The sequence below is a fragment of the Pseudomonas sp. PAMC 26793 genome, assembly GCF_000313235.1.
Taxonomy (GTDB): Bacteria; Pseudomonadota; Gammaproteobacteria; order Pseudomonadales; family Pseudomonadaceae; genus Aquipseudomonas; species Aquipseudomonas yamanorum.
Map to the genome: position 1 here is coordinate 57672 of NZ_AMXG01000023.1, position 57671 is coordinate 115342.

At 61.3% G+C, this 57671-nt stretch carries 52 protein-coding genes, 1 tRNA gene and 1 pseudogene (2 of these 54 cut by a window edge); 31 read left to right on the forward strand and 23 right to left on the reverse strand.

Annotation, left to right across the window (positions count from 1 at the left end):
- The 3 genes from D109_RS0107610 to D109_RS0107620 form a co-directional block, all read left to right on the forward strand.
- On the forward strand, positions 1–1324 hold the end of the coding sequence (locus D109_RS0107610) for a bifunctional diguanylate cyclase/phosphodiesterase (protein ID WP_017476367.1). It extends 2420 nt beyond the left edge of the window; the window shows 1324 of its 3744 coding nt (coding positions 2421–3744); its start codon lies off the left edge, out of view; its stop codon occupies positions 1322–1324.
- 15 nt (positions 1325–1339) lie between these two features.
- Positions 1340–1416, forward strand: a tRNA-Ile gene (locus D109_RS0107615).
- Positions 1417–1552: 136 nt separating this feature from the next.
- The gene (locus D109_RS0107620) at positions 1553–2065 is read left to right on the forward strand and encodes a cupin domain-containing protein (RefSeq protein ID WP_017476368.1); all 513 of its coding nucleotides are present in this window, start codon (positions 1553–1555) and stop codon (positions 2063–2065) included.
- A 9-nt stretch (positions 2066–2074) separates the two neighbouring features.
- Here the strand turns inward: D109_RS0107620 and D109_RS0107625 are convergent, their stop codons facing one another.
- On the reverse strand, positions 2075–3325 hold the full coding sequence (locus tag D109_RS0107625; protein ID WP_017476369.1) for an amidase: 1251 nt from the start codon (positions 3323–3325) through the stop codon (positions 2075–2077).
- 10 nt (positions 3326–3335) lie between these two features.
- A complete protein-coding gene (locus D109_RS0107630; protein WP_017476370.1) occupies positions 3336–3761 on the reverse strand; it encodes a VOC family protein in 426 nt (141 codons plus the stop codon).
- A 113-nt stretch (positions 3762–3874) separates the two neighbouring features.
- Between D109_RS0107630 and D109_RS0107635 the strand changes: the two genes are divergently transcribed.
- Positions 3875–4741 (forward strand): LysR substrate-binding domain-containing protein, encoded by an 867-nt coding sequence (locus D109_RS0107635; RefSeq protein ID WP_017476371.1) that lies wholly within the window; start codon positions 3875–3877, stop codon positions 4739–4741.
- 41 nt (positions 4742–4782) lie between these two features.
- On the opposite strand, the gene D109_RS0107640 is transcribed toward D109_RS0107635, so the two are convergent.
- Complete coding sequence (locus D109_RS0107640; RefSeq protein ID WP_017476372.1) at positions 4783–7143, reverse strand: glucose/quinate/shikimate family membrane-bound PQQ-dependent dehydrogenase; 2361 nt, start codon at positions 7141–7143, stop codon at positions 4783–4785.
- Between the two features lie 193 nt (positions 7144–7336).
- Between D109_RS0107640 and D109_RS0107645 the strand changes: the two genes are divergently transcribed.
- The 10 genes from D109_RS0107645 to pqqE all read left to right on the forward strand — a co-directional run bounded on the left by D109_RS0107645 (position 7337) and on the right by pqqE (position 17249).
- On the forward strand, positions 7337–8248 hold the full coding sequence (locus D109_RS0107645) for a sugar ABC transporter substrate-binding protein (RefSeq protein ID WP_017476373.1): 912 nt from the start codon (positions 7337–7339) through the stop codon (positions 8246–8248).
- Positions 8249–8304: 56 nt separating this feature from the next.
- Positions 8305–8787: an Lrp/AsnC family transcriptional regulator gene (locus D109_RS0107650; RefSeq protein ID WP_017476374.1), complete on the forward strand. Its 483-nt coding sequence runs from the start codon at positions 8305–8307 to the stop codon at positions 8785–8787.
- A 167-nt stretch (positions 8788–8954) separates the two neighbouring features.
- Positions 8955–10637 carry an NAD(P)/FAD-dependent oxidoreductase gene (locus tag D109_RS0107655; protein ID WP_026077834.1) on the forward strand — a complete coding sequence of 561 codons (1683 nt, stop codon included), beginning with the start codon at positions 8955–8957 and terminating at the stop codon, positions 10635–10637.
- Positions 10638–10647: 10 nt separating this feature from the next.
- On the forward strand, positions 10648–11442 hold the full coding sequence (locus tag D109_RS0107660) for a carbon-nitrogen hydrolase family protein (protein WP_017476376.1): 795 nt from the start codon (positions 10648–10650) through the stop codon (positions 11440–11442).
- Positions 11443–11492: 50 nt separating this feature from the next.
- Positions 11493–13862: a pyrroloquinoline quinone biosynthesis protein PqqF gene (gene pqqF / locus D109_RS0107665; RefSeq protein ID WP_017476377.1), complete on the forward strand. Its 2370-nt coding sequence runs from the start codon at positions 11493–11495 to the stop codon at positions 13860–13862.
- 155 nt (positions 13863–14017) lie between these two features.
- Complete coding sequence (gene pqqA / locus D109_RS1000000132640) at positions 14018–14092, forward strand: pyrroloquinoline quinone precursor peptide PqqA (protein WP_003194766.1); 75 nt, start codon at positions 14018–14020, stop codon at positions 14090–14092.
- 77 nt (positions 14093–14169) lie between these two features.
- On the forward strand, positions 14170–15081 hold the full coding sequence (pqqB, locus tag D109_RS0107675) for a pyrroloquinoline quinone biosynthesis protein PqqB (RefSeq protein WP_017476378.1): 912 nt from the start codon (positions 14170–14172) through the stop codon (positions 15079–15081).
- An 11-nt stretch (positions 15082–15092) separates the two neighbouring features.
- Positions 15093–15845, forward strand: a complete 753-nt coding sequence (gene pqqC, locus D109_RS0107680; RefSeq protein WP_017476379.1) for a pyrroloquinoline-quinone synthase PqqC — start codon at positions 15093–15095, stop codon at positions 15843–15845.
- Positions 15842–16117, forward strand: coding sequence for a pyrroloquinoline quinone biosynthesis peptide chaperone PqqD (gene pqqD / locus D109_RS0107685; RefSeq protein ID WP_003211043.1), 276 nt, complete (start codon positions 15842–15844; stop codon positions 16115–16117). The genes pqqC and pqqD overlap by 4 nt, the downstream gene beginning before the upstream one ends.
- The gene (pqqE, locus tag D109_RS0107690; RefSeq protein WP_017476380.1) at positions 16110–17249 is read left to right on the forward strand and encodes a pyrroloquinoline quinone biosynthesis protein PqqE; all 1140 of its coding nucleotides are present in this window, start codon (positions 16110–16112) and stop codon (positions 17247–17249) included. Before pqqD ends, pqqE begins: the two co-directional genes overlap by 8 nt.
- A gap of 7 nt (positions 17250–17256) precedes the next feature.
- On the opposite strand, the gene D109_RS1000000132645 is transcribed toward pqqE, so the two are convergent.
- Both D109_RS1000000132645 and D109_RS0107700 read right to left on the reverse strand, forming a co-directional pair.
- Positions 17257–17415 carry a YqaE/Pmp3 family membrane protein gene (locus D109_RS1000000132645; protein WP_003211049.1) on the reverse strand — a complete coding sequence of 53 codons (159 nt, stop codon included), beginning with the start codon at positions 17413–17415 and terminating at the stop codon, positions 17257–17259.
- Positions 17416–17600: 185 nt separating this feature from the next.
- On the reverse strand, positions 17601–18881 hold the full coding sequence (locus D109_RS0107700) for an aspartate aminotransferase family protein (protein ID WP_017476381.1): 1281 nt from the start codon (positions 18879–18881) through the stop codon (positions 17601–17603).
- A 209-nt stretch (positions 18882–19090) separates the two neighbouring features.
- Here D109_RS0107700 and D109_RS0107705 point away from each other — a divergent pair, with 209 nt between their 5' ends.
- The gene (locus D109_RS0107705) at positions 19091–19981 is read left to right on the forward strand and encodes a LysR family transcriptional regulator (protein ID WP_017476382.1); all 891 of its coding nucleotides are present in this window, start codon (positions 19091–19093) and stop codon (positions 19979–19981) included.
- Between the two features lie 226 nt (positions 19982–20207).
- Here D109_RS0107705 and D109_RS0107710 read toward each other — a convergent pair whose 3' ends face one another.
- From D109_RS0107710 to bioB, 10 genes are all read right to left on the reverse strand, one after another.
- The gene (locus D109_RS0107710; RefSeq protein WP_017476383.1) at positions 20208–21986 is read right to left on the reverse strand and encodes an acyl-CoA dehydrogenase C-terminal domain-containing protein; all 1779 of its coding nucleotides are present in this window, start codon (positions 21984–21986) and stop codon (positions 20208–20210) included.
- A gap of 122 nt (positions 21987–22108) precedes the next feature.
- On the reverse strand, positions 22109–23893 hold the full coding sequence (locus tag D109_RS0107715) for an acyl-CoA dehydrogenase C-terminal domain-containing protein (protein ID WP_017476384.1): 1785 nt from the start codon (positions 23891–23893) through the stop codon (positions 22109–22111).
- Positions 23894–23983: 90 nt separating this feature from the next.
- Positions 23984–25273: a diguanylate cyclase gene (locus D109_RS0107720; protein ID WP_026077836.1), complete on the reverse strand. Its 1290-nt coding sequence runs from the start codon at positions 25271–25273 to the stop codon at positions 23984–23986.
- Between the two features lie 264 nt (positions 25274–25537).
- Positions 25538–27343, reverse strand: coding sequence for a phenylacyl-CoA dehydrogenase (locus D109_RS0107725; protein WP_008434376.1), 1806 nt, complete (start codon positions 27341–27343; stop codon positions 25538–25540).
- Positions 27344–27681: 338 nt separating this feature from the next.
- A complete protein-coding gene (locus D109_RS0107730) occupies positions 27682–27963 on the reverse strand; it encodes a hypothetical protein (protein ID WP_017476386.1) in 282 nt (93 codons plus the stop codon).
- 107 nt (positions 27964–28070) lie between these two features.
- A complete protein-coding gene (gene bioD / locus D109_RS0107735) occupies positions 28071–28751 on the reverse strand; it encodes a dethiobiotin synthase (RefSeq protein WP_017476387.1) in 681 nt (226 codons plus the stop codon).
- Positions 28748–29557, reverse strand: a complete 810-nt coding sequence (gene bioC / locus D109_RS0107740) for a malonyl-ACP O-methyltransferase BioC (RefSeq protein ID WP_017476388.1) — start codon at positions 29555–29557, stop codon at positions 28748–28750. Before bioC ends, bioD begins: the two co-directional genes overlap by 4 nt.
- Complete coding sequence (locus tag D109_RS0107745) at positions 29550–30281, reverse strand: alpha/beta fold hydrolase (protein ID WP_017476389.1); 732 nt, start codon at positions 30279–30281, stop codon at positions 29550–29552. The genes bioC and D109_RS0107745 overlap by 8 nt, the downstream gene beginning before the upstream one ends.
- The gene (bioF, locus tag D109_RS0107750; RefSeq protein ID WP_017476390.1) at positions 30274–31452 is read right to left on the reverse strand and encodes an 8-amino-7-oxononanoate synthase; all 1179 of its coding nucleotides are present in this window, start codon (positions 31450–31452) and stop codon (positions 30274–30276) included. The genes D109_RS0107745 and bioF overlap by 8 nt, the downstream gene beginning before the upstream one ends.
- Positions 31453–31605: 153 nt before the next feature.
- Positions 31606–32661, reverse strand: coding sequence for a biotin synthase BioB (bioB, locus tag D109_RS0107755; RefSeq protein WP_017476391.1), 1056 nt, complete (start codon positions 32659–32661; stop codon positions 31606–31608).
- A gap of 90 nt (positions 32662–32751) precedes the next feature.
- Between bioB and D109_RS0107760 the strand changes: the two genes are divergently transcribed.
- The 5 genes from D109_RS0107760 to rarD all read left to right on the forward strand — a co-directional run bounded on the left by D109_RS0107760 (position 32752) and on the right by rarD (position 38426).
- Positions 32752–33489 carry a ComF family protein gene (locus D109_RS0107760; RefSeq protein WP_017476392.1) on the forward strand — a complete coding sequence of 246 codons (738 nt, stop codon included), beginning with the start codon at positions 32752–32754 and terminating at the stop codon, positions 33487–33489.
- 57 nt (positions 33490–33546) lie between these two features.
- Positions 33547–34311 (forward strand): TOBE domain-containing protein, encoded by a 765-nt coding sequence (locus D109_RS0107765; RefSeq protein WP_017476393.1) that lies wholly within the window; start codon positions 33547–33549, stop codon positions 34309–34311.
- 71 nt (positions 34312–34382) lie between these two features.
- A complete protein-coding gene (locus D109_RS0107770; protein ID WP_017476394.1) occupies positions 34383–36281 on the forward strand; it encodes a PhoX family phosphatase in 1899 nt (632 codons plus the stop codon).
- Between the two features lie 178 nt (positions 36282–36459).
- Complete coding sequence (locus D109_RS0107775; protein WP_017476395.1) at positions 36460–37434, forward strand: serine/threonine protein kinase; 975 nt, start codon at positions 36460–36462, stop codon at positions 37432–37434.
- Positions 37435–37541: 107 nt separating this feature from the next.
- Positions 37542–38426 carry an EamA family transporter RarD gene (gene rarD, locus D109_RS0107780; protein ID WP_017476396.1) on the forward strand — a complete coding sequence of 295 codons (885 nt, stop codon included), beginning with the start codon at positions 37542–37544 and terminating at the stop codon, positions 38424–38426.
- A gap of 222 nt (positions 38427–38648) precedes the next feature.
- On the opposite strand, the gene D109_RS0107785 is transcribed toward rarD, so the two are convergent.
- Positions 38649–39167: a glycine cleavage system protein R gene (locus tag D109_RS0107785; protein ID WP_010167442.1), complete on the reverse strand. Its 519-nt coding sequence runs from the start codon at positions 39165–39167 to the stop codon at positions 38649–38651.
- Between the two features lie 24 nt (positions 39168–39191).
- Positions 39192–39278: pseudogene (locus tag D109_RS1000000134850) on the reverse strand (outer membrane lipoprotein carrier protein LolA); the annotation flags it as partial.
- Positions 39279–39651: 373 nt separating this feature from the next.
- Between D109_RS1000000134850 and D109_RS0107790 the strand changes: the two are divergent.
- Positions 39652–41829, forward strand: a complete 2178-nt coding sequence (locus D109_RS0107790; protein ID WP_017476397.1) for a malate synthase G — start codon at positions 39652–39654, stop codon at positions 41827–41829.
- 63 nt (positions 41830–41892) lie between these two features.
- On the opposite strand, the gene D109_RS0107795 is transcribed toward D109_RS0107790, so the two are convergent.
- Entirely contained in the window at positions 41893–42339 is a 447-nt protein-coding gene (locus tag D109_RS0107795) for a response regulator (RefSeq protein ID WP_017476398.1), read from the reverse strand.
- Between the two features lie 246 nt (positions 42340–42585).
- Here D109_RS0107795 and D109_RS0107800 point away from each other — a divergent pair, with 246 nt between their 5' ends.
- The 8 genes from D109_RS0107800 (at position 42586) to D109_RS0107835 (ending at position 51602) form a co-directional block, all read left to right on the forward strand.
- Entirely contained in the window at positions 42586–44508 is a 1923-nt protein-coding gene (locus D109_RS0107800) for a putative nucleotidyltransferase substrate binding domain-containing protein (RefSeq protein ID WP_032868389.1), read from the forward strand.
- A complete protein-coding gene (locus D109_RS0107805) occupies positions 44505–45212 on the forward strand; it encodes a PolC-type DNA polymerase III (RefSeq protein WP_017476400.1) in 708 nt (235 codons plus the stop codon). The genes D109_RS0107800 and D109_RS0107805 overlap by 4 nt, the downstream gene beginning before the upstream one ends.
- A 270-nt stretch (positions 45213–45482) precedes the next feature.
- Positions 45483–45992, forward strand: coding sequence for an RNA polymerase sigma factor (locus D109_RS0107810; protein ID WP_017476401.1), 510 nt, complete (start codon positions 45483–45485; stop codon positions 45990–45992).
- Entirely contained in the window at positions 45989–46957 is a 969-nt protein-coding gene (locus D109_RS0107815) for a FecR domain-containing protein (RefSeq protein WP_017476402.1), read from the forward strand. Before D109_RS0107810 ends, D109_RS0107815 begins: the two co-directional genes overlap by 4 nt.
- Positions 46958–47168: 211 nt before the next feature.
- Complete coding sequence (locus D109_RS0107820) at positions 47169–49598, forward strand: TonB-dependent siderophore receptor (RefSeq protein ID WP_017476403.1); 2430 nt, start codon at positions 47169–47171, stop codon at positions 49596–49598.
- 62 nt (positions 49599–49660) lie between these two features.
- Positions 49661–50764 (forward strand): PepSY domain-containing protein, encoded by a 1104-nt coding sequence (locus D109_RS0107825; RefSeq protein ID WP_017476404.1) that lies wholly within the window; start codon positions 49661–49663, stop codon positions 50762–50764.
- A complete protein-coding gene (locus D109_RS1000000134535) occupies positions 50761–50937 on the forward strand; it encodes a hypothetical protein (RefSeq protein WP_017476405.1) in 177 nt (58 codons plus the stop codon). Before D109_RS0107825 ends, D109_RS1000000134535 begins: the two co-directional genes overlap by 4 nt.
- A gap of 35 nt (positions 50938–50972) precedes the next feature.
- Positions 50973–51602, forward strand: a complete 630-nt coding sequence (locus D109_RS0107835; protein WP_017476406.1) for a glutathione S-transferase — start codon at positions 50973–50975, stop codon at positions 51600–51602.
- 237 nt (positions 51603–51839) lie between these two features.
- On the opposite strand, the gene creD is transcribed toward D109_RS0107835, so the two are convergent.
- The 4 genes from creD to D109_RS0107860 are packed head-to-tail and all read right to left on the reverse strand — an operon-like array spanning position 51840 to position 55859.
- Complete coding sequence (gene creD / locus D109_RS0107845) at positions 51840–53189, reverse strand: cell envelope integrity protein CreD (protein ID WP_017476408.1); 1350 nt, start codon at positions 53187–53189, stop codon at positions 51840–51842.
- Between the two features lie 52 nt (positions 53190–53241).
- Positions 53242–54681 (reverse strand): two-component system sensor histidine kinase CreC, encoded by a 1440-nt coding sequence (gene creC, locus D109_RS0107850; RefSeq protein WP_017476409.1) that lies wholly within the window; start codon positions 54679–54681, stop codon positions 53242–53244.
- Entirely contained in the window at positions 54681–55349 is a 669-nt protein-coding gene (creB, locus tag D109_RS0107855; protein ID WP_017476410.1) for a two-component system response regulator CreB, read from the reverse strand. Before creB ends, creC begins: the two co-directional genes overlap by 1 nt.
- Before the next feature lie 9 nt (positions 55350–55358).
- Positions 55359–55859, reverse strand: a complete 501-nt coding sequence (locus D109_RS0107860) for an ATP-dependent zinc protease (RefSeq protein WP_017476411.1) — start codon at positions 55857–55859, stop codon at positions 55359–55361.
- A gap of 172 nt (positions 55860–56031) precedes the next feature.
- On the opposite strand from D109_RS0107860, the gene D109_RS0107865 reads away from it, so the two are divergent.
- The gene (locus D109_RS0107865) at positions 56032–56919 is read left to right on the forward strand and encodes an acyltransferase (RefSeq protein ID WP_017476412.1); all 888 of its coding nucleotides are present in this window, start codon (positions 56032–56034) and stop codon (positions 56917–56919) included.
- On the opposite strand, the gene D109_RS0107870 is transcribed toward D109_RS0107865, so the two are convergent.
- Positions 56916–57485, reverse strand: a complete 570-nt coding sequence (locus D109_RS0107870) for a DUF2780 domain-containing protein (protein WP_017476413.1) — start codon at positions 57483–57485, stop codon at positions 56916–56918. The two genes, D109_RS0107865 and D109_RS0107870, sit on opposite strands and share 4 nt — an antisense overlap.
- 153 nt (positions 57486–57638) lie before the next feature.
- Between D109_RS0107870 and D109_RS0107875 the strand changes: the two genes are divergently transcribed.
- Positions 57639–57671: the start of a sigma-70 family RNA polymerase sigma factor gene (locus tag D109_RS0107875; RefSeq protein ID WP_032868319.1), read on the forward strand. 603 nt of this gene lie beyond the right edge of the window; only the first 33 of its 636 coding nucleotides appear in the window; the start codon lies at positions 57639–57641; its stop codon lies off the right edge, out of view.

Sequence of the window (57671 nt, forward strand, 5' to 3'; positions counted from 1 at the left end):
CCACCACGACCCATTGACCGGCCTGCCCAACCGCACCCTGTTCGAAAGCCGCCTGCAAGCCGCGCTCAACAACCAACAGGAAACCGGCAACCAGGGCGCCGTGCTGTTCCTCGACCTCGACCGCTTCAAACACATCAACGACAGCCTCGGCCACCCGATTGGCGACCTGCTGCTCAAGGACATCGCCGTACGCCTCAAGGACCAACTGCGGGACGTCGACACCGTCGCCCGCCTGGGTGGCGACGAATTCATCATCCTGCTGCCCGGCCTGCAACAAGCCAGCGACGCCGAACACCTGGCCAATAAACTGCTGGCCTGCTTCACCCCACCGTTCCAGGCGGGCGAGCATGAGTTCTTTATCAGCGCCAGCATCGGCACCAGCCTGTATCCACGGGACGGCATCGACGTCGCCACCCTGGTGAAAAACGCCGACGCCGCCATGTACCGCTCCAAGGCCAAAGGCCGCAACCGCGTCGAAAGCTACACCCAGGACCTCACCGCCCAGGCCAACGAACGCGTGGCGCTGGAACACGAACTGCGCCGGGCGATCGAACGCGACGAATTTTCGCTCTATTACCAGCCGAAGCTGAGCCTCGACACCCAACAACTGATCGGCGCCGAAGCCCTGATTCGCTGGCGGCACCCCACCTTCGGCGAAGTGCCGCCCGAGCACTTCATTGCCCTGGCCGAAGAGAACGGCATGATCCTGCAGATTGGCGACTGGGTACTGGAACAGGCCTGCCGGCAGATGCACCACTGGAGAAAAGCCTTTGATGACTTCGGCCCACTGTCCGTCAACCTCGCCGGTGCACAACTGCGCCACCCCAACCTGCTGGCGCGCATCGAGCAACTGCTGCGGGACAACCGCCTGGAGCCCGGCTGCCTGCAACTGGAGATCACCGAAAACTTCATCATGAGCCAGGCCGAAGAAGCGCTGGAGGTGCTGCACCAGCTCAAGCGACTGGGCGTGCAACTGGCCATTGATGACTTCGGCACCGGCTACTCGTCCCTCAGCTACCTGAAACGCCTGCCGCTGGACTTCCTGAAGATCGACCAATCCTTCGTGCGCGGCCTGCCCGACGACCCACACGACGCCGCGATCGTGCGCGCCATCATCGCCCTTGGGCACAGCATGCAATTCACCATCATTGCCGAGGGCGTAGAAACACCGGCCCAGCAAGCGTTCCTGGCGGCGGAAGGTTGTGAACAGATGCAGGGCTACATCGTCAGCCTGCCGCTGCCGCCGGAGCTTTTCGCCGCTACGTTCCTTCGTATGAGTGTTTCGGACTTTTCGGATGGCACAGCGAAGAAACCATCGCTATAATCCGCGGCCTACTGAGGGCCTATAGCTCAGTTGGTTAGAGCAGAGGACTCATAATCCTTTGGTCGTAGGTTCGAGTCCTACTGGGCCCACCATCTTGAAAGCCGCGCATTGCGCGGCTTTGCCGTTTCTGGCGTGCCGCAATGAAACATTAGTTAGTTGTCCCGAACGGCAACGGCGAAGACCATGATTCCCAATCAACGCCACTCCAGCACGAGGGAAACTTGTTCCATGCCTCAGAAGAAACGTTCGCCGCAAAACGCTATCCACCGCCTGGGCATGCGTGCCGCAGCCGCCGTCGCAATCACCCTCGCCACCATGAGCGGCGCACAAGCCGCCCCCGCTGCCACTGACACCATCAAGGCTTTCAAGCTGTGCACCGGCGCCGACAACAACTCCCACGTACTGGAAGGCACCATCGACCAGAGCATGCGCAACGACGTGACTGCCATTCACTTCAAGCAAACCCCGGCGCACGCCTCGTATGGCTGGCATAACGACCCGGAGCCTCAGTACGTGATGACGCTGTCCGGCACCCTGGCATTCGTGACTCGCGGCGGTGAGAAGTTCACGTTGCATCCGGGTGAAGTACTGATCGCCGAAGACAATACCGGCACAGGGCATCGCTGGAATTTGGTGGACGATCAACCATGGCGGCGCGGGTACGTAGTGTTGAAGCCAGGAGCGCCGGATTCGTTTATCCCGAACGATCCTGCCGCTGCGAAGGTGTGCAAGGGGTCTTAATCTCGTCGATCACGCCAGCGCATTAACAATGACTTGCGCCGCACCTAGCAACGGCGCATCCCCTCTAAACGCCCCAATCACCTGCAACCCCGCCGGCAACTCGCCGTCACCACGCGCCACCTGCACATTCACCTGCGGCAACCCAAACGCGCCCCAGAACTTGATGAAGTCCGACGGCCCCGTGGTCTCCAACCCCACCGGCGCCAACATCCCGCAGGAAACACTCAACATCGCATCAAACGGCTGGCAGATTTGCGCCAACTGCGGGGCCAGTTGTGCCAGGCGCACCTGGGCAGCCGACTCCTGTTCCCAGCTAATAGCCTTGGCACGCTCGATCATGGCCAACGTCGAGTCGCTGAGTAGTTCGGGATGAGACTGAAACTCCTTGGCCAATGAGCGGGCACCTTCACAATCGTTGATCAACTGGTGATCATCGAACACTCCGTCGAACGCCTCGGGCAACACGACTTCACTGACAAGAGGCCCCAACTTGCCTACCGCTTGCTCAATCGCCTGGGCTACTAACGGCTGCACGTCAGACCAGCGAGAGGTACGGCAGAAACCAAGCCGCAAGGGCCGATGCCCCACCTCAACAGCCGGAAACCCCGGGATCAACACCTGCGCCACCCGCTCAAGATCACGCACCGAGCGCCCATACCAACCCACCGTATCGAAGCTCGGCGCCAGGGGTTTCACGCCTTCCAGCGAGACCAGTCCAAACGACGGTTTGAAGGCATACAGCCCACAGTAAGCCGCTGGCTTGAGCAGCGACCCCGCCGTCTGGGTCCCCAACGCCAACGGGAAAAACCCGGCCGCCATCCCCGCCGCAGAACCCGCACTGGAGCTACCCGGCGTTCGGGAAAGATCGAGCGGATTACGCGTCGGCCCCGTGTGCATGTAGGCAAATTCAGTGGTGTGGGTCTTGCCCATGATGATCGCGCCCGCCTGGCGCAACAGTGTCACCACATGAGCATCCCGCGATGGACGATTGCCTTGGTAAATCAGCGAATAGAACTCCGTTGGATGGTCGGCGGTATCGAAGATGTCCTTGATCCCCACAGGCACTCCCGCCAGCGGACCGGCACAGCCGTCAAGCTGCCTTGCCTGCTCGCGTACCTCTTCAGGATCGAAGGATACAAAAGCCTGGATCTGCGGCTCGTCGATACCGATCCGCTCAAGAAAGTGTTCAGCAACCAGAGCCGGCTTACTAGCACCAGAACCCACCGCGTCGGCAATGTCCGTCGCATCAAGGTGATTCATCGACGCGCCCTCACTTGGCAAACAACTGCCCAATATCCTTGAACGCCTTGAACTCCAACGCGTTGCCGCACGGATCAAACAGAAACAACGTCGCCTGCTCACCCATCTGGCCTTTGAAACGAATATGCGGCTCCAGCACAAACCGGGTATTGCGCGCCTGCAATCGCTCCGCCAGCGCATGCCAATCATCCCAACTCAACACCACGCCAAAATGCGGCACCGGTACATCGTGGCCGTCTACCGCATTGGTGTGCGCCGCTTCCTGAGAAGCGGTTTTCGGATGTTCATGGATGACCAGTTGATGCCCGAAGAAGTCGAAGTCGACCCAGTGATCACTGGCACGTCCCTCCTCCAACCCAAACACCTCACCGTAAAACTGCCGCGCAGCCGCCAAGTCGAATACCGGAATTGCCAGGTGAAAAGGAGCCAGTGCCATCAGGTCTAACCTCTATGGGTATTAAGTCCTTCCGAGTCTAGCCTTGCCGTCATCGATGGAAAGACGATAGTTTTCGCATCGAGCTCAAATTATTTCGATCAATCGAGACGTCCATGCTGCGGGAACTGAAAACCTTTATCGCCGTCACCCGACATGGCACGTTCGCCGCGGCGGGCATGCATGTCGGGCTGACGCAGTCGGCGGTCAGCGCGCAGATCCGCCAATTGGAGCAGGTGCTCGGCGTGCAGCTGTTCGACCGAACCGGGCGCCAGGCCACGCTGAATGCGGCAGGCATCCGCGCGCTGCCGCTGGCCAAGGAGATTCTCGAGACGTTCAACCGCATGGCCGTGCCGGTGGATGCCAACGAATACCGTGGCGAATTGAAAGTCGGCGCCATCACCACCGCCCAGACCGGCCTGCTGCCCCAAGCCCTGGTGCGCCTGCGACAGGCGGCGCCGACGGTGGAGTGCAAGTTGGTGCCGGGGGTTTCCCTGGAGTTGCTCAGCCAGGTGGACGCAGGTGAGCTGGACTCGGCGATCATCATTCGCCCGCCCTTTGATTTACCCAAGGAGTTGCACGTACAGGTGCTGCGCAAGGAGCCGTTTGTGTTGATCGTGCCCCAGGCGGTCGGGGGTGATGACCCGTTGCAACTGCTCGAAGCTCATCCCCACGTGCGCTACGACCGCGCTTCGTTTGGCGGGCGGCTGGTCAGCCGTTTTCTGCGGGAGCAGCGGCTGGATGTGCAAGTGGCGCTGGAACTGGACGAGATCGAGGCCCTGGTCAAAATGGTCGAATGCGGCCTGGGGGTGTCACTGGTTCCTCACGCAGGTCTGTGGCTGGACCGATCCCCACAGGTCCGTGTCATCCCGCTGGGCGAGCTGACCTTTCACCGTGAAATCATCCTGCTCAGCCGCTACAGCCAGCGCAACCTTCCCGTGCCGCAACTCTTTGCCCGATGCCTGCTGGCTGACGTGATCTAAGACGCAAAAAAAGCCGCACATCCGTGCGGCTTTTTCAGGCCCTATTTCTTGGGCAACGCGTAGGCAATCACATAGTCCCCACGGTCCGGCGACTGTCGCGCGCCACCGGCGGTGAGCACGATGTACTGCGTTCCCGTCTTGGGCGAGACGTAAGTCATCGGCCCAGACTGGCTACCGACGGGCAGCCGGGACTTCCAGATCTCGTTACCGTTGCCGGTATCGAAGGCGCGCAGGTAGAAGTCCTGGGTGCCAGCGAAAAACAGCAAGCCCGACTGGGTCGCCAGGGACGCGCCAAGAGTCGGCATGCCTATCGGAATCGGCATGTGCATGCGGATCCCCAGCGGGCCGGTGTCTTCAACCGTGCCCACCGGCACTTGCCACATCAGCTTGTGGGTTTTCAGATCGATGGCCGACATAGTGCCAAACGGCGGTTTCTGACACGGAATGCCCGCCGCCGAGAGGAAGCGCTCGCGCATGGCGCCGAACGGCGTGCCTTCTTGCGGCACCACGCCCATTTCGATGCCACTGGCACCGGCGGCGATCTTGTCGCGCGGGATCATGTAGTTGGCCAAACCCAGGCGCATGTCGTTAACGAACATGTAGTGGGTGTTCGGGTCCACCGACACACTGCCCCAGTTCATCCCCCCCAGCGAACCCGGGAATTGCAGCGCGCGGTCCAGGCCTGGCGGCGTATAGACGCCCTGGTGCCGCATGCCCTTGAACTGGATGCGGCACATCAGTTGGTCAAACGGCGTGGCGCCCCACATGTCGGATTCGGTCAGTTGCTGATTGCCGATGGAAGGCATGTCCACCGAGAACGGCTGGGTCGGCGAATAACGCTCGCCGGGCACATTGCCCTGGGGCACCGGACGCTCTTCGACCCGGGCGATGGGTACGCCGGTTTCGCGGTTGAGCAGGAAAATTTCGCCTTGCTTGGTGACTTGAGCCAGTGCCGGCTGTACGCCGCCGTTGCCGTCCGGAATGTCGTAGAGCAGCGGTTGCGCCGGCAGGTCAAAGTCCCACAGGTCGTGGTGAGTGGTCTGGAAGTGCCAGCGCACCTGGCCGGTCTTCACGTCGAGGGCGACGATGGAGGAACTCCACTTGTCGTCATAGGCGGTGCGTTCACCGGCGAAGAAATCCGGGGTGGCGTTGCCGGTAGGCAGGTAGACCAGGCCGAGCTTGGCGTCGTAGGACATGGCCGACCACACGTTCGGCGTGCCTCGGGTATAGGTCTCGCCCGCAGGCGGGCGCTTGGTGGTGTTCGGGTTGCCCGGGTCCCAGGCCCACACCAGTTCGCCGCTGTGCACGTCAAAGGCACGCACCACGCCTGGCGGTTCGCCGGTGGAGAAGTTGTCTGCCACACGCCCGCCGACGATCACCACATTGCCCGCCACCAGTGGCGTCGAGGTTTGCTGGTAATAGCCGGGTTTTACTTCGCCCATGTCGGTTTTCAGGTCGACGGTGCCGTGGTCGCCGAAGTCTTCGCAGGGCGCGCCGGTTTCAGCATTGAGCGCAATCATACGGGCATCGCCGGTCGGCAGAAACAGACGTTTCACACAGGCTTTAGCACTGGCGGGTTGCTCGCTGGCGCTGCTGTCGAAATAGCCCAGGCCACGGCAACGCTGCCAGTTCGGGCCACTGCCCTGGGGGTCGAATTTCCAGCGTTGGGCGCCGGTGTCGGCGTCCAGGGAGAAGACTTTGCCGTAGGCGGTGCACACGTAAACGCTGTCACCGATCTGCAGCGGGGTGTTCTGGTCTTCGGCACCGGCGCCATTGCTCTCGGGAATATCGCCGGTGTGGAAGGTCCAGGCCACCTGCAACTTGTCGATGTTGCCTTTGTTGATCTGGTCCAGCGCGGCAAATCGGTTGCCAGCAGTGGTATTGCCCCAGTGGGCCCAATCTTTTTGCTCGGTGCCCGGTGTCACCGGCGTCACCGCAGGCTCACTGCTGACCTTGACCACATGGGTCGGCACAAACATGTACGCCAGCGTGGCGACCACGCCAAGGCCCAGCAGCCCGGCGACACCATAGGCGCCGCGCCCGGGTGTCGATCCCGAGGCGCGGGCGAGCTGTGGATAAATCAGCGCGACCACCAGGCCGATGACGGCAAAGGTCAGGACTCGTGAAACAAGCGGCCAGTATTCCAGCCCGGTGTCCCACACCGCCCAGATCGCGGTCAGTACCAACGCCACGGCGTACAGCCAGGCGCCTTGAGGCCGACGTTTGGCGATCAGTACGCCGGAGACCAGCATCGCCAGGCCCATCAGCAGGAAATACCAACTGCCGCCCAGCGCTACGAGGTAACCGCCGCCACCTGCCAAACCCAGGCCGATCAAGGCGATCAGCAGGCCCAGCCCAACCAGCAACCATCTGCTGCCGGTGGCAGCCCCAAAGTTATTCATCTCGCACACGTCCTTCCTGTATACCCAACGGGAAATAATGTACCAAACAGTTACTTTTAACAATCTGGCACAAATTAATGTGTTCGATCATCGGCGAAAAGAAATTCCGAGGCTTACTTGAAGTGGAATTTTATTTCCAATAGTGTCTACTTCAGAATCTTTGTCGCACCAGAACAATAAAAAGGAACCTCCCATGAAGCGCCTGCTTGGCTGTGCCTGTGCCCTGTTGCTGTCCACCGCCGCCCACGCCGAATTGCGCATCGGGGTATCGGTTGGGCAGTTCGATAACTACGTGTCCTACCTGGTGCAGGCCATGCAGGATCGGGCCAAGGCCTCACCTGATGGAGTCAAGCTGCAGGTGGAAGATTCCGCCAGTGACGTGGTGCGCCAGTTGAACCAGGTGGAAAGCTTTATCAGCCAGAAAGTCGACGCGATCATCGTCAACCCGGCGGACACCGCGGCCACCCGCAAGATCACCGAGAAAGCCAACACCGCCGGTATCCCGCTGGTGTACATGAATAGCCGTCCCGAGGTCGAAACCTTCCCGCCTGGCGTCGTCTTCGTCGGCACCGACGAGCGCGCCATCGGCCGGATGCAGATGGAGTACCTGGCCGAGAAAATGGGCGGCAAAGGCAACCTGGCGATCATCCTCGGCCGCCTCGCCCACAGTGATACCGGCAAGCGCACCAATGGGGTCAAGGATGTGCTGGCCAAGTACCCCGGGATCAAAGTCGTCGAGGAACAGTCCGGCGACTGGCAGCGGGAAAAAGGCATGGACCTGATGAATGATTGGCTGACCAAGGGCCAGACCATCAACGCCGTGGCCTCCAACAATGACGAGATGGGCATCGGCGCCGCCATGGCCCTGCACCAGACCGGGCGCCAGGACATTCTGGTGGGCGGCATCGACGGTACGCCGGATGGTTTGCAGGCGCTGAAAAAGGGCCAACTGGCAGTGACCGTTTTCCGCGACCCGGTGGCCATCGGCGCCGGCTCAGTGGACGCCGCGCTGATGCTGATCAAGCATGCCGCCCTGCAAGGCGATGTATGGATTCCTACGCAACTGGTCACCCCGGAAAACTACCAGCAGTTCCTGCGCAACTGAGCCAAACGCCGCCGCGAGCATCAAGGGGACCGAGCCTGTAACATGATCGCCCATTGATGCCCGCGCCGGAGAACACCTTGCCCGCCTCTCACACTCCCGTCCTCGATGAAATCGATCGACAGTTGATTGCCGCCTTGCAGATCAACGCCCGCGAAAGTGTGGCCATGCTCGCCCGGCAGTTGGGCATCGCCCGCACCACCGTCACCTCGCGCCTCGCGCGCCTGGAAAAAACCCAAGTGATTACCGGCTACGGCGTGCGCCTGAGCCAGCGCGTGGTAAATGGCGGCTTGCAGGCCTACGTGGGGATTACCGTGCAACCGCGCTCCGGCAAGGAAGTGCTGCGCCGGATCAGCGCCATGGCGCAGGTTCAGCAACTGTGTGCAGTCAGTGGCGAGTTCGATTACGTGGCCTGGCTGCGTACCGATTCGCCGGAACAGCTTGATCAACTGCTGGACCAGATCGGCAGCGTCGACGGCGTGGAGAAGACCACCACCTCGATCATCCTCAGTAACAAACTGGATCGCGGCCAACCAATCTGATCAATGACCTCGTCACTCTGACTAAAAACAATTCATTCCGGCGACACATTGCGTCTTATTAACGAATGCTACGCTCCCTAGAATGGCTGCCATCTTTTCCTATACTCAGTGGGTCGCGCCCCGCCGAGCCGCCAGCAAGGTCAGCCATGAGCATTCCTTCCAGCACCATCAGCAAGCCCAACCGCCACCCCGCCAACGGTAAAAAGCCAATCACCATCTTTGGCCCGGACTTCCCGTTCGCCTTTGATGACTGGATCGAACACCCGGCGGGCCCGGGCAGTATTCCGGCGGCCAACCACGGCGCCGAAGTGGCGATCGTCGGCGCCGGGATTGCCGGATTGGTGGCCGCCTATGAGCTGATGAAGCTCGGCCTGAAACCCGTGGTGTATGAAGCCTCGAAAATGGGTGGCCGCCTGCGCTCCCAGGCGTTCGAAGGCGCCGAAGGCATCATCGCGGAACTGGGCGGCATGCGCTTCCCGGTGTCCTCCACTGCGTTCTACCACTATGTGGACAAGCTCGGGCTTGAGACGAAACCCTTTCCCAACCCGCTGACGCCCGCCTCCGGCAGCACGGTCATCGACCTCGAAGGCCAGACGCACTACGCACAGAAACTCGCCGACCTTCCTGCACTGTTCCAGGAAGTGGCTGACGCCTGGGCCGACGCCCTGGAGGCCGGCTCGCAGTTCAGCGATATCCAGCAAGCGATTCGCGACCGTGACGTACCGCGTCTGAAAGAGTTGTGGAATACGCTGGTTCCGTTGTGGGACGACCGCACCTTCTACGACTTCGTCGCCACCTCCAAAGCGTTTGCCAAGTTGTCGTTCCATCACCGCGAAGTGTTCGGCCAGGTCGGCTTCGGCACCGGCGGCTGGGACTCGGACTTCCCCAACTCGATGCTGGAAATCTTCCGCGTGGTGATGACCAACTGCGACGATCACCAGCACCTGGTGGTGGGCGGCGTCGCCCAAGTGCCCATGGGCATCTGGCGCCATGTGCCGGAGCGTTGCGCCCACTGGCCGGAAGGCACCAGCCTCAGCTCCCTGCACAACGGCGCGCCACGGGCGGGGGTCAAGCGCATTGCCCACGCGCCGGACGGCCGTTTCGCGGTCACCGACAACTACGGCGACACCCGTGAATACGCCGCCGTGCTGACCACCTGCCAGAGCTGGCTGCTGACCACCCAGATCGAGTGCGACGAAACCCTGTTTTCGCAAAAGATGTGGATGGCTCTGGACCGCACCCGCTATATGCAGTCGTCGAAAACCTTCGTGATGGTCGACCGGCCATTCTGGAAGGACAAGGATCCGGAAACCGGCCGCGACCTGATGAGCATGACGCTGACGGATCGCCTGACCCGCGGCACCTATCTGTTCGACAATGGCGACGATAAGCCGGGGGTGATTTGCCTGTCCTATTCCTGGATGAGCGACGCCCTGAAAATGCTCCCGCAGCCCATCGAGAAGCGGGTGAAACTGGCCCTCGACGCGTTGAAAAAGATCTACCCGAAAGTCGACATCGCCGCACGGATCATCGGCGATCCGATCACCGTATCGTGGGAAGCCGACCCGCATTTCCTCGGTGCCTTCAAAGGCGCACTGCCGGGCCACTATCGCTACAACCAACGAATGTATGCGCACTTCATGCAGAAGGACATGCCGGCTGAGCAACGCGGTATTTTCATCGCCGGTGACGACGTGTCCTGGACGCCTGCGTGGGTCGAAGGTGCCGTGCAAACCTCGCTGAACGCGGTGTGGGGCATCATGACTCACTTCGGTGGCAGCACTCACCCGCAGAACCCGGGGCCGGGGGATGTATTCGATGAGATCGGGCCAATCGCGCTGCCCGAGTAAGGAGTTGCCCATGCGTGTCGCCCTGTATCAATGCCCGCCTCTGCCGCTGGACGTGGCCGGCAATCTCAAGCGCCTGCATCAGTTGGCGCAGGAGGCCACCGACGCCGACCTGCTGGTACTGCCGGAGATGTTTCTCACCGGCTACAACATCGGCGTGGAAGCGGTCGGCGCCTTGGCTGAAACCCAGGACGGCCCCGCTGCCCAATCCATCGCCGCGCTGGCGAAAAACTCGGGCGTGGCGATTCTGTATGGCTATCCGGAACGCGGTGCAGACGGGCAAATCTACAACGCCGTGCAGTTGATCGACGCCAACGGCCAACGCCTGTGCAACTACCGCAAGACGCACCTGTTTGGCGATCTCGACAACTCGATGTTCAGCGCCGGCGACGATGATTTCCCGCTGGTGGAATTGAACGGCTGGACGCTGGGTTTCCTGATTTGCTATGACCTGGAGTTCCCGGAGAACACCCGTCGCCTGGCGCTGGCCGGGGCGGAGTTGATCCTGGTACCGACGGCCAATATGGTGCCTTTCGATTTCGTCGCCGATGTGACCGTGCGGGCGCGGGCGTTTGAAAACCAGTGTTATGTGGCCTACGCCAATTACTGCGGGCAGGAAGGCGAGATCCAGTATTGCGGGCAAAGCAGCATCGCCGCGCCGGATGGCCAGCGGATTGCCCAGGCGGGTCTCGATGAGGCGTTGATTGTCGGCACTCTGGATCGGCAGTTGATGATCGACTCACGCGCGGCCAATCGCTACCTGCTGGACCGGCGTCCCGAGCTTTATGGTGCGTTGCACAAGCACTGATCCGGCAGGTTTGCGCTAGCATAGGCACTTCCTACGTTTCGGAAGTGCTCATGCCTGCGCCGGCCCACCCTCATTACCTTCAACTGACCCTGGCCAACGGCCTGCGGGTTTCCTTGCGTCATGCGCCGCATTTGAAGCGTTGCGCGGCGGCCTTGCGCGTTGCGGCGGGCAGTCACGATGTGCCCTTGGCCTGGCCGGGACTGGCGCATTTTCTTGAGCATTTGCTGTTCCTGGGCACCGAGCGTTTTCCGGCGAGCGAAGGGCTGATGCCCTACGTGCAGCGCCAGGGTGGGCAGGTCAATGCCAGCACTCGCGAACGCACTACCGACTTTTTCTTTGAGGTGCCTGTTTCGGCATTTGAGGCGGCGTTGGAGCGTTTGGGAGACATGCTCGCCCATCCGCGTTTGGCCCTGGAAGACCAGTTGCGCGAGCGCGAAGTGTTGCAGGCGGAGTTTATCGCCTGGTCGCAAGATGCCACGGCGCAACAGCAACAGGCGTTGCTGGAAGGTGTTGCGGCGGATCATCCATTGCGGGCGTTTCATGCGGGCAATCGGGATAGCTTGGCGGTAGAGCGTGAGGATTTTCAGCAGGCGTTGCAGGATTTTTATGAAAGTTTCTATCAGACCGGGCAGATGACCTTGAGCCTTGCGGGCCCTCAGTCGCTGGCGGAGCTAGAGGCGTTGGCGCAACAGTTCGGTGCGGCGCTGAAGACTGCGTCGCTGCTGCCACAGAAGCCTTCGCCCGCGTTGCTGGCCGGCAACCAATGCACGTATCAATACGCCGATGAACACCGCTGGCATCAGGTGGTGGTGAGCGAAGCCTCCCCTGAGGCGCTGGATTTCCTCTGCTTGTGGCTGAACGCTTCGGCGCCGGGCGGATTGCTCGCCGAGTTGCAGTCGCGGCAGTGGGTCAGTGCCATCAACGCGACGGTTTTGTACCAGTTTGCCGGCCAAGCGCTATTGGATATCAAGTTCACTCTGGACACTCACGGCCACCCAAAGACGACCCTGATCGAAGAACTGTTGCGCGACTGGCTGAGCTTTTTCGCCCACAGTGACTGGACCCTGTTGCGGGAAGAGTACGCGTTGCTGCTCGCTCGCAAACTACAGGTCAGCGGTGCCCTGGCATTGGCCCGACAGCATCATGAGCCCGTTTTGTCCGAGCATAGCGCCACGTCCCTCAAAGTCCTGTTGGACGCGCTGCAATTGCCACCGTCCCGGCACGCCTGGCAACTACCGGCCAACCCGTTCCTGCGCCCGGCGGTCAAGGAAGAGCGCCCGGGTTTGATTCGAGGCCAGACCAGCGCCCATCGCGGCCTGCGCACGTTCGCCCAGGATCGCTCCCGTGGCCGAAAGGACCTCTCGGCGTTGACCTTCAGCCAGGCGCTGCCAGGCGACACGGATGAAGGCGCCCTCTACCTGCGCTGGCGTCTGGATTCGCCGTTGCATGACGAGCTTTTCCCCCAGCTGCGTGAGAACGCCAGCCAGGCTGGCGTCCAGCTGTCGTTCGAGACAATTGGCGGTTTCTGGCAGTTGAAGATGGTCGGGCTGCACGAACCCATGCCCGCGATATTGGAGGAAGTGGCACGCGGGCTAACCCAGCTGGATGAAACGACCGTGACGCACCCCGCCGCGGCACAGACCCTGGCGATCCGGCAGTTGCTCAAGGCATTGCCCGGCTATTGCGCCAGCATCCCACCTGCAGAACAGATGGCCGGGCCGGATCGATGGTCGACCGCTCGCTGGCAAGGGCTTGCCGTCGGACTGCCCACCGCCTGTGAGATGGCGATAAAAAGCGCAGCAGGGAAACTGCCGGGGCAACCGGAAGCGGCTATCGGCAAGCTTCCATCAATCAGCGGCCAGCATGTGTGGCATGAAGTGAGTACCGATTCCCGCGACGCCGCGTTGCTGCTGTTCTGCCCCACACCCAGCCAATCCCTGGCCGACGAGGCATGCTGGCGTTTACTCGCGCATCGGGTGCAAGCGCCGTTCTACCAACAACTGCGTGTTGAGCTTCAATTGGGCTACGCGGTGTTCAGCGGCATCCGACAGTTCAACGGGCAAACCGGCCTGCTGTTTGGAGTGCAATCCCCAAGCGCGTCTCTTGCGCAAATCCTCGATCACCTGCAGGCGTTCCTGAAGCAACTGCCCACGCTGATCAACGCCAGCGAACTGCCGAACGATCTGGCCCGGCAATTTTCCATCGACGCCCTGCCCACCGCCCAAGCCGCCGAACTGCTCTGGCACGCGCACTTGGCAGGCCACTCGTCGGATTACATCCAGCAGTTGCAAGATTTCATCCAGACCCGCTCCCGCGAGGATTTAATGGAAGCTGCACAGCAACTCAATGCTGCTGCAGGCGGATGGCGTTGTGTGGCCAATGGCGCTTGTGCCGCCGGCTCCTGGCAGCGATCTGGCTGATCATTGCCGCTTCGGTAAAAGGCTTTTTCCCACAGGACAGCGCTATCTTCACCAGAAGTACGTAACATTCACATGCACACCTCTGAACATCTCCGCTTGGAGGTGGACTATATGTATTGGTAGTAAATGTCCCATCCATCCGTAGGAGTAAGAACATGACCTGGTCCAAACCTGCTTACACTGATCTGCGTATCGGCTTTGAAGTCACCATGTACTTTGCCAGCCGCTGATTGGCTTTGTATCGCAATGCAACGCCTCGGCCCGCCCGGGGCGTTTTTATTTTTGAGTTATGTGTAGTGGAGCGGCCATGTTTGTCCAGATTCTAGGTTCCGCCGCGGGCGGTGGTTTCCCGCAATGGAACTGCAACTGCGTGAACTGCGCAGGTTTTCGCGACGGTAGCCTGCGGGCCGAGGCGCGTACCCAGTCGTCCATCGCGATTTCCGATGACGGCGTGAACTGGGTGCTGTGCAACGCGTCGCCAGATATCCGCGCCCAGCTTCAAGGGTTCGCCCCGATGCAACCCGGCCGCGCCCTGCGGGATACCGGCATCAGCGCGATCATCCTGATGGACAGCCAGATCGACCACACCACCGGCCTGCTCAGCCTGCGCGAAGGCTGCCCGCACCAGGTGTGGTGCACCGACATGGTCCATGAAGACCTGAGCACCGGCTTCCCGCTGTTCACCATGCTCACCCATTGGAACGGCGGCCTGGCCTGGAACCGCATCGAGCTGGATGCCAGCTTCACCATTCCCGCCTGCCCCAACCTGCGCTTTACACCATTGCCCCTGCGCAGCGCGGCACCGCCCTACTCGCCTCACCGATTCGACCCACACCCGGGCGACAACATCGGCCTGATCGTCGAAGACCTGCGCACCGGCGGCAAGCTGTTCTATGCGCCGGGCCTGGGCAAGGTCGACGGACCGTTGCGGGAGATCATGGCCGGCAGCGATTGCCTGCTGGTGGACGGCACGATGTGGGATGACGACGAAATGCAGCGCCGGGGCGTTGGCACCCGCACCGGTCGCGAGATGGGCCACCTGGCACAAAACGGCCCCGGCGGCATGCTGGAGGTGCTGGAGCAGTTGCCCAAACAGCGCAAAGTGCTTATCCACATCAACAACACCAACCCGATCCTGGACGAGGACTCGCCCGAGCGAGCCGAGCTGCTGCGACGCAATGTGGAAGTGGCGTACGACGGCATGAGCATTGAATTGTAGGAGCGAGCCAAATGACTGACACACCACTGACCACCGCCGAGTTTGAACAGGCCCTGCGGGCCAAGGGCACCTTCTACCATATCCATCACCCGTATCACGTGGCGATGTATGAAGGCCGCGCCACCCGCGAGCAGATCCAGGGCTGGGTCGCCAACCGCTTTTATTACCAGGTGAACATTCCCCTCAAGGACGCCGCGATCCTGGCCAACTGCCCGGACCGGGAGATTCGTCGTGAGTGGATTCAGCGCCTGTTGGATCACGACGGCGCCCCCGGCGAAGACGGCGGCATTGAAGCCTGGCTACGCCTGGGCCAGGCGGTCGGCATGGACCCGGATCAACTGCGCTCCCAGGAATTGGTACTGCCCGGCGTACGATTTGCGGTAGACGCCTACGTCAACTTCGCCCATCGCGCCAGCTGGCAGGAAGCCGCCAGCAGTTCCCTGACAGAGCTGTTCGCCCCGCAGATCCACCAGTCGCGCCTCGACAGCTGGCCCCAGCATTACCCGTGGATCGACCCGGCCGGCTATGAGTATTTCCGTACGCGGCTGGGCCAGGCTCGCCGGGATGTGGAACACGGTTTGGCGATCACCTTGCAGCACTACACCACCCGCAAAGGCCAGGAGCGCATGCTGGAAATTCTCCAGTTCAAACTGGACATTCTTTGGAGCATGCTCGATGCCATGAGCATGGCTTACGAACTGAAACGCCCGCCGTATCACAGCGTGACCGATCAGCGTGTATGGCATAAGGGGATCACCCTATGAGCTTCGATCGCAGCAAAAAACCAACCTGGCGCCAGGGCTATCGCTTCCAGTACGAACCGGCGCAGAAAGGCCACGTGCTGCTGTACCCGGAAGGCATGATCAAGCTCAACGACAGCGCCGCGCTGATCGGTGGCTTGATCGATGGCGAGCGCGATGTAAGCGCGATCATTGCCGAGCTGGACAAGCAATTCCCTGGCGTACCCGAGCTCGGTGAAGACATCGAGCAATTCATGGAGGTTGCCCGTGCTCAGCACTGGATCGAACTTGCCTGACCTGCCACCGAAACCGGAGATTGGCCTGCCACTCTGGTTGCTGGCCGAGCTGACCTATCGTTGCCCGCTGCAATGCCCGTACTGCTCCAACCCGCTGGATTTCGCCGAGCAGGGCAAGGAGCTGAGCACCGAACAGTGGATCAAGGTGTTTCGCGAAGCCCGGGAAATGGGTGCCGCACAACTGGGCTTTTCCGGCGGCGAACCGCTGGTGCGCCAGGACCTCGCCGAACTGATCGCCGAGGCGCGCAAGTTGGGCTTCTACACCAACCTGATCACTTCAGGCATCGGCCTCACCGAGCAGAAAATCAGTGACTTCAAGAAGGCGGGCCTGGACCATATCCAGATCAGCTTCCAGGCCAGCGACGAGCAAGTGAACAATCTGCTGGCCGGCTCGAAAAAAGCCTTCGCGCAAAAACTCGAAATGGCCCGGGCAGTAAAAGCTCACGGCTACCCGATGGTGCTGAACTTCGTCACCCATCGGCACAATATCGACAAGATCGACCGCATCATTGAGCTATGCATTGCCCTGGAAGCGGACTTTGTCGAGCTTGCCACCTGCCAGTTCTACGGCTGGGCCCAGCTCAATCGGGTCGGCCTGTTGCCAACCCAGGAACAGCTGGTGCGCGCCGAACGCATCACCAACGAATACCGCGCCAAGCTCGAAGCCGAAGGCCACCCGTGCAAGCTGATCTTCGTCACGCCGGATTATTACGAGGAACGCCCGAAAGCCTGCATGAATGGCTGGGGCAGCATCTTTCTGACAGTGACGCCGGACGGTACTGCCCTGCCGTGCCACGGCGCCCGACAGATGCCGGTGCAGTTTCCCAACGTGCGCGACCACAGCATGCAACACATCTGGTACGACTCGTTTGGCTTCAACCGCTTTCGCGGCTACGACTGGATGCCCGAGCCGTGCCGTTCATGCGATGAGAAGGAAAAGGACTTCGGCGGCTGCCGCTGCCAGGCGTTCATGCTGACCGGAGATGCCAGCAATGCTGACCCGGTATGCAGCAAGTCAGAGCATCACGGGCTGATCCTTCAGGCCCGTGAAGACGCGGAGCACGCCACTCAGACCATCGAGCAACTGGCCTTTCGCAACGAGCGAAACTCACGGCTGATCGCGAAAGGCTGAGGTCTTTTTAGCGTTTGGCGATGATGTACACCGCGTGCACGATACCCGGGATGTAACCGCACAAGGTCAGCAAAATATTCAGCCAGAACGCGCCAGCGAAACCCACTTGCAGGAACACACCCAGTGGCGGCAGCAGAATGGCGATGATGATGCGAATGATATCCATGGGTTCAGCTCCAGAAAATCGGCTCGTGTGAGCCGTACAAGCTAATCGACCTTGGCCGTTGGTAAGGGTTCAGTGGAATCTGGCACTCAGCCATCGTCGAATTCGCAGACAAAAAAACGCCCCCAGCCAAAAGAATCAGGCTGGAGGCGCCGCGTATACCGCGAGACGGTTCAGGAAATAAGGGGTTAAACGGCAATGCCCTTGCGGCATTGCAGCTGTGCGGTGCGCACTCGGGAGAAAGCGCGGGCCAGGCGCAGGAGCATTTCGTCGACGTTGCTTTTGCTTAACGTGAGCGCCGGGGTGAAACGCAGACAGTCAGGTTGCGGCGCGCTCAGGATCAGTCCTTCACTCAGCGCGGCCTTTACCACTGCATCTGCCGAGTCTTCCGACAGGGTCAGTCCCCACAGCAGACCTTGGCCACGCAGTTCGCCCTGGCCATAACGATGAGCCAGGCGGGCAAGCCCTTCGCCCAGATAAGCGCCAACTTCGCAAACGTGCTCCAGAAACCCGTGGCTCAGTACGGTATCGATCACCGCCAAACCAGCGGAGGCCATCAGCGCGCTGCCATGGTGGGTGCCTTCCAGTTCACCGATTTCAAAACAACACGCCTTGCCCCGGGCGAGCAACGCCGCCATCGGCACACCGCCCCCCAAGCCCTTGCCCAGGCAGATGATGTCGGCGCGTACGCCATAGTGCTGTTCGGCGAGCAACGTGCCGCAACGGCCAGTGCCGGTTTGCACTTCGTCAAGGATCAACAGGATGCCCAGCTCGCGGCACAGGCGTTCGACACCCTTGAGATAGTGCTCGGTCGCAGGGATGACGCCGGCATCGTTCTGGATCGGCTCAAGCATGATGGCCACCGTCTGTGCGTCGACGGCTGCATGTAATGCAGGCAGGTCGTTGAACGGCACATGACTGAATCCCGGCAATTGCGGCTCAAAACGGTTTTCACTGGCAGCGGCCGATGCCGACATCGCCGCAAAGCTGCGGCCATGGCAACCGTTGCTCGCGGTGATGATGCGATAGGCGCCGCCACGGTGCAGCTGGCCCCATTTGCGCGCCAGCTTGATGGCCGCTTCACAGGCTTCGGCGCCGCTGTTGAGCAGGTAGACCTGGTCGCTGCCGGTGCGATGGCACAGGCGGTCGGCGAGGTTCAGTTGAACGCGGTTGTGCAGGCTGTTACCGGGATTGATCAGCGATTGGGCCTGATCGGCCAGCGCCTTGATTACTACCTGCGGGCTGTGACCCAGGCTGTTGGCGCCGCCGCCCTGACTAAAATCGAGATAGGCGCGGTCATCGCCGTCCCACAGCCAGGAGCCCTGGCCACGCACAAACACCTGGGGCGGTCGGACCACGCTGGGCATCAAACAATCGCTGGAAAGGTCATCTCGCAGTGTCGGCGTTTTCGCATCGAGGATCAGATCATCAAGGCTGGGGACAGGGCGTCGCAGGTTAAACAGGTTCATGGATAAACCCCGCTGGCAATCGCACCTTGGTCGATATCACCGATCACCCCATGGCGGAGGTTTTTTGCCCTGCCTATGCAACCACCGTCAACATAAACACTACTCATCGCACTTTCCGGCCCTGTAAGCCCTGTGAATAGGCGCTAGACTAGGCGCCTCGGGGGCACTCGGCCATTTCGATTTTCCAGCATTTTCGATAAGCGTTACTTATGGATTTCAAGCAACTGCGTTATTTCGTCGCGGTGTATGAAGAAGGCCACGTGGGCCGGGCTGCAGAGCGCCTGTCGATCTCCCAGCCGGCCTTGTCGCAACAGATCCGCCAGCTCGAACAGAACCTCGACGTGAGCTTGTTCGAACGCAGCAGCAAACGCCTGCTGCCGACCCTCGCTGCCCACACGTTGTACAACCACGCCCTGCCCTTGCTTGATGGCATGCAGCAGGCCGTGGAAGCCTTGCGCAACTTCAAGGGCCTAGCATTGCGCACCTTGGCGATCGGCGTGCTGCAAACCGTGCACACCAGCCTGGTACCACAGATGCTGGAACGGGTGCGCAAGGCCCAACCGCACCTGGTCGTACAAATCTACGAGTTGACCGGCATGGAGATAGAGCGCCGGCTGCTCAACGGTTCGCTCGACATCGGCATCAGCTACCTGCCGCCGCGCCAGCCGGGGTTGCACGGTGTGCTGCTGTATGAAGATGAACTGAAGGTGGTCATCCCGTCTGACCACCCGCTGCGGGAATTCAAGAAAGTCTCCTTGAAGCAAGCCGCCGAGCTACCGATGTTGCTGCTGGGGGAAGAGTTTCAGGTACGGCAGATCTGGCAAGGGCAACTGGCCAACCTGGGCCGTCGTCCGCAAGTGCAGGCAGAGTTGAATACGATGGTGGGGATTCTCGACAGCCTGCCCTACACCAAGCTGGCGACAGTAATGCCCGGGCGCTCCCAGGACGAACACAACAGCAAAGCGTTGCTATGGAAACCGTTGAGCGAACCAAGGGTGCCGTTGAAAGTGGGATTGGTGTGCCGGGATGTGCAGCGTCAGCAGGCGACGCTGGAGTTGTTGCGCACGCTGCTGGAAGACGTGATGAACGCGCCTGTCTGACTTTTTCGCAGGCAAAAGAAAACCCCGCCGAAGCGGGGCTTTGCAGACTGTTTCCCTGACATCCATTTCACTCCGCCTTCCTGGCAGAATCCTACGTGTCCGTGTTGTTGCTTTGCGCTTCCTGCGCGACGTCCATGTGAAGTAGATTATCCGTGGATCCAATGTGGCGATAGAGGACGAATAGCAGCACGTCATGTAAGAGAATGCTTACACGCCCTCCAACCCCTTAGAACAGTGCTTCATCCAGCAAAAACAGTGATTCGCTACCGGCTTTCACCGAAGCGCTCAGGGACGCGATCCTCGGCAGCAAGCGGGCAAAGTAGAAGCGCGCAGTCCCCAGTTTGCTGGCGTAGAAATCTTCCTGAGCCTCTTTGCCCAAGGCTGCCTTGGCCATCAGGGCCCACATGTAGGCATAGGCCATGTAGCCAAACGCATGCAGGTATTCCACCGACGCCGCACCGATTTCATTCGGGTTGGACTTGGCGCGATCCAGCAGCCAGGCGGTCAGCTCATCCAAATCATCCACCGCCGCGTTCAGGGGCTTGGTGAACTCGGCCAGTTCGGCGCCCGCAGTAGCGGTGAAATGGCGGATCTCGTCGGCAAACAGCTTGTAGAACGCCCCGCCACTGCCGACGATCTTGCGTCCCACCAGGTCCAGGGCCTGAATGCCATTGGTGCCTTCGTAGATCTGGGTGATGCGCACATCACGCACCAGCTGCTCCTGGCCCCACTCGCGAATGTAGCCGTGGCCGCCGAAAATCTGCTGGCCGTGCACCGTGGTTTCCAGGCCCAGGTCAGTCAGGAATGCCTTGGCAACCGGGGTCAGCAAGGCAACCAGGTCGTCTGCACGTTTACGGGTGGTGGCTTCTTCGCTGAACTTGGCGGTGTCCAGCTGCATTGCCACGTAGGTGGAGAAAGCACGACCACCTTCGTTGGAGGCTTTCATGGTCAGCAGCATGCGCCGCACGTCCGGGTGGACGATGATCGGGTCGGCAACCTTGTCCTTGGCTTTCGGACCGGTTGGCGAACGGCTTTGCAGGCGGTCGCGGGCATATTCGATAGCGTTCTGATAAGAGCGCTCGCCCGAGGCCAGGCCTTGAATACCGACGCCCAGCCGCTCGTAGTTCATCATGGTGAACATCGCCGCCAGACCCCGGTTCGGCTCGCCCACCAGGTAACCCACGGCTTCGTCAAAGTTCATCACGCAGGTCGCGGAAGCCTGGATGCCCATCTTGTGTTCGATGGAGCCACAGGTCACCGGGTTGCGCGCCCCCAGGCTGCCGTCGGCATTGACCATGAACTTGGGCACCAGGAACAGCGAGATGCCCTTGGGCCCCGCCGGTGCGTCCGGCAGCTTGGCCAGCACCAGGTGGATGATGTTCTCGGTGAGGTCGTGCTCGCCCCCGGTGATGAAGATCTTGGTACCGCTGACCTTGTAGGAACCGTCTGCCTGAGGCTCGGCCTTGGTCCGAATAATCCCCAGGTCGGTGCCCGCATGAGGCTCGGTCAGGCACATGGAGCCGGCCCACACGCCCGAGTACATATTCGGCAGGTAGGTGGCTTTAAGTTCTTCGCTGGCGTGGGTGTTGATCGACACGCAGGCGCCGGACGTCAGCATCGGGTACAGGCCAAAGGCCAGGCCCGAGGAGTTGATCATCTCTTCAACCTGGGCCGACACCGCCTTGGGCATGCCCATGCCGCCGTAGGTCGGGTCGCCGCCCACACCCACCCAACCGCCTTCGGCGTAGGTTTTGTAGGCGTCCTTGAAGCCGGCCGGGGTGAAGACCGCGCCATTCTCCCAGCGGCAACCTTCTTCGTCGCCACCACGGCTAAGCGGGGCGACGGTCTTGGAGGTGACTTTGCCGGCTTCTTCGAGGATTGCCTCTACGGTCTCGGCGTCGACAGTCTCCGCCAACGCTGGCAGTTGGGCCCAGAGTTTGGCGACCTCGAAAACTTCGTTGAGGACGAAGCGCATATCGCGCAGCGGCGCTTTATAGTCAGCCATGGCAAACCTCGTGAGAACTTTAGCGTTATTCGGGTGGGGTCAGTTTTACAGACCCTGAGTGTAACCGAACAACTTTTGTGACACATAGGGTCTGCTTGTGACCAACAAGTATTTTACGGTCACTAAAGCGCAAACAGCTCCGCCGGCAGACTCATCAGGCACTCACTCCCCGCCTCCACCGCCGCCCGATGCGCGCGCGTACGTGGCAGCAGACGCTTGAAGTAGAACTCGCAGGTGGCCAGCTTGCCCCGGGCGTAATCGGCATCACCCTTGCCGCTTTCCAACTGCTCTTGTGCCACCAGCGCCATCCGCAGCCACAAGTAGGCGAGGATGATATAGCCGCTGTACATCAAGTAATCCAAGGCTGCAGCGCCGACTTCATCGGGGTTTTTCATGGCTGCCATGCCGACCTTGACCGTCAGCTCGCCCCATTGCTGGTTCAACTCGTTGAGTTGCGCCACGTGGGCCTTGAGTTGCGGATGCTCGGCATTGGCCGCGCAGAACTTGTGGACGATCTTGGTAAAACCACGCAGCAGCTTGCCCTGGCTACCGAGCACTTTGCGCCCGAGCAAATCCAGCGCCTGTATGCCATTGGTGCCTTCATAGATCGGCGCAATCCGGCAGTCCCGCACCAACTGCTCCATGCCCCACTCACGAATAAAGCCATGGCCACCGAACACCTGCATGCCGTGGTTAGTCACCTCCAGCCCGGTTTCGGTCATGAAGGCTTTACAGATCGGCGTAAGGAAGGCCAACAGGTCTTCAGCCTCCTGACGCTGACTTTCGTCGCCGCTCAAGTGCGCGGTATCGAGCAACTGCGCGGAGAAGTAGGTCAACGCCCGGTTACCCTCGTTGAAGGCTTTCATGGTCAGCAACATGCGCCGCACATCCGGGTGGACGATGATCGGGTCGGCGGCTTTTTCCGGGGCCTTGGCGCCGGTCAGCGAGCGCATCTGCAAGCGGTCGTTGGCGTACTTGATCGCGCCCTGGAAGCTCGCTTCACCCAGGCAAAGGCCCTGCATGCCGGTGCCCAGGCGCGCATGGTTCATCATGGTGAACATGCAGTTCAGGCCTTTGTTCGCCTCACCGATCAGGAAGCCCCGAGCACCATCGAAGTTCAGCACACAGGTGGCCGAAGCCTTGATGCCCATCTTGTGTTCGATCGAGCCGCAAGCCATCGCATTGCGTTCACCTGAGTCAGCGTGGAACTTAGGCACGATAAACAGCGAAATGCCCTTGGTCCCGGCCGGCGCGTCCGGCAGCTTGGCCAGCACCAGGTGGATGATGTTTTCACTCATGTCGTGCTCGCCGGCCGAGATGAAAATCTTGCTGCCGGTGATCGCGTAGCTACCATCTGCCTGAGGCACGGCGCGGGTCTTGATCAGCCCCAGGTCGGTGCCGCAATGGGCTTCGGTCAGGCACATGGTGCCGGTCCACTGGCCGGCGGTAAGTTTGCTCAGGTAGGTGTTTTTCTGTTCTTCAGTGCCATGGGCACGGATCGCCGACATCGCACCGTGGGTCAAGCCGGGGTACATGCCCCAGGACGTATTGCTGGAGGAGATCATCTCAGCGAGTACCAGGCCGAGGGACATTGGCAAGCCCTGCCCGCCGTAGGCCGGATCGGCCGCCAAACCGTGCCAGCCGCCTTCCACGTACTGCGCGAAGGCTTCCTTGAAGCCCTTCGGCGTGGTCACCACACCGTTGTCGAAATGGCAGCCCTCTTCATCGCCGGAGCGGTTCAACGGCGAGAGGACGTTTTCACAGAACTTGGCGCCTTCTTCGAGGATCGCGCCGACCATGTCCGGGCTGGCGTCAGTCGCACCCAGCGCCGCGTAGTGGCCGTGGAAATCAAAGACGTGATCGATCAGAAAGCGCATGTCGCGCAGGGGAGCTTTATAGTCAGGCATGGCAATGTCTCCGGCAGCAGATACCTTCAACCTACTGCCCCACGGCCCACCGGACAATCACTGTAGGGCCGCTGAATACACCGCCATCACTCAACCGGCAGCGCTGTCCATACGTACCGCGCCGCGGCGGGTCTGCCCTGAAGCAACCACGCAGTTACGCCCTGCGCCCTTGGCGTTGTACAGCGCCTGGTCGGCGGATTTGAGCACTTCTTCAGGGCTGCGCTGCTCGGCCTGGCGCTCGGCGACGCCGATGCTGACCGTCACCGACACGCTGGACGCGCCACTGCCTGCACGTCGTTGCCGGCCTTGCTGGTCGTCGTTGGGACGATCGGGGTTACGCAACTTGATGTCGTAGTTGGCGATGATTTCGCGGATCTCTTCCAGGTGCGGCAGGCATTCATCCAGGGTCTTGCCGGCGAACACCACGGCAAACTCTTCGCCGCCATACCGATAAGCCCGGCCTCCGCCGTTGACCTTGGACAGCTTGCTGGCCACCAGGCGCAGTACCTGATCGCCCACGTCGTGCCCATGGGTGTCGTTGAAGCGCTTGAAGTGATCGACGTCGCCCATGGCCAGCACGTAGTTGCGCCCCAGCCGCTGCATGCGTTCGTTGAGCGCGCGCCGGCCCGGCAGCCCGGTCAGCTCGTCACGGAAGGCCATTTGATAAGCCTCGTGGGCCACACCGGCGGCAATCATCAGCATCACCTGGCTGCACATGATGTTCAGGGTGAACGGCAGGATGAAGGTCTGCGGCAACATCCAGAACAACCCCAGCAAGCCCACCAGTTGCGCGGCGTGCAGTGGCCTTGGCTGGTACCAGTACTGCGCGGCCAACGTCACAAAGCCAATCAGGAACATCGGGTATGACAACTGGATCAGGCTCATCCAGCGGCCATGCAAGGCGGGCCAGCGAATCTCGGCCAACCAGCTCAACACGGCCTGGGGGAAACTTTGCTCAAGGGCCAACGCCACGCTGCCGACCGCAAACAACACCGCGCATCGTGCGATGAAGTCGCGAAACAGGTGGGTTTTTTCCTGCCAGAGCGCATAGATGCTGAACAGCAGCGGCAACAACAGGCAGCACAGATGGAAGACCACTGCCGCGTCTTCCCGAACATGGCCGTGGTCGCGGTAATAATCGGTCTGGGTGTCCAGCAGGAAATAGACCACGTACACCGTGATCATCAGGAACAGCTCGCGCTGGCGGCGGTAGACCGCGCAGTACGAACCGCCCAGCAGCAGCACGAGGGTCGGCAGCACATTGAAAAGTGACGTGAAGAACACATTGAGGTCCTTCACGTACGCAGCCGAGAGCCCCGCCATCAGCAACAGCAATGAAGGTAAAAAATGACTGAACCGTAAAGCAGACACGCGTGGCAAGGGTAAAGCTCCGACCCACTAAAAAGATGGCACAGTGCCTTCACTGATCACAGTTAAGCACATTCGATGTGATGCGTATCACATTGCCATCACTTTAACGGCCGGGCGGCGCAATCCCTGAGTGCTGCGCTGTGGTTTTTTATTGAGTGGCGTGGAGCGGGACGCAGAGCATCCCAGGCAGCATTCCCACGCGGAGCATGGGAACGATAAAAAAAGCCGCCGCTCCCGAAAGAGCGGCGGCTTTTGAAATGAACTCGCCGAGGCTTAGTAGCCCAGGTCGAAGTTCTCTTCTTTCATGTCCATCAGGTTGTTGGCGCCCGACAGCATGGTTGCAACGTGAGTGCGGGTACGCGGCAGGATGCGCTGGAAGTAGAAGCGCGCAGTCTGCAGCTTGGCGGTGTAGAAACCTTCTTCGGTAGTGCCGGCAGCCAGTTTCTCGGCGGCCAGGCGAGCCATGTCAGCCCAGAAGTAGGCCAGGCAGGCGTAGCCGGAGTACATCAGGTAATCCACCGAGGCGGCGCCGACTTCTTCACGGTCCTTCATGGCTGCCATGCCGACCTTCATGGTCAACTCGCCCCACTCTTTGTTCAGTGCCGCCAGCGGTGCAACGAATTCTTGTACCGCTTCGTTGCCTTCGTTGGCCTGGCAGAACTTGTGGACGATCTTGGTGAAGCCCTTCAGCGCTTCGCCTTGGGTCATTAGCACTTTACGGCCCAGCAGGTCGAGGGCCTGGATGCCGGTGGTGCCTTCGTACAGCATCGAAATACGGCTGTCGCGAACGTTCTGCTCCATGCCCCACTCGGCGATGAAACCGTGGCCGCCGTAGATTTGCACGCCGTGGTTGGCGGCTTCAAAACCGACTTCGGTCATGAACGCCTTGGCGATCGGGGTCATGAACGCCAGCAGTGCGTCAGCCTGTTTCTTGGCTTCGTCGTCGGTGCCGTACTTGACCACGTCAACCTGCTTGGCGGTGAAGTACACCATCGCGCGGTTGCCTTCGGCGAAGGCTTTCATGGTCAGCAGCATGCGGCGCACGTCAGGGTGCACGATGATCGGGTCGGCCGCCTTGTCCGGCGCTTTCGGGCCAGTCAGGGAGCGCATTTGCAGGCGGTCGCGAGCATATTTCAGGCCGCCCTGGAAGCCGATTTCAGCGTGGGACAAGCCTTGCAGCGCGGTACCCAAACGAGCGGTGTTCATAAAGGTGAACATGCAGTTCAGGCCTTTGTTCGCCGGGCCGATCAGGAAACCGGTGGCCGCGTCGAAGTTCATCACGCAGGTGGCGTTGCCGTGGATGCCCATCTTGTGTTCCAGGGAACCACAGGACACCGCGTTGCGCTCGCCAATCGAGCCGTCAGCGTTCGGTACGAACTTGGGAACGATGAACAGCGAAATGCCTTTGGTGCCAGCCGGTGCGTCCGGCAGGCGAGCCAGCACGATGTGGACGATGTTGTCGGCCATGTCGTGTTCGCCGGCCGAGATGAAGATCTTGGTGCCGGAAACCTTGTAGGAGCCATCAGCCTGAGGCTCGGCCTTGGTGCGCAGCATGCCCAGGTCGGTGCCGCAGTGCGGTTCGGTCAGGCACATGGTGCCGGTCCACTCGCCCGACACCAGTTTGGTCAGGTAAGCCTCTTGCTGCTCGGGGGTGCCGTGCTCGGAAATGGTGTTCATCGCGCCATGGGACAGACCGGGGTACATGCCCCACGACCAGTTGGCTTCGCCGACCATTTCGCTGACTGCTAGGCCCAGGGACTCCGGCAGGCCTTGGCCACCGTGCGCCACGTCGTGGGCCAGGCTTGGCCAGCCGCCTTCAACGAACTGTTTGTAGGCTTCTTTGAAACCGGTAGGGGTCTTAACGCCTGACTCGCTCCAGGTGCAACCTTCGATGTCACCCACGCGGTTCAGCGGTGCCAGTACCTGCTCACAGAACTTGGCGCCTTCTTCGAGAATGGCGTCAACCATGTCCGGGGTAGCGTCCTGGCAAGCCGGCAGGCTCTGATAGTGCGCTTCATAGCCGAGCAGTTCGTCACGAACGAAGCGAATATCACGCAAGGGGGCCTTGTAGTCAGGCATAGCGATAAACCTCTGCTGATGTATCTGGGATGAACAACCGCGTGGATTGTTGTAGCGGTCAAACAGTTGTTTGAAACATACGTTTACGACCAATCCTTGTCAAGCGTCGTGCAAATGCCGTTTGTCATGACGCAGGTCAACGTCAGGCACGGCGAGGCCTGCAGCGAAATGCCGCATGACGATTCGGGGTGAAAAAAGATTATTGAGCGGTGAAGATCAATGTGGGAGCTGGCTTGCCTGCGATGCGGGCGCCGCGGTGTATCAGGAGGATCGAGGTGACGCTATCGCAGGCAAGCCAGCTCCCACAGAGAAGCCAGCTCGCACGATAAGAGGGGGGCTTATGCGTAAGTGTCGATCAACGTACCGAGCATTTCGTCGGAAGCCTTGGCGACTTTGGCGCCCAGCTCGACCTGGAACTTGCCTTGGGCCATCTCGACCATATTGCTCGCCGAGTTGCTGGCCTGATTGGCCTCTACCGAACGCAAACGATCATTTTGCGCGTCCGAAGGCTGGGTAGTGGCGGCGCTGGCGATCTTGCCGGCGGCCTGGTCGACACGGTTCTGCCCGGTCTGAATGGCGCTCAGTCCCGAGTAAAACGCACTGCTACCAGAGATTTCCATGGCGTGAACCTGCCTGAAAGAGAATCGTGAAACCTTATTGAAGCAGACATACCGGCAAAAGGCCCGTTAAAAACACTAATGGCATAATGCCTTATTGATAGGCAAAACTAGTCAAGCAGGTCCAGTTGCAAGTACTCGGCGACCGCTTCGGCGCTGGGATGCTTGAGCTTGGGCACCCTTCCCAGGCATGGCGCGGGGAGTCGCTCCGCCAGGGTCGCGAGGTTTTCTTCCAGACGAGAGGTCTTCGGATCGATGATATTCGCCACCCAACCCGCCAGCGGTAAACCGTCCCGGGCGATGGCTTCGGCGGTCAGCAACGCGTGACTGATACAACCCAGTCGCACACCCACCACCAGAATCACCGGCAGCTTCAGCGCCTGGGCCAGGTCCGACAGATTGTCCTGATCCGCCAAGGGCACACGCCAACCGCCCGCGCCTTCAATCAAGGTGAAGTCTGCCTGCTTGGCCAGAATATGCTGCATGGGCTTCAACAACGACTGCACCGTCAGTGCCACACCGGCTTCGCGGGCTGCCAGATGCGGCGCGATGGCCGGCTCGAACGCCACCGGATTGACCTCGGCATAGGTCAAGGGCAGCGAACACTCGGCCAGCAACGCCAGGGCATCCGAATTGCGCAGGCCCTTGGGCGTCAGTTGGCAACCCGAGGCCACCGGTTTGCCCGCGGCGGTACTTTTGCCGGCTTGCCGCGCGGCATGCAGCAGGCCGACGGCGATGGTGGTCTTGCCGACATCAGTGTCGGTCCCTGTGATGAAGTAAGCGGCATTCATAGAGGTTTCTCCAGGACGGCGTACACCACTTGATAAGTCGCCGGCAGGCCCTGGGCCTGGCGGAACTGCTCGTAGGCTTGCACCAGTGCAACAATCCGCGCCCGGCCCGTCAAGCCTCCGGGGCGCCCCGGGTTCAGATTGTGCGCACCCAATGCTTTCAGTTCGTGGGTCAGGCTGCGCACGTCGGGGTAGTGCAACACGTGGGGACGCTGCTCCAGGCTACGCAACTGCAAGCCGCTGGCCGCGCACAACTGCTCATAAGCACTGAACGGCCGGAAGCGGTTCACATGAACCATGCCATCCGCCGCGCGCCAGCTTTCGCGCAACTCATCCAGCGTACCCACGCACAGGCTGGCAAACGCCAGCACACCGCCGGGCTGCAACACACGACGCGCTTCACTGAGCACTGCTGCAAAATCCGAGCACCACTGCACCGCCAAACTGGAGTAAATCAGCCCGCAACTGGCGTCCTGCAACGGCAAGCGCTCGGCATCGCCAGCGACAAAGTGCTGCGCGCCGCCCAAGGGCCGGGCGTGGTTGAGCATGCCCTCGGCGATATCCAGGGCCAAACCCTGGCTATCCGGAAATGACTGGCCCAGTACACGACTGAAATAGCCCGTGCCACTGCCCAGGTCCAGCCAGCGCTGTGGAGAAAGACCTTCGGGCAAACGCCGCAACAGCTCGCTGCCCACCGCACGCTGCAACTCGGCAACGCTGTCGTAACTGGCGGCGGCGCGGGAAAAGGAGGCCGCTACCTGACGCTTGTCTGGCAAGCCGCCGGGCAGCACATGGGACAAATCAGTCATCACCGCACTCATGCAAAAAAGCCTGGATGGCCCCCGCCACACCATGGGGGTCCTCCAGTAGAAAAGCGTGACCGGCCTGTTCAATCAGGCCGATTTCAACATCGGGCAACAACGTCAGCAGATCACTGGCTGCCTCGGCGGGCACCAGGCCGTCCATGCCGGCAAACAGATGCAATTGCGGGCCGCGAAAAGCCAGCAACGCCTCACGGGTATCCAGTTGAGCGAGTAACTCAAGGCCCGTCATCAAGACCGGCGAAGGCGTATTCGGAGCCCCGCTGACCAACAACCGCGCCAGCCCACGAGGATCTTCCGCGCCCTTGGCGCACAGCAGGCCGAAGCGTTTGAGCGTGACCTGGGAATCGGCATTGCACCCGGCGAGAAACGCATCGAAGGTTTCGCCGGGCATTGCGCTCGGCCAGCCATCATGGGCGACAAAACACGGGTTACTGGCCAAGGTCACCAGGCCACAGCAACGATCACCCCGGCGCGCTGCAAGCTCCGAAGCCAACATCCCGCCGAGGGACCAGCCGCCCAGCCAGGCGTTGTCCGGCAGGCTGGCGTCCAGTTCGTCGAGCCATTCGTCGAGGTCGCTGGTGGCCAACACCGGCAAGGGTTCGATGTGCACCCGCAAGTGTTCATCCAGCCCTTGCAACGCCGCCGCCAGCGGTTCCAGCGGTGACACGCCAAGGCCCCAACCCGGCAGCAATACCAGTCGATCACGCATGGTCGGGCTCCTGGCCTAACAAGCGGAAACACGCTTCCAATGCGTTTAACAATAGCTGCACCTGGGCTTCGCTGTGGGCCGCCGTCAGGGTTACCCGCAGGCGAGCGCTGCCGGCTGGCACGGTCGGTGGCCGGATCGCCGTCACCATCAGCCCACGCTCGCGCAACATCCGCGACAAACGCACGGCACGGGCACTGTCGCCAATCATGATCGGCTGGATCGGCGTGAAACTGTCCATCAGCTCCAGGCCGATCTGCTCGGCACCCTGGCGGAATTGGCGGATCAGCCCATTCAAATGCTCCCGCCGCCAATGCTCGGTGCGCAGCAATTCCAGGCTTTTCAGCGTGGCGCAGGCCAGTGCCGGCGGTTGGCTGGTGGTGTAGATATACGGGCGGGCGAACTGGATCAGGCTTTCGATCAGCTCTTCGCTGCCCGCCACAAATGCGCCGGCGGTACCGAAGGCCTTGCCCAAGGTGCCTACCAGCACCGGCACGTCTTCCTGGCTCAAACCGAAATGCTCGACGATGCCACCACCGTTGGCGCCCAAAGGCCCGAAGCCATGGGCGTCATCCACCATCAGCCATGCGCCCTTGGCCCGGGTTTCACGGGCCAGCGCCGGCAGGTCAGCCAGGTCGCCGTCCATGCTGAACACGCCGTCGGTGACCACCAGCGCATTACCCGTGGCTTTCTCCAAGCGCTTGGCCAGACTGGCCGCGTCGTTGTGCAGGTAACGATTGAAGCGTGCACCGGAGAGCAAACCGGCATCCAGCAGCGAGGCATGGTTGAGACGGTCTTCCAGCACCGTATCGCCCTGCCCCACCAGCGCCGTGACCGCGCCGAGGTTGGCCATATAACCGGTGGTGAACAACAGCGCCCGGGGGCGACCAGTCAGGTCGGCCAAGGCTTCTTCCAGTTCATGGTGCGGCGTGCTGTGGCCAATCACCAGATGCGAAGCGCCGCCACCGACACCCCAGCGAGCAGCGCCCGCGCGCCAGGCTTCAATCACTTGCGGGTGATTGGCCAGGCCCAGGTAGTCGTTATTGCAGAACGCCAGCAACGGCTGGCCATCGACCACCACGTCAGGGCCTTGAGGGCTCTGCAGCAGTGGACGCTGGCGATACAGGTGTTCGGCACGACGAGCCGCAAGACGCGCGGCGAGATCGAAAGACATGAGACCTCGGTAGATCAGGATGAACGCAGTCAAAAATGTGGGAGCGGGCTTGCTCGCGAAAGCAGTGGATCAGTCAGCTTATGTATTGGCTGACACACCGCCTTCGCGAGCAAGCCCGCTCCCACATTTGGATGGCATTCCAAAGTGGACTTATCAAACAGCCGCGTTATAGAACTGCTCGCTGCTCTTCTGCTCCACCAGCGCCTGCTCGATCGCCGCCTGGTGCACTTCGTCGGCGTGCTCTTCGCGAGCCTCCGGCAAGATGCCCAGGCGCGAGAACAGTTGCATGTCCTTGTCCGCCTGCGGGTTGGCGGTGGTCAGCAGTTTGTCGCCGTAGAAAATCGAGTTGGCACCGGCAAAAAACGCCAGGGCCTGCATCTGCTCGTTCATCGCCTCACGCCCGGCCGACAGCCGCACATGGGACTGCGGCATCAGGATGCGCGCCACTGCCAGCATGCGGATGAAGTCGAACGGGTCGATGTCGTCGGCGTTTTCCAACGGCGTGCCGGCAACCTTCACCAGCATGTTGATCGGCACCGATTCCGGATGCTCCGGCAGGTTGGCCAACTGGATCAGCAGGTTGGCGCGGTCGTCCAGGGACTCGCCCATGCCGAGGATGCCGCCGGAGCAGATCTTCATCCCCGAATCACGCACGTAGGCCAGGGTTTGCAAACGCTCGGCGTAGGTGCGGGTAGTGATGATCGAACCGTAGAACTCCGGCGACGTGTCGAGGTTGTGGTTGTAGTAATCGAGACCAGCCTGGGCCAGGGCTTCGGTCTGGTCCTGGTCGAGGCGGCCGAGGGTCATGCAGGTTTCCAGACCCATGGCTTTCACGCCTTTGACCATCTCCAGCACGTAGGGCATGTCTTTGGCCGACGGGTGTTTCCAGGCGGCGCCCATGCAGAAGCGGGTCGAACCGATGGCCTTGGCGCGAGCGGCCTCTTCGAGGACCTTCTGCACTTCCATCAGCTTCTCTTTTTCCAGGCCCGTGTTGTAGTGGCCCGACTGCGGACAATATTTGCAATCTTCCGGGCAGGCGCCGGTCTTGATCGACAGCAGCGTGGAAACCTGGACGCGGTTGGCGTCGAAATGCGCGCGGTGCACGGTCTGCGCCTGGAACAACAGGTCGTTGAAGGGCTGCACGAACAGCGCTTTGACTTCGGTTAAAGACCAATCGTGACGCAGGTTGGCAGTGATGCTGGCGCTCATGGGCGATTCCTTGATTATGCTTTGGCAAGCCCTGCGGAAAGTAATACCCACAGGCACGACACGGATGCTCGGCATATTTAAGGAAGATTCATGCACTGTCAACTTGATAAGAAACACGAGGTTTACATCTGGTTAAAAAGCAACCAAACCTGTTTAGTGTGTGATGAAAGCAGCGAAACAGCCCATTCCATCTGCAACACCTGCGAAACCGAACTGCCCTGGTTGATGGATCATTGCGAAGTGTGCGCGCTGCCGTTGCCCATGTCGGGCCTGGTGTGCGGCCAATGCCTGAAGCGACCACCGGCGTTTAAACAGGTGGTTGCCCCCTGGACCTACAGCTTTCCCATCGACAGCCTGATCAGCCGCTTCAAGCATCAGGCCCGATGGCCGCTGGGCCATTTGCTCGCGCACCTGCTGGGGCAGTTTCTGCAACACCGTTATGACGATGCGCAGCTGACGCGCCCCGACTGCCTGCTACCCGTGCCCCTGGCTCGCAAACGCCTGCGGGAACGGGGTTACAACCAGTCAGCCATGCTCGCGCGCTGGCTGAGCAAGGACCTGAATATCCCCTACGATGAGCACCTGCTGTTACGGCCTCATGAAACGGTGGCGCAACAGGACCTGGACGCCAAGACCCGCCAGCGCAACCTGCTCCAGGCCTTTGCCTTGGCGGACGGTGCGCAAATCAAAGGCCGACACCTGGCGCTGATCGATGACGTACTGACCACCGGCGCCACCGCCAACAGCCTGGCCAGCCTATTGACGGACGCCGGCGCCCGACAGGTGGATGTGTATTGCCTGGCCCGCACGCCCAAACCCGGCACATGACTTGACTCTCAGACGCCCTGCCCGCAACGTCTGCCCATTCCATCGAAGCGTGTCCCCATGTCCCTGCCAACCCTCTTGAGCCAACACATCGTCCGCCGCCCCCAACGCATTGCGTTGCTGCAACACATTGCCGAACAGGGCTCCATCACCCGCGCGGCAAAGAGCGCGGGCTTGAGCTACAAGGCCGCGTGGGACGCCATCGACGAGCTGAACAACCTGGCGCAAAAGCCCCTGGTGGAACGCAGTGTCGGCGGCAAGGGCGGTGGCGGCGCCAAGCTGACGGCAGAAGGCGAACGGGTGTTGCGCCTCTACCAGCGTCTGCAAGTGCTGCAAGCCCAGGTGCTGGATTCCGTCGAAGACGCCAGCGACTTCAACCTGCTGGGCCGCCTGATGCTGCGCACCAGCGCGCGCAACCAGTTGCACGGCAAGGTCATGGCCATCGACAGCCATGGCCGCAACGACCTGATTCGCCTGGAACTGGCCGGCGGGCTGAGCCTGGATGCACAGATCACCCACGACAGTACTTTGCATCTGGAGCTGGAGACCGGCACCGAGGTGGTGGCCCTGATCAAGGCTGGCTGGCTTGAAGTGCTGGCCGCCTCGCAGTCAGCAACACCTGGACACAATTGCCTGGAAGGAAAAATCGAGGCGATTCTCGACGCCGATGATGGCCCCAGCGAGGTCCGTATCACTTTGCCCAATGGTCAGGTTTTGTGTGCCCTGGCCCGGCCCGACGCACTTGCGCAGATCAATGCCACCGAAGGCATGCAGGTGAAGGTGCAGTTCTCCCCCAGCAACGTGCTGCTGGGCACCCCGGTGTAACGCTTCAAACTGCAACAATTTCGTCACGACCGCTCCCTAAGGTGTCTGCAAAAACCCGCAGGGAGCCTGAAATGAGCCTATTAGAAGAAAACCAAGCCACCGACCTGGAACAGATGGTCGGCCTCACCCGCCGGCGTTTTATCGGCGCCGGCGCCCTGTGCGGTGCGGCGATGTTCCTCGGCGGCAACCTGCTGACCCGCAGCGCCCTGGCCGTCAACGCCGCGTCGAACAGCCCATTGCTGGGTTTCACCAGCATCGCCGCAGCCACCAGCGACACCATCACCCTGCCCCCCGGCTACAGCGCCTCGGTACTAATCAGTTGGGGCCAGCCGCTGCACAAGAACGCGCCGGCCTTCGACCCCAGCGGCAACGGCACCGCCAAGGCCCAGGAACAACAGTTCGGCGACAACAACGACGGCATGAGCCTGTTTGCCTTCCCCGGTGACGACAACCGAGCGCTGATGGCGATCAACAACGAATACACCAACTATCGCTACCTCTACGCCCACGGCGGCTCCCCGCAATCAGCCGAAGACGTGCGCAAGGCACTGGCCAGCGAAGGGGTGTCGGTGATCGAAGTGCGGCGCAAAGGCGGCACCTGGCAGTTCGTCCAGGACTCGCGCTACAACCGGCGCATCCACGGCAACTCGCCGATCCGCTTTGGCGGCCCCGCAGCGGGCCATGCCTGGCTGAAAACCAGCGCCGACAAAACCGGCAAGAAAGTCCTCGGCACCTTCCAGAACTGCGCCAACGGCAAGACCCCGTGGGGCACCTACCTGACCTGCGAAGAGAACTTCACCGACTGCTTCGGCAGCAGCAACCCGCAACAGACCTTCGACGCCGGGCAGAAACGCTACGGCGTAGTGGCCGCCAGCAAAGACATCAACTGGCACCCCCACGACCCGCGCTTCGACCTGGCCAAGAACCCCAACGAACTCAACCGCCATGGCTGGGTGGTGGAAATCGACCCGTTCGACCCCCAACCCACGCCGGTCAAACGCACCGCCCTGGGCCGCTTCAAGCACGAAAACGCCGCCTTGGCGGAAACCCGCGACGGCCGCGCCGTGGTGTACATGGGCGACGACGAACGCGGCGAGTTCATCTACAAGTTCATCAGCCGCGACAAGATCAATCACAAGAACCCCAAGGCCAACAAGGACCTGCTGGACCACGGCACCTTGTACGTGGCGATCTTCGACGCGGGCGACGGCAATGCCGACCATCCCAAGGGCCAGGGCCAATGGGTCGAACTGACCTACGGCAAGAACGGCATCGACGCCAACAGCGGTTTCGCCAGCCAGGCCGAAGTGCTGATCCACGCACGCCTGGCCGCCAGCGTGGTGAAAGCCACCCGCATGGACCGCCCGGAATGGATCGTGGTCAGCCCCACCGACGGCCAGGTGTATTGCACCCTGACCAACAACGCCAAGCGCGGCGAAGACGGCCAGCCGGTCGGCGGCCCGAACCCGCGGGAGAAAAACGTCTACGGGCAGATCCTGCGCTGGAAGGCCAACGCCAATGACCATGGCGCGCCGGACTTCAGCTGGGACCTGTTTGTGGTGGCCGGCAACCCGGCGGTGCATGCCGGGACGCCAAAGGGCGGCTCGTCCAACATCAACCCGCAGAACATGTTCAACAGCCCGGATGGGCTGGGCTTCGACAAGGCCGGGCGGTTGTGGATCCTGACCGATGGCGACTACAGCAACGGTGGCGACTTTGCCGGGATGGGTAACAACCAGATGCTGTGTGCCGACCCGTCGACCGGTGAAATTCGCCGGTTCATGGTAGGGCCGGTGGCCTGTGAAGTGACCGGGATCAGCTTCTCGCCGGACCAGAAAACCCTGTTCGTGGGGATTCAGCATCCGGGGGAAACCGGTGGTTCGACCTGGCCGGAGCACCTGCCGAATGGCAAGCCACGGTCGTCGGTGATGGCGATTCGTCGGGATGATGGCGGGATCGTCGGCGCCTGATAAGGCCTCTTCGCGAGCAAGCCCGCTCCCACATTAAACCGAGTCCTGGCTTTGGAATGCGGTCAAATGTGGGAGCGGGCTTGCTCGCGAAGGCATCAGAACAGTCACCACCTATCCAACCCTGGGTGCGTTACCATACCCGGCCGGACGCGGCGCCCTGCTGCGCGCAGGAGTTCGCATGGCACACCCGTTTGAAACACTGACCCCTGACCTGGTGCTCGACGCTGTCGAAAGCATCGGTTTCCTCAGCGACGCCCGCATCCTCGCGCTCAACAGCTACGAAAACCGTGTGTACCAGGTCGGCATCGAAGACTCCGAGCCCTTGATCGCCAAGTTCTACCGGCCTCAGCGCTGGACCAACGAAGCGATCCTCGAAGAACACAGCTTCACCTTCGAACTGGCCGAGTGCGACGTGCCGGTGGTGGCGCCGATGATTCACAACGGTGAAAGCCTGTTCGAACACGCCGGTTTCCGCTTCACCCTGTTCCCGCGCCGGGGTGGCCGCGCGCCAGAGCCGGGCAACCTCGACCAGCTGTATCGCCTCGGCCAACTGCTCGGGCGCCTGCACGCGGTCGGTTCCACCCGCCCCTTCGAACACCGCGAAGCCCTGGGCGTGAAGAATTTCGGTCACGATTCCCTGAACACCCTGCTGGAAGGCAATTTCATTCCTCGCAGCCTGCTGCCCGCCTACGAGTCCGTTGCCCGCGACCTGCTCAAGCGTGTGGAAGAGGTCTACAAGGCCACGCCCCACAAGAACATCCGCATGCACGGTGATTGCCACCCCGGCAACATGATGTGCCGCGACGAGATGTTCCACATCGTCGACCTTGATGACTGCCGCATGGGCCCTGCCGTTCAGGACCTTTGGATGATGCTCGCCGGTGACCGTCAGGAATGCCTGGGGCAGCTGTCGGAATTGATGGACGGCTACCAGGAATTCCACGACTTCGACCCGCGCGAACTGGCCCTGATCGAACCGCTGCGCGCCCTGCGCCTGATGCACTACAGCGCCTGGCTCGCGCGGCGCTGGGACGACCCGGCGTTCCCCCACAGCTTCCCGTGGTTCGGCAGCGAACGTTACTGGGGCGACCAGGTGCTGGCGTTGCGTGAACAGTTGTCGGCGCTCAACGAAGAACCGTTGAAGCTGTTCTGATCCCTGCCGTCTGGGCCCTGACCTTGGGCCCTACACTTTCAACACACATCCCCTGACAAATATCCTTACAATCGCGGCTTTGTTAGCTGCCTAAGCAAGGATTCTGCATGCAAGCCGCCAACCCCCGTCGCGGATACATATTGGGCCTGAGTGCCTACGTCATCTGGGGCCTGTTCCCGATCTACTTCAAGGCCATCGCCAGCGTTCCCGCCGCAGAAATCATCGTCAACCGCGTGCTGTGGTCCGCGCTGTTTGGCAGTTTGCTGCTGATGGTCTGGAAACACCCGGGCTGGCTCCGAGAACTGCGGGACAACCCCAAGCGCCTGGCAATCCTCGCACTCAGCGGCACCTTGATCGCGGCCAACTGGCTGACCTACGTGTGGTCGGTGAACAGTGGCCGCATGCTCGAGGCCAGTCTCGGTTACTACATCAACCCGCTGGTGAACGTGCTGCTGGGCATGGTGATCCTGGGCGAGCGCCTGCGCCGCCTGCAATGGGTGGCCGTGGGCCTGGCGGCAGTGGGTGTGGCGCAACAGGTGTGGCAGGTCGGCAGCTTGCCGTGGGTGTCCCTGGTACTGGCGGCGACTTTCGGTTTCTATGGATTGATCCGCAAGCAGGCGCCGGTCAAGGCGCTGCCCGGGCTGGTGGTGGAAACCTGGATGCTGGTGCCGATTGCCATCGCGTGGCTGCTGTTCAACCCGTCCGCCCACAGTGCGCAGATGGCGTTCTGGAGCACGTCCGAAGCGTGGTGGCTGGTGGCCGCTGGCCCGGTGACACTGATCCCACTGGTGTGTTTCAACGCCGCCGCGCGGCATTTGCCCTACACCGCCCTGGGCTTCCTGCAATACGTGGCGCCGACACTGGTGCTGCTGGAAGCGGTGCTGCTGTTCAACGAACATCTGGCGCCGGCCACGTTGATCGCTTTCTGCTTTATCTGGGCCGGCCTGGTGGTTTACAGCCTCGACGCCTGGCTGACCGTACGGAAAAACTGATCAAATAACGAACAACCCCCTGCAAGCCACAGCCGGCGTGGCTTGCAGGCATTCACCCCAAGGTTATCCACAGCCTGATCCCCGGCGTTTGTGCACAAGCCCTTGAAACTGTTCGTTTTTTGCTCAGCCAGCGAAGAGCCGCGGCCCGCCTGGGCTGGGCGCGGGTCTCTACAGGTTATCCACAGGCCCATGCAAGATTTCCATGCATAACCTTGTGGGCAACTATTCCTCGCTGCGCAGCTCCAGTTCCACCATCAGGTCGTCTGCCAGGGTTTCCAATGCCGCCTGCAAAGTTTCCAACGGCAGTGTCAAAGGCACCGCCAGCAAGGCTTCGGCATGGAACAGCAGGTCGCTGCTCATGGGTGCCGGTCGCACGTCGGTGATCAAGCGCTCCAGGTTGACGCCCTGCTTGCTGAGCAGCGCGGTGATGTCGCGAACAATCCCCGGCCGGTCATTGCCCACCAGCGCCATCGCGATCGGTTGCGACTCGCTGGCGGCGACCGAGCTGCTTTCGCCCAGCAGTACGCGAATGCCGTGGGTGGACAAGTCTTCCAGCGCCCCAATCAAATCCAGACGATTTTCCGCCGGCACACTCACCCGCAAGATCCCGGCAAACTGCCCGGCCATGTGCGCCATACGGCTTTCCAGCCAGTTGCCGCCGTGGGACGCGATGCATTGGGCGATGCGTTCGACCACGCCAGGTTTGTCCGGGGCGATGACAGTCAGTACGAGATGGTCCATGGTGTCGTCCTCTTCTTATGATTCTGTAGGAGCGAGCTTGCTCGCGAAGAACGTGAGAGCACCGTTGGGTGTCAGGCATCCCGCGTTATCGTTAACGATCTTCGCGAGCAAGCTCGCTCTTACAAGGTGGACGCAGGCGCCCGCGAAAACAAATCGTGTACCATTTTTATATTTATCTGGAACAATCCAATAGTTTTTTGAGAACATCCTGTACCCCACTGTGACCGTACGACCAAAGTGGGTCGCTAAACGACGTATTTAGTCTAATTTTCACAACCGCAACTCATCATGTAGTATGCCCAATCGCGCACTACATAACGTTAGGTCGATGTCTGCCAAGGCAACCACGCACCGCGACGCAGCCCGCCCAGCCGCCTTCATCGGCATGTACTGGTGCGGCATGCTCGCGGTTTACATGGCCAGAGGCTTCATTGGTAAATTGAAAAGCTGAAAAGCGCATAAGCTCCGCAGAGTGAGGCAAGCAATGACTGAACACGTTCAAGTCGGTGGCCTGCAGGTCGCCAAAGTCCTGTTCGACTTCGTGAACAACGAAGCCATTCCTGGTACCGGCATTACCGCCGACCAGTTCTGGGCCGGTGCCGACAAGGTCATCCACGACCTGGCGCCGAAGAACAAAGCCCTACTCGCCAAACGCGACGATTTTCAAGCGCGGATCGACACCTGGCACCAGACACACGCCGGCCAGGCCCACGACGCGGTGGCCTACAAAGCCTTCCTTCAAGATATCGGATACCTGCTGCCAGAAGCCGCGGATTTCCAGGCCTCGACCCAAAACGTCGATGAAGAAATTGCCCACATGGCCGGCCCGCAGCTGGTGGTGCCGGTGATGAACGCCCGTTTCGCCCTCAACGCCTCGAATGCGCGCTGGGGTTCGCTGTATGACGCGCTCTATGGCACCGATGCCATCAGCGAAGCCGACGGCGCCGAGAAAGGCAAAGGCTACAACAAGGTACGTGGCGACAAGGTCATCGCCTTCGCCCGCGCCTTCCTCGACGAAGCCGCGCCACTGGCAGCCGGTAGCCATGTGGACTCCACTGGCTACAAGATCGTCGACGGCAAGCTGGTGGTCAGCCTCAAGGGCGGCAGCAACAGCGGCCTGCGCAGCGATGCGCAGTTGATCGGCTACCAGGGCGACGCTGCCAAGCCGACTGCCGTCCTGCTCAAGCACAACGGCCTGCACTTCGAAATCCAGATCGACGCCAGCACCCCGGTCGGCCAGACCGATGCCGCCGGCGTGAAGGACGTGCTGATGGAAGCCGCCCTGACCACCATCATGGACTGCGAAGACTCCGTCGCCGCCGTCGATGCCGATGACAAGGTGGTGATCTACCGCAACTGGCTCGGCCTGATGAAGGGCGACCTGTCGGAAGAAGTCGCCAAGGGTGGCAAGACCTTTACCCGCACCATGAACGCCGACCGCGTCTACACCGGTGCCGACGGTAAGGAAGTGACCCTGCACGGTCGTTCGCTGCTATTCGTGCGCAACGTTGGCCACTTGATGACCATCGACGCGATCCTCGACAAAGACGGCAACGAAGTGCCGGAAGGCATTCTCGACGGCCTGCTCACCAGCCTGTCGGCTATCCACAGCCTCAACGGCAACACCAGCCGCAAGAACAGCCGCACCGGTTCGGTGTACATCGTTAAGCCGAAGATGCATGGCCCGGAAGAAGCCGCGTTCACCAACGAGCTGTTCGGCCGCATCGAAGACGTGCTGAAGCTGCCACGCAACACCCTCAAAGTCGGGATCATGGACGAGGAGCGCCGCACCACGGTCAACCTCAAGGCCTGCATCAAGGCGGCCAGCGAGCGCGTGGTGTTTATCAACACCGGCTTCCTCGACCGTACCGGCGATGAAATCCACACCTCCATGGAAGCGGGCGCGATGGTGCGCAAGGCCGCCATGAAGGCTGAGAAATGGATCGGCGCCTACGAAAACTGGAACGTCGATATCGGCTTGAGCACCGGCCTGCAAGGCCGCGCACAAATCGGTAAAGGCATGTGGGCGATGCCCGACCTGATGGCCGCCATGCTCGAGCAGAAAATTGCCCACCCGCTGGCCGGCGCCAACACGGCATGGGTTCCTTCGCCAACGGCGGCTGCGCTGCACGCGCTGCACTATCACAAGGTTGACGTATTCGCCCGCCAGGCCGAGTTGGCCAAGCGCGAACGCGCGTCGGTGGACGATATCCTGACCATTCCTCTGGCCCAGAATACCGATTGGTCTGACGAAGAAATCCGCAACGAACTGGACAACAACGCCCAGGGCATCCTCGGTTACGTGGTGCGCTGGATCGACCAGGGCGTGGGTTGTTCGAAAGTGCCGGACATCAATGACGTTGGCCTGATGGAAGACCGCGCCACCCTGCGTATCTCCAGCCAGCACATCGCCAACTGGCTGCGCCATGGCATCGTCAATGAAGCCCAGGTGATGGAAAGCCTCAAGCGCATGGCGCCGGTGGTGGACCGTCAGAACGCCGGTGACGCGCTGTATCGCCCGCTGGCTCCGGATTTCGACAGCAACATCGCATTCCAGGCAGCGGTGGAGTTGGTGATTGAAGGGACCAAGCAACCGAACGGGTACACCGAGCCGGTGTTGCACCGTCGGCGTCGGGAGTTCAAGGCCAAGAATGGTCTGTGAGTAAGCGCTAGAAACGAAAAAGCCCTGATCTTTCGATCAGGGCTTTTTTTTGGGAACGGGGTTTTACTGCGCCATCCCCAACTCCCGCTTCACCATCTTCGCCAGCTTCGCGCTATCAATGGGCTTGAGCAAAAAATCCACCACGCTCAAATGCATCGCATCAATCACATCCGGCGCTTCAGCATCCCCCGACATGATGATGATCGGCAGCGCCGCCCGGGGGGATTCGCGTACCTGGCGAATCAGTTGCAGCCCGTTGCTCGGTGCCATGCGCAGGTCGGTGATCAGTAAGCCAATGGAGCTGCTGGAGCTCAACAAGTCCCATGCCGCCTCGCCGCTGTCGGCGGTCATGCAGCGAATACCGTCCAAGCCAAGAATTTCTGCCAACAGTTCGCGCGCGTCCTTGTCGTCATCCACGATCAAAACCCGTTGTGGCGGTAAATCAGGCTCCTGCATAACCGCGCTCAGGGCCTCGCGCTCGGCGTCACTCAAAATATCGTGGTCGGACATACGTTTCTCGGCAGTTCTAAACAATCTCCCAGCACAGAAGTCAGACATCGCCGGAAGGGCGAACAATGTGCACTTCGTCGGAAAGTTTGCCTAGTGGGCGTTCTACGGGGTTTGGACGATATTCATGTAAGGTTTTTCCCTAGTCAGTGAGGGCGAATCGCTACCTAGACTTACGTCCAATGGGCACCCGCAGCGCAGGAGTCGACCATGGGGAACGATAACGACAAAAAAACTGCGGTCATAGGTATGAGTAAAGCTGATGCTTTCACGCAAGCGGGGAAAACCGCTGTGTTGCAGAACATCCACGGCACCCTGCAATTCCTGCAACGCTTCCCGCCGTTCAACCAGATGGAAAACACCCACCTGGGGTTTCTGGTAGAGCAGTGCCAATTGCGCTTCTACGCCCCCGGCGAGAGCATCCTCAAGCCCTCGGGCGGGCCGGTGGAACACTTCTATATCGTCAAGCAGGGCCGTGTGGTCGGCGAGCGGCCGGATTCAGCCGAAACCACCTTTGAAATCACCACCGGTGAATGTTTCCCACTGGCGGCACTGCTGGGTGAACGGGCGACCCGCACCGAACATAAAGCCGCCGAAGACACCTTCTGCCTGCAACTGAACAAACCGGCCTTTATCAAGCTGTTCGCCCTTTCCAGTGTATTTCGCGATTTCGCCTTGCGCGGGGTGAGCAGCCTGCTGGACCAGGTCAACCAGCAAGTCCAGCAAAAGGCCGTGGAAACCCTCGGCACGCAATACTCGCTGAACACCCGCCTGGGGGAATTGGCCATGCGTCACCCGGTGACCTGCAGCCCGCTGACGCCGCTGCGTGAAGCAGTCACGCAAATGCACGAGCAGCAAGTGGGCAGCATTGTGATCGTGGATGAACACAAGGCGCCCCTGGGGATTTTCACCCTGCGGGACCTGCGCCAGGTGGTGGCCGACGGTACCAGCGATTTCAACCAGGGCATCGAGCGCCACATGACCCAGGCGCCGTTCTTCCTCACCCCGGACCACAGCGCCTTCGACGCCGCGATCGCGATGACCGAACGGCATATCGCCCACGTGTGCCTGGTCAAGGATCAGCGCCTGTGTGGCGTGGTGTCCGAACGCGATCTGTTTTCCCTGCAACGGGTAGACCTCGTGCACCTGGCGCGCACCATTCGCAATGCGCCCAGGGTCGAAAACCTGGTGGCGATCCGTGGCGAAATCGGCCAGTTGGTGGAGCGCATGCTGGCCCACGGTGCGTCGTCCACGCAGATCACCCACATCATCACCTTGCTCAATGACCACACGGTGTGCCGCGTCATCGAGTTGACCCTGGCTGACAAGGGCGACCCCGGCGTGCCGTTCAGTTGGCTGTGTTTCGGCAGCGAGGGCCGCCGCGAGCAGACGCTGTATACCGACCAGGACAACGGCATTCTGTTCGAAGCCAAGGACGCCGCCGAAGCCGCCGAGATTCGTGGCCGCCTGCTGCCCCTGGCACAGCAGATCAATCAGAGCCTGGCGCTGTGCGGCTTCACCCTGTGCAAGGGCAACATCATGGCCGGCAACCCTGAGTTGTGCCTGTCCCGGGCTGAATGGGCGCGGCGTTTTGCCGGGTTTATCCGTGAGGCGACGCCGGAGAACCTGTTGGGTTCGAGCATCTATTTTGATCTGCGGGTGGTCTGGGGCGATGAGCAAGGGTGCGAGCAACTGCGTCAGGGCATTCTCGATCAGGTGGCAGACAACCGTTTGTTCCAGCGCATGCTGGCCGAAAACGCGTTGCGCCAGCGCCCACCAGTGGGGCGTTTCCGGGATTTCGTGCTGACGCGCAAAGGCGCCGACAAGGCAACACTCGACCTCAAGGTGCAAGGCCTCACACCCTTTGTCGACGGTGCCCGGCTGCTGGCATTGGCCAACGGTATCAGCGCCATCAACACCCTGGAGCGCTTGCGCCAACTGGTGGCCAAGGAAGTCATCGAGCGCCTCGACGGTGCAGCCTACGAAGAGGCCTACCATTTCATCCAGCAAACCCGCATGCAGCAGCACCAACTGCAAACCCGCGAGAACCTGCCCTACTCCAACCGGGTCGACCCCGACAGCCTCAACCACCTGGACCGGCGCATCCTGCGCGAATCCCTGCGTCAGGCCCAACGCCTGCAAAGCAGCCTGACCTTGCGGTATCAGCTGTGAGCTTGTTTGGCTGGCTGCGCAAACCCAAACCTGGCCTGGACGCAGCGCAACAGCGGCGGGTTGAGCAATTGCCCAAACCTCGGGAGCTGGGTGACGGTTCGCTGCGGGACCAGCGCTGGGTAGTAGTGGACCTGGAAACCAGCGGCCTGAACCTCAATCGTGACCAAGTGCTTTCCATTGGCGCGGTGGTGATCGAAGACGGCGCGGTGGACTTTTCCCAGCTGTTCGAACGCACCCTGCAACGGGCCGAGACCAAGCTCAGTCCCAGCGTGCTGATCCACGGCCTGGGCCCCAGTGCCATCGCGGCGGGCAGTGATCCGGCTGAAGCGCTGATGGACTTCATGGCGTTTGTCGGTGACAGCCCGTTGCTGGCGTTTCATGCGCCCTTCGATCAACACATGCTGTGCCGGGCGCTCAAGGACAGCCTGGGCTACCGCTTGAACCACCCGTTCCTGGACGTGGCCGACATCGCCCCGCTGCTGTGCCCTGATGCCAACATCCGCGAAGCGGGGCTGGATGACTGGATCACGCATTTCAAACTGCAAGTGGGCGAGCGTCACCACGCCAGTGCAGATGCGTTGGCGACGGCGGAGTTGATGTTGATTTTGTTCAGCCGCGCACGGCAGCAGCAGATCGACAGCCCGCGCGCGTTACAACAGCGCCTGGGCCAATGGAAACGCCGCAAGCAAGCACCCTCATTCTAATGGTGGCGAGGGCGCTTGCTCCCGCTGGGGTGCGAAGCGCCCCCAAAATCAGCCAACCCATTTCCAACTGAATAAATGCACTGCCTGGATTACGACTGCTGCGCAGCCGAGCGGGAGCAAGCTCCCTCGCCACAGTAAGCGGCATCATCATGATAGATATCATTACGCCGCCGCCCGACCAACGCCAATTGCACCCGTACGACGCCTCTGCCACAATCGCGAATAATTCTCGTTAGTTTAAACTTCCCGATCGGTGTCGCCTTGTCGTCCATGCAAAGTCCCCACAGTGAGCTTGTTGGCGCGTTATACCGCGACCATCGCAGCTGGCTGTTGGCGTGGCTGCGACGCAATGTGGCCTGCCCCAGCCGTGCCGAAGACCTGAGCCAGGACACCTTCATGCGCCTGCTCGGCCGTGAAGAACTGCGTGAGCCCCGCGAGCCGCGGGCATTTCTCGTGGCCATTGCCAAGGGCCTGCTGTTCGACTACTTCCGCCGCGCCGCCCTGGAACAGGCTTACCTCACCGAGCTGATGCTGATCCCGGAAAGCGAACACCCGTCTCCTGAAGAGCAGCAACTGATCCTCGAAGACCTCAAGGCCATCGACCGCCTGCTGGGCAAACTCTCGAGCAAAGCCCGCGCGGCCTTCCTCCATAGCCGCCTCGATGGCATGGGCCACGCCGAAATCGCCCAGCGTCTTGGGGTTTCCGTGCCTCGGGTACGGCAATACCTGGCCCAAGGCATTCGCCAGTGCTACATCGCCCTGTATGGCGAGCCCCTGTGAGCCCGATCAGTTCCAAGCCGGTCTCGGCACGGGTGCTTGACGCCGCCATTGCCTGGCAACTGTCCCTCGATTCGGGCGACGGCAACGCCGTGGAACAGGAAGAGTTCGCCAAATGGCTGGCCAGCAATGAAGAACACGCCCGGGCCTGGCGCCAACTGGGCATGCTCGATCAGCGTTTCAGCGTGGCCTCGGGCCCGGCCCGTGCAGCGTTGCTGCAATCGCGCGAAGGCATTCGCAAGCGCGTGCGCAAGCTCGGCAGCGGCCTGGCCAGTGTGGTGCTGGTGTGCGGTCTGGTGCTCTTCGCCGGCCAGCGCTACGTGCCGCTCAACTATTGGCTGGCCGACCAGCGCACCGCCACCGGCGAACAGCGCACCCTGAAGCTGGCGGACGGTACGGTGATCAACCTCAATACCCACAGCGCCATCGACGTGCGCTTCGACGAGAAACGCCGGCTGATCGTGTTGCAGGAAGGCGAGATCCTCGTCGAGACCGGCCACAACGACGCCCGCCCGTTTTTTGTCGAAACCCGCGAAGGCAGCCTGCGCGCCTTGGGCACGCGGTTTATCGTCAAGCGCGAAGACGACGGCACGCGCCTCAGCGTGTTGCAGTCTGCCGTCGGCGCACAGCCTGAAGCGCTGCATCAGGAACAGATCTTCAAGGAAGGCCAGCAAGTCCTGATGCGCCGCGACGGCCTCGGCCCGATGCTGGCTGTCAGCCCCGGCACCGACGCCTGGACACGCGGCATGCTGGTGGTCGACAACGCGCGCCTCGGCGACGTGGTTGAGGAACTGAGCCGCTACCGCACCGGCTACCTGGGTGTGGATAAACAGGTGGCCGACCTGCGCATCACCGGCAGCTTCCCGCTGCACGACACCAACCTGGCGCTGAATGCACTGTTGCCGACCTTGCCGGTGCAGATTCAACAACACACGCCGTGGTGGGTGACGGTGGCGCCCAAGCCGTAGGCTCCTGTGGTGCATAGGCCGTTGTCATCGCAGGCAAGCCAGCGCCCACAGGTGGGATGCGTTCCCCTGTGGGAGCTGGCTTGCCTGCCATGAGGCCCTCAAAAACAGCACTCACCCACTAATAGAAATTATTTTCATCGAGCCCTATCACTTTTTGCATCTCGCTCGGCACATAGGCAATTGAGAAATATTTCCATTCAGGAGCCGCCGTATGTCCCGCACGCTAGACACCCTATTGCGCCCCAGCCTGTTAGCCGTGGCCATTGCCCTCAGCGCCCCGCTGGCCAGCACCCAGCTGATCGCCGCCGAACAGGCCTCCAGCGTGCGCGCCTACAACCTGCCGGCAGCGCCGCTGGCCACGACCCTGAACCAGATCGCCAGCCAGGCCGGTTTGGCGTTGACGCTGAACCCAGGGTTGGCGGCGGGCAAGACTTCCGCGCCGGTGAAAGGGCAATTCGATGCGCAGGGCGCGTTGCGTGAAGCGTTGCGTGGGACCGGGCTGCAACTGGAGCAAAGCAGTGCAGGCACCTTCAGCCTCGTCGCGATTCCCGAGGGGGTTGTGGCGTTGCCGGAGACCAGCATTACCGGGCAGGCGGATGCGGAAAGTGCGTGGGGGCCGGTGGAGGGTTATCTGGCGTCTCGTACCGCTGCCGGCACCAAGACCGATACCGCCCTGGTCGAAGCCCCGCGTTCGATTTCCGTCGCCACTCGCGAGCAAATGCAGGATCGCAACGTCCAGAACCTGGATGACGCCGTCAAGTACATGCCCGGCATCGTGTCCGCCAGCTACGGCAGTGACACCCGCTACGACTGGATGCGTGTGCGCGGCTTCGAACCCACCCAGTTCCTCGACGGCCTGCCGCTGCCACGCGGCGTGTACGCCAACCCGAAAGCAGAAACCTGGAACCTCGACCGCCTCGCGCTGCTGCGTGGCCCGGCGTCGTCGGTCTACGGCCAGACCCCGCCAGGCGGCCTGCTGGACATGGTCAGCCGACGTCCCAGCGCGGAATCGAGCAATGCCATCCAAGTGCAATACGGCAGCGACAACTACCGCCAGATCAACTTCGCCAGCACCGGCAAGATCGACGATGAAGGCCAGTTTCTCTATGGGCTGACGGGCGTTGTGCGCGACGCCGGCACGCAGATTGATCACATCGAAAACAAGCGCTACAACATCGCCCCCAGCCTGACGTGGAACATTGATCCGGATACCAAGCTGACCCTGCTGTCGCAGTTCACTCGCGACGATACCGGCGCCACCAGCCAGTTCCTGCCGATTCAGGGCACCAAGATCAAGTCGCCACTGGGGGATATATCGCATCACAAGAACCTGGGCGATCCTGACTACGAGTACTACGACCGTACCTACTACGCGCTGGGCTATGCGTTCGAACATCGTTTCAACGATACCTGGCAGTTCAAGCAGAACCTGCGCTACACCAAGTCGGAATTGTCTTTCCAGACCCTGACCGTCGGCGCCTATCCGTACACCCAGGTGGATGCGAACGGGAACGTCGGCCGCACGTCGACCAACGTTGACGAAAACATAGGCCAGTTCGCGGTTGATAATAACTTCCAGGCCGATTTTGCCACCGGCGACATCACCCACACGCTGCTTCTAGGCCTGGACCATCAGCGTACCGACACCTCGTACCTGTCGATCTACGGTGACGGCGGGACCACCAACGTCATCAACCCGATCTACGGACAGCCTATCGTTCGCCCACCGCGCTCGGCGGCGTACTACGACTACAACCAGAAAACCGTCCAGACCGGCCTCTATGCGCAAGACCAGATGGCCCTGGATAAATGGCGCCTGACCCTCGGAGGGCGTGAAGACTGGGTGCATCAGGGCACCACCTACTTCAACCAGAAAGATGCAACGAACACCGACCGCATCAAGCACTTCAGTGGCAATGCTGCACTGAGCTACGTGTTCGACTCGGGGTTTGTACCCTACATCTCCTACGCCGAATCCTTCCAGCCCGCGAGCAACGCCAGCGTCTCGGCAACCGAGTCGTATAAGCCTACGGAAGGCAAACAATGGGAAATGGGGATCAAATACCAACCACCCGGCTCGAACACCCTGCTGACTGCCGCGGTCTACGACCTGACGCAGAAAAACGTACTGGTGACCACCACCACGGCGGGCAGCATTCCGGTCACTAACCAGACCGGTGAAGTGAAAGTCAAAGGCCTGGAATTGGAAGCCGTGTCGGATGTGACCGAGAACCTCAAGGTTATCGCGGCCTATACCTTGGCTAAATCCGAGGTGCAAAAAGGGGATTACAAAGGTAATCGCCTGCAACTGATGCCCAACCAGCAAGCCTCGCTATGGACTGACTACACCTGGCACAGCGGCGCGCTCGATGGCTTCGGCATTGGCTTCGGTGCCCGCTACACCGGTAACACCTATGGCGACCAGGGCAACACCTGGCTAGGCAAGGCGGATGCCTACACCGTGTTCGACGCCTCGGTGCACTACGACCTCGGCCGTCTGGACAACAGCCTCAAAGGTGCCTCGGTGAAACTGAACGCCACCAACCTGTTCGACAAGGACTACATTTCCACCTGTGATGGTTTCTACTGCTACTTCGGCGACCAACGCAGCGTCGTCGCCAGTGCCACCTACCAGTGGTAATCGACTGAGCTAACAACCAGGCCGCCCTCGTGGGCGGCTTCGGTGTGTCTGAAGGCTAGAAAATGAAAAGCAAAACCATCCGCCGCTGGTCCTTCATCCACACCTGGACCAGCCTCGTCTGCACCCTGTTCCTGCTGCTGCTCGCCCTCACCGGCCTGCCGTTGATCTTCCACCACGAGATCGACCACCTGCTGGGCAACGAACCCGAGCTGGCACACATGCCCGCCGACACCCCACAGCTGAACCTCGAACAGCTGGTGGCCAAAGCCCAGGCCCATCGACCCGGCGAAGCCATGCAATACCTGGCCTGGGACGAGGACGACAAGAACGGCGTGATCGCGATCATGGCCGCCACCGCCGGCACCGAACCCAATTCCTCCCACACCTTCATGCTCGACGCCCGTACCGGCGAAGCCGTGGAAACGCCGTCGGCCAACGGCGGGCTGACGATGTTCCTGCTGCGCCTGCACGTCGATATGTTCGCCGGGCTGCCGGGCAAGTTGCTGCTGGCGTTCATGGGCATTCTGTTCGTGTTGGCGATCATCTCCGGCACGGTGTTGTACCTGCCGTTCATGCGTCGGCTGAAGTTCGCCACGGTGCGCCAGGACAAATCCACGCGCCTGCGCTGGCTCGACCTGCACAACCTGATCGGCGTGGTCACCCTGACCTGGGCGCTGGTGGTGGGCGTGACCGGCGTGATCAGCGCCTGCGCCGACCTGATCATCGCCGCCTGGCGTACCGACAGCCTCAGCGCGATGATCGAACCCTACAAAGACGCCCCGCCGCTGACCTTGCGCGCCCCCGCCACCGACCTGCTGACGATCGCCGCCAAGGCCGCGCCGGGCATGGAGCCGGACTTTATCGCGTTCCCCGGCACGCGCTTTTCCAGCGAGCATCATTACGCGGTGTTCATGAAAGGCAGCACGCACCTGACCTCGCACCTGCTGACACCGGTGTTGATCGACGCCAGCAACCTGCAGGTCACCGCCATTGCCGAACGGCCGTGGTACATGGACGCCATGGGCATGTCCCAACCGCTGCACTTTGGTGACTACGGCGGCATACCGATGAAGATCCTCTGGGCGGTGCTGGATGTGCTGACCATCATCGTCCTGGGCAGTGGCGTGTACCTGTGGCTGGTGCGGCGCAAGGCGGCCCAGTCATGAAGCCGCGGCAGTCGAATTTCTGGAAGGTGTTCGGCATCCCGCTGGCCATCGGGCTGCTGAGTGCGGCCGGGTTGTTTGCGGCGTTGCTGGGGGACGGGTTGTGGGATTCGTTGAGCTGGGTGGGGCTGGGCATTCCGGCTGTAATTGGTAGCTGGGCGTTGTTCAAGCGTTGAGATAGATTAGCGCTGCCCTTTTCCGAGGAATGCCCATGTCCACCCCCAGCATGACGTTGTTCCACAACCCTGCCTCGCCGTTTGTTCGCAAAGTACGGGTGCTGTTGCACGAGACCGGCCAACTGGATCGCGTGACCTTGCACGCCTGCGTGCCGACGCCGGTCAAGCCTGACGCGGAGGTGATCCAGGACAACCCGCTGGGCAAGATCCCCGCTCTGCGCCTGGCCGATGGCAACGTATTGCATGACAGCCGGGTGATCCTCGATTACTTCGACTATCAACATACCGGGACCCCGCTGATCCCCCGGAACGGCCCGGCCCGTTGGCGGCGCCTGACCCTGGCCTCCACCGCCGACGGCATCATGGATGCCGCCGTGCTGGTGCGCTATGAAACCGCCATGCGCCCCGAGGAGAAACACTGGGACCTGTGGCTGGAAGGCCAACGCGACAAGATCCGTCGCGCCCTCGACATGCTGGAACAGGACGCCATCGCCGAACTGGCCGGGCCGTTTGACGTGGCCGCGATCAGCGTGGCGTGTGCGTTGGCTTACCTGGACTTCCGCCACCCGGGCATGCAGTGGCGGTCGAGCCATCCGAAGCTGGCGGCGTGGTATGCCGAAGTGAGTCAGCGGCCGTCGATGCTCCAGACCCAGCCACCGGCCTAACCTGCTGCAAGGGTTCTCTTGTGGTGAGGGAGCTTGCTCCCGCTGGGCTGCGCAGCGGCCCCAAAAATCCTGGGAGCGCTTCGCACTCCAGCGGGAGCAAGCTCCCTCGCCACAGCAAGCTCCCTCATTGGAGCAAGCTCCCTCGCCACGAAAAGCTCCCGGGCTTCGGGAAACAGTGCGTTGATCTGCATCACCAACTTTGTCCGCGCCTGCTGATCTTCCCGCAACCCCAACGACCTACTCATCACCCACCTCCTTGCGCTTGCCCACCCCATACCAATCCAGTTTGCGGGTCAGCACCATCACCGTACCCAGCAACCCGAACAGCAGCAACGAGCCCATCAGCAACGCGTAATCCTCGGCACTCAACAACCCGTACAGCAAGCCATACAACGCCGCCAACGCCGCCGAAAACCCCAGGCCATGGGCGACGCTGCGCAGCACATGGCAGACGTAAAACCCGATCAACAACACACAGGCCGCCGCCGATATCAGGTACGCCGGACCAAACCCGATGTGCTCGGACAACGACAACAACAGCAGGTAGAAAAACGCCAGGGCAAACCCCACCAGCGCGTACTGGATCGGGTGCACCGCCAGGTTCTTGAGCACCTCGAACAGAAAGAAACCGGCAAACGTCAGGGCGATAAACAACAGCGCATATTTGATCGCACGATCGCTCTTGAGGTACTGGTCCACCGGGTCGATAAAGCTCACGCCAAAGCTGCGGCTGTTGAAGTCGTCACAGCCGCGTTCGGCCAGGCAACTGCTGAGTGCTTCTTCCAAATTGGTGGAGAAAAATGTGGTCTGCCAATGGGCGCTGAAGCCTTGCGCGGTGACCTCGCGCTGGGTCGGCAGGAAGTTGCCGATAAAGCTCGGGTGCGGCCAGTTGGACGCCAGCTTGACCTGGCTGGTCTTGCCCACCGGCACCACTTGTAGTTGCTCGGTGCCTTGCAGGCGCAGGTCAAAGGCGAAGTCAAAGGGTGCCGGCTTCTGGCTGTCCTGCTCGGGCAGCATCACATGCACACCCTCCCCCAGCCACGCCACTTGGGTGCCCGGCGAAAACGCCAGTTGCTGGCTGCCCAGCTCCAGCTTCAGCGCGTTTTCGATGCCGCGAATGTCGCTGATACCCACCGCCAGATACGCCGGGTCAAAGCGGTAATCGGCAAAGTGTTCCTTGATGCCCAGCTGCTCCGGCAACACAAACCGCCCGCTGATCCGGCTGTCGGCGTGGAACAACCGGGCTTGGTAAATGCCCCGGGCACGCACTTCGGTTTGCACCTGCCCGTCGAGGGCAAATTGCTCCGGCAGGAAATACAGATGACCGCGCACCTCACGGGTTTCTTCGTAGCGTTCGTTGAGCTTTTCATTGAGTTTCCACTCCCGGACGGTCTTGCGATAAGGCACCACCAACACCGGGCCATTGAGGCGCTGGCTGTAGCTGGAGCTGCGGGCGATATCCTGCAAGACGTCGTCGCGCAATTGCTGACGGTCGGTAATCACCCCGTGGATCATCAGCAACGGAATCAACAACAACACGATCAGCAGCGCGATGGCGCCCAGTTTGAAAAGCAGATTGCGGTTCATGAAGCTCTCCCTGTTTTGATGGGGGAGAGTCTGGCGGGCGCTTAAGGGGGATTTATGAAGGGAATGTGGAGACTGTGTGGAGATGCAGTTTTACCTGCACGCCGCCGGGCACGTTGCCGATCTGCAGCGAGCCGCCGTGCAGCTTCATCACCTCTTCGACAAAATTCAGCCCAAGGCCGGTGCTCTTGCGCCCGCTGGCCGGGCGCGGCAGGGAATAGAAGCGCTCACTGAGGCGCGGCAACGCGTATTCGGGGATCGGCTCGGCCTGGTTGAACAGGGTGAATTCGATGCCGTCACTCAAGGCCTTGGCGCTGAACCGCAAGGTGCCACCGGGCGGGGTGAAATCCAGGGCGTTTTCCAGCAGGTTCCCCAGGGCCTGGCGCAGCAGGAACGGCTCGCCGTACACCTGCACCTCCGCGGCAATCCCCTGCTGGACCTGCAACCCGGCGCCTTCGATGCGCGCGCATTGAGCCTTGATTACTTCGTCTACCAACGCTGCCAGCGACAGGCTGCTCTGGTCTTCAAGGCCCTGGCGCTGCTCCACCTGCGCCAGGTTCAGCAGGCGTTCGATCAATTGCTGCAAGCGCGCACTTTCGCTGTCGATATTGCCCACGAAACGCTGCTGCTGATCCCGGGACATGTCGCCCTGCAACAGCTCCGCCGCCCCGCGAATCGCCGCCAATGGGCTTTTCAGCTCGTGGGTCAGGGTATGCACATAACGCTCGACGTACGCCTTGCCTTCCAGCTGGGTGCGCATGTGCTCCACGGCGGTGGACAACTGCTCCAGTTCACCGCCGCGATAGTGCGGCAACTCGGCACGCCGGCCTTCGCTCACCGCCTGGGCATACGCCGTGAGCCGGCGCAGCGCGACACTCAACCACCACGACAACAAGGCGCCAAACAACAGGCCCAGGCCCACCAGCCCGGCGCCGTACCACAGCAACCGGTTTTCGGTGCGGTCCACGTAGGGCTGCAATGAGCTGTTGGGCTTGGCGACGGTGACCACGCCAATGATCTGCCCGTTATCGCGGATCGGCGCGCCGACGTGCATCACCGACGAAGCGGGGTCGTCCAGTTCGCTGCGGGTCGAGCGCGCACCATATTCGCCGCGCAGTGTCAGGTACACGTCATTCCACTTCGAGTAATCCTCGCCCACCGCCTCGCCGGTGGAATCCAGCAATACGATGCCCTTGGCGTCGGTGACGTAGATGCGGTGGTTGACCTGGTTTTTCGGCAGGCCCCAGATATTCGCGCCAGGCTGACGCTCGCCGTAGGCCTTGAGCAGTTCGGGCCAGTGGCTCTGGCCGAGGGTACCGTTCTTCACATCGCTGCGCAGGATTTCTGCCAGCAGGTTGGCGGTGTCCACCAGGGTTTCCTCGGTGGACTGGCGCACACCGGGGCGGATTTCCTTCATCACGGTGCTGAGTACGAAGTAGCCGGTCAGGCCGATAAACAGCGCATACACCAGGAAGAACCGGATCCCCAGGCGCATCAGCTGTTGCCCGGGCTGTAGCTGTAGCCAAGGCCGCGATGGGTCTGGATCGGCTCAGACTCGGGGGCCACCGTCCGCAATTTGCTGCGAACGCTTTTGATATGGCTGTCGATATTGCGCTCGTACCCTGCATCGGCCGCCACGCCCACCGCATCCAGCAGTTGCTCGCGGCTGAACACCCGCTCGGGTTGCTCCAACAGGCTTTGCAACAGGCGAAATTCATGGCGTGTAAGGTTAAGAGGCTGCCCGCGATAACTGATCTGCATGCGCTCCAGGTCCACCTGAAACACCGCCGGAGCAACACCAGGGCCAACCCGTTTGAGGATCGCCCGCACCCGGGCTGCCACTTCGCGCGGGCTGAACGGCTTGACCACATAGTCGTCAGCACCGATCTCCAGGCCCACTACGCGGTCGATCTCGCCGTCCCGGGCGCTGAGGAACATCACTGGCACTTCGCTGAAGCGCCGCAGTTGCTTGCAGGTTTCAAAGCCGGTGATATCCGGCAGGCCGATGTCGAGGATGATCAGGTCCGCCGGTGTCTGCCGCTGATGGGTCAGCGCCGCCTGGCCGAGGCTCAGCCAGGTGGTGGTGAAGCCCTCGCCTTGCAGGGCAAAAATCAGCGTGTCGGCGATGGCCGCTTCGTCTTCGACAATCAGGATATGCGCCATGGTGGTCCGTCAGCAGTCCGGTTTGTCCGCAGTGTAACGGCGAGCCGGGTTTACCGCAGCGCCGAATTCACGCAGGGCCTTGGCGCCGATCAGCAGCGGGTAGTTGAAGCTGCTGCGGTCGGTGAGGTTGACCTCGACGGTGCGCTTGACGTTGCCCAGGCACATTTCCAGGTCGATCACCGGGCGCTTGGCCACGGTGGCTTCGTCCTTGTCGTCATCTTCGTCGGCGCGGCTTTTGATTTTGCTGATGCGCGAGACCTTGTGCTCGTACACCTTGTTGCTGGCGTCCTTGCCGCCGAGGCGGAAGCGCACCCAGTCGTCACCCTCACGGGTGAAGGTCTCGATGTCCCGGGCCGACAGCGAGGCGGTCAGCGCGCCGGTGTCCATCTTGGCCTTGAAGGTCTCGCCGATTTCCGACAGTTGAATGTATTCGTAGCGACCGTAAAGGGTCGGCTCGGCGGCCATGACAGGCAAGGCCACGAGCGCTAGCAGGGCAAGGATGGATTTCACGTAGGAGGTTTCCTTGAAATAGATGGGCCAATTCTAGACTGCAAAATCGCCGCTTAGTTAGATCACAGAGCATACCCAGCCCGCTGTGAAACATTCGTAAGCTTATTTGCGATTTGGCCTCTAGACCCAAGCTGCTTATCATGGCGGGCCAAAATGATTCCAAGAGTTACTTATGCGCCGCCTGCTCACCGGCTGTTTCGTCACATTGCTGCTATTGCTCAACACCTTGGTGCTGTTCGGACCGCTGATGGTGTTTGCCCTGCTCAAGCTGGTGGCGCCCGGTCGCTTTCGCGACTACGCCTCCTGGGCCGTCATGTGGATCGCCGAAACCTGGGCCGAGATCGACAAGCTGATCTTCGCCCTGTGCATCCCCACCCAATGGGATATTCGCGGTGGCGAGGACCTGCGGGGTGACACGTCTTATCTGGTGATCAGCAACCATCAATCCTGGGTCGACATCCCCGCGTTGATCCAGGCCCTCAACCGGCGTACGCCGTTCTTCAAGTTCTTCCTGAAAAAGGAACTGATCTGGGTACCCTTCCTGGGCCTGGCGTGGTGGGCACTGGATTACCCGTTCATGAAGCGCTACACCAAGGCATTCCTGGCCAAGCACCCTGAACTGGCAGGCCAGGACCTGAAGATCACCAAGGAAGCCTGCGAGCTGTTCAAGCGCCAGCCGGTCACCGTGGTGAATTACCTGGAAGGCACGCGGTTCACCCCGGCCAAGCGCAAGCAGCAGGACTCACCCTTCGAGCGCCTGCTCAAGCCCAAGGCGGGTGGCGTGGCTTTCGTGCTCGCGGCGTTGGGTGAACAGCTGGATGCGGTGCTCGACGTCACCGTGGTTTATCCACAGGAAAACATTCCGGGCTTCTGGGACTTGATCAGTGGCGCGGTGCCGAAGGTGATCGTGGATATCCGCACCCGTGAGCTGGATCCGGCGTTGTGGCAGGGGGATTACGAGAACGATCCAGCATTTCGCCAGACCGTCCAGAACTGGGTCAACCAGCTCTGGAGGGAGAAGGATGCGCGCATCGCCCAACTGCGCGCGGAGCGGTCTTAGCCGCCAGTGCCCCAGGCCGAAGCCAGTTTGCCCAGCACCGACTCGCTGGCGCCTTGGCCGCCCAGGTATTTCAGGATAACCGGCGCAAACTGGCCCACCATCCCACTGTCCATGCCCAGTGCGCTGAACGCGGTGTTCAGGTCGTTGGTGTTCTTCACGTTACCCAACACGCCGTCCAGGCCCGAGGTCTTGCTGCCGCCGCTCTGGCCGAGCATACCGCTCAGGGCGCCGAGGCTGCCCAGGGAGTTGCTGCCGGAGAGCTTGTCCAGGCCCGGTACGCTTTTGGTCAGTTGCGAGTAATCACCGCCGCCCAATTTATTCTTGGCCAGGCCCAGCATTGCGCCGGTACCGCCGACAGCCTGCTCCGGCGTCACGTTCAATTGCGAGGTCAGGGCGCCCAGCAAACCGGCGGTCTGTGAGGTCGGCGCAGCCGCTGCTGCCTTGTCGCCACCCTGTGCGCCCGAAACGGCATTGGCTACGTCGCCGAGGCTGAAACCTGCCGCAAACACCGGGCTGGCCGCCACGGTCAACAGGCAGGACAGGGCAAAACCGCGTGAAATCTTCATCAAGACAACCTCTGAAAGTAAGCGCTAAAAGCAGGAGTTTGACTGGGTGTTACGAAAGATTGTTCCCACCTCACAGATTAGTTCAGAAAACCACTGCATCCGAATCGCCCTGCGCTGCGTATATCCACCACGAGCCGCACGGAGGTAGATGGAATGAATGCCCAAGCTGGACTAACCTCAGCCTGC

Bases quoted from the DNA above. Each gene is read 5' to 3' on its own strand.
- D109_RS0107620 (WP_017476368.1), top strand. From the start codon at position 1,553: ATGCCTCAGAAGAAACGTTCGCCGCAAAACGCTATCCACCGCCTGGGC.
- D109_RS0107625 (WP_017476369.1), bottom strand. From the start codon at position 3,325: ATGAATCACCTTGATGCGACGGACATTGCCGACGCGGTGGGTTCTGGT.
- D109_RS0107630 (WP_017476370.1), bottom strand. From the start codon at position 3,761: ATGGCACTGGCTCCTTTTCACCTGGCAATTCCGGTATTCGACTTGGCG.
- D109_RS0107635 (WP_017476371.1), top strand. From the start codon at position 3,875: ATGCTGCGGGAACTGAAAACCTTTATCGCCGTCACCCGACATGGCACG.
- D109_RS0107640 (WP_017476372.1), bottom strand. From the start codon at position 7,143: ATGAATAACTTTGGGGCTGCCACCGGCAGCAGATGGTTGCTGGTTGGG.
- D109_RS0107645 (WP_017476373.1), top strand. From the start codon at position 7,337: ATGAAGCGCCTGCTTGGCTGTGCCTGTGCCCTGTTGCTGTCCACCGCC.
- D109_RS0107650 (WP_017476374.1), top strand. From the start codon at position 8,305: ATGCCCGCGCCGGAGAACACCTTGCCCGCCTCTCACACTCCCGTCCTC.
- D109_RS0107660 (WP_017476376.1), top strand. From the start codon at position 10,648: ATGCGTGTCGCCCTGTATCAATGCCCGCCTCTGCCGCTGGACGTGGCC.
- pqqF (WP_017476377.1), top strand. From the start codon at position 11,493: ATGCCTGCGCCGGCCCACCCTCATTACCTTCAACTGACCCTGGCCAAC.
- pqqB (WP_017476378.1), top strand. From the start codon at position 14,170: ATGTTTGTCCAGATTCTAGGTTCCGCCGCGGGCGGTGGTTTCCCGCAA.
- pqqC (WP_017476379.1), top strand. From the start codon at position 15,093: ATGACTGACACACCACTGACCACCGCCGAGTTTGAACAGGCCCTGCGG.
- pqqD (WP_003211043.1), top strand. From the start codon at position 15,842: ATGAGCTTCGATCGCAGCAAAAAACCAACCTGGCGCCAGGGCTATCGC.
- D109_RS1000000132645 (WP_003211049.1), bottom strand. From the start codon at position 17,415: ATGGATATCATTCGCATCATCATCGCCATTCTGCTGCCGCCACTGGGT.
- D109_RS0107700 (WP_017476381.1), bottom strand. From the start codon at position 18,881: ATGAACCTGTTTAACCTGCGACGCCCTGTCCCCAGCCTTGATGATCTG.
- D109_RS0107705 (WP_017476382.1), top strand. From the start codon at position 19,091: ATGGATTTCAAGCAACTGCGTTATTTCGTCGCGGTGTATGAAGAAGGC.
- D109_RS0107710 (WP_017476383.1), bottom strand. From the start codon at position 21,986: ATGGCTGACTATAAAGCGCCGCTGCGCGATATGCGCTTCGTCCTCAAC.
- D109_RS0107715 (WP_017476384.1), bottom strand. From the start codon at position 23,893: ATGCCTGACTATAAAGCTCCCCTGCGCGACATGCGCTTTCTGATCGAT.
- D109_RS0107725 (WP_008434376.1), bottom strand. From the start codon at position 27,343: ATGCCTGACTACAAGGCCCCCTTGCGTGATATTCGCTTCGTTCGTGAC.
- D109_RS0107730 (WP_017476386.1), bottom strand. From the start codon at position 27,963: ATGGAAATCTCTGGTAGCAGTGCGTTTTACTCGGGACTGAGCGCCATT.
- bioD (WP_017476387.1), bottom strand. From the start codon at position 28,751: ATGAATGCCGCTTACTTCATCACAGGGACCGACACTGATGTCGGCAAG.
- bioC (WP_017476388.1), bottom strand. From the start codon at position 29,557: ATGACTGATTTGTCCCATGTGCTGCCCGGCGGCTTGCCAGACAAGCGT.
- D109_RS0107745 (WP_017476389.1), bottom strand. From the start codon at position 30,281: ATGCGTGATCGACTGGTATTGCTGCCGGGTTGGGGCCTTGGCGTGTCA.
- bioF (WP_017476390.1), bottom strand. From the start codon at position 31,452: ATGTCTTTCGATCTCGCCGCGCGTCTTGCGGCTCGTCGTGCCGAACAC.
- bioB (WP_017476391.1), bottom strand. From the start codon at position 32,661: ATGAGCGCCAGCATCACTGCCAACCTGCGTCACGATTGGTCTTTAACC.
- D109_RS0107760 (WP_017476392.1), top strand. From the start codon at position 32,752: ATGCACTGTCAACTTGATAAGAAACACGAGGTTTACATCTGGTTAAAA.
- D109_RS0107765 (WP_017476393.1), top strand. From the start codon at position 33,547: ATGTCCCTGCCAACCCTCTTGAGCCAACACATCGTCCGCCGCCCCCAA.
- D109_RS0107770 (WP_017476394.1), top strand. From the start codon at position 34,383: ATGAGCCTATTAGAAGAAAACCAAGCCACCGACCTGGAACAGATGGTC.
- D109_RS0107775 (WP_017476395.1), top strand. From the start codon at position 36,460: ATGGCACACCCGTTTGAAACACTGACCCCTGACCTGGTGCTCGACGCT.
- rarD (WP_017476396.1), top strand. From the start codon at position 37,542: ATGCAAGCCGCCAACCCCCGTCGCGGATACATATTGGGCCTGAGTGCC.
- D109_RS0107785 (WP_010167442.1), bottom strand. From the start codon at position 39,167: ATGGACCATCTCGTACTGACTGTCATCGCCCCGGACAAACCTGGCGTG.
- D109_RS0107790 (WP_017476397.1), top strand. From the start codon at position 39,652: ATGACTGAACACGTTCAAGTCGGTGGCCTGCAGGTCGCCAAAGTCCTG.
- D109_RS0107795 (WP_017476398.1), bottom strand. From the start codon at position 42,339: ATGTCCGACCACGATATTTTGAGTGACGCCGAGCGCGAGGCCCTGAGC.
- D109_RS0107800 (WP_032868389.1), top strand. From the start codon at position 42,586: ATGAGTAAAGCTGATGCTTTCACGCAAGCGGGGAAAACCGCTGTGTTG.
- D109_RS0107810 (WP_017476401.1), top strand. From the start codon at position 45,483: ATGCAAAGTCCCCACAGTGAGCTTGTTGGCGCGTTATACCGCGACCAT.
- D109_RS0107820 (WP_017476403.1), top strand. From the start codon at position 47,169: ATGTCCCGCACGCTAGACACCCTATTGCGCCCCAGCCTGTTAGCCGTG.
- D109_RS0107825 (WP_017476404.1), top strand. From the start codon at position 49,661: ATGAAAAGCAAAACCATCCGCCGCTGGTCCTTCATCCACACCTGGACC.
- D109_RS1000000134535 (WP_017476405.1), top strand. From the start codon at position 50,761: ATGAAGCCGCGGCAGTCGAATTTCTGGAAGGTGTTCGGCATCCCGCTG.
- D109_RS0107835 (WP_017476406.1), top strand. From the start codon at position 50,973: ATGTCCACCCCCAGCATGACGTTGTTCCACAACCCTGCCTCGCCGTTT.
- creD (WP_017476408.1), bottom strand. From the start codon at position 53,189: ATGAACCGCAATCTGCTTTTCAAACTGGGCGCCATCGCGCTGCTGATC.
- creC (WP_017476409.1), bottom strand. From the start codon at position 54,681: ATGCGCCTGGGGATCCGGTTCTTCCTGGTGTATGCGCTGTTTATCGGC.
- creB (WP_017476410.1), bottom strand. From the start codon at position 55,349: ATGGCGCATATCCTGATTGTCGAAGACGAAGCGGCCATCGCCGACACG.
- D109_RS0107865 (WP_017476412.1), top strand. From the start codon at position 56,032: ATGCGCCGCCTGCTCACCGGCTGTTTCGTCACATTGCTGCTATTGCTC.
- D109_RS0107870 (WP_017476413.1), bottom strand. From the start codon at position 57,485: ATGAAGATTTCACGCGGTTTTGCCCTGTCCTGCCTGTTGACCGTGGCG.